This window comes from Umezawaea beigongshangensis (genome assembly GCF_016464305.1).
GTDB classification, from domain to species: domain Bacteria; phylum Actinomycetota; class Actinomycetes; order Mycobacteriales; family Pseudonocardiaceae; genus Umezawaea_A; species Umezawaea_A beigongshangensis.
Window position 1 is genome coordinate 1 of sequence record NZ_JAEIOJ010000016.1, and the last position, 57,671, is coordinate 57,671.

The 57,671-nt window shown below is 68.7% G+C and carries 45 protein-coding genes, 1 tRNA gene and 3 pseudogenes (1 of these 49 running past the window's edge); 23 read left to right on the forward strand and 26 right to left on the reverse strand.

Annotated features, from left to right (window positions below; all coding sequences use genetic code 11):
• Positions 1–1,085, reverse strand: a 1,085-nt coding sequence (carA, locus tag IMZ35_RS27185; protein WP_199444054.1) for a glutamine-hydrolyzing carbamoyl-phosphate synthase small subunit, incomplete at its 3' end; no start/stop codon positions are given.
• A 533-nt stretch (positions 1,086–1,618) separates the two neighbouring features.
• Positions 1,619–2,815, reverse strand: coding sequence for an ROK family protein (locus IMZ35_RS27190; protein WP_199444055.1), 1,197 nt, complete (start codon positions 2,813–2,815; stop codon positions 1,619–1,621).
• A gap of 90 nt (positions 2,816–2,905) precedes the next feature.
• Here IMZ35_RS27190 and IMZ35_RS27195 point away from each other — a divergent pair, with 90 nt between their 5' ends.
• The 4 genes from IMZ35_RS27195 to IMZ35_RS27210 all read left to right on the forward strand — a co-directional run bounded on the left by IMZ35_RS27195 (position 2,906) and on the right by IMZ35_RS27210 (position 6,442).
• Positions 2,906–3,625: an HAD-IA family hydrolase gene (locus IMZ35_RS27195; protein WP_199444056.1), complete on the forward strand. Its 720-nt coding sequence runs from the start codon at positions 2,906–2,908 to the stop codon at positions 3,623–3,625.
• Between the two features lie 7 nt (positions 3,626–3,632).
• Entirely contained in the window at positions 3,633–4,784 is a 1,152-nt protein-coding gene (locus IMZ35_RS27200) for an MFS transporter (protein ID WP_199444057.1), read from the forward strand.
• Between the two features lie 387 nt (positions 4,785–5,171).
• Entirely contained in the window at positions 5,172–5,342 is a 171-nt protein-coding gene (locus IMZ35_RS27205; RefSeq protein WP_199444058.1) for a hypothetical protein, read from the forward strand.
• A 167-nt stretch (positions 5,343–5,509) separates the two neighbouring features.
• Positions 5,510–6,442 (forward strand): alpha/beta hydrolase family protein, encoded by a 933-nt coding sequence (locus tag IMZ35_RS27210; protein WP_199444059.1) that lies wholly within the window; start codon positions 5,510–5,512, stop codon positions 6,440–6,442.
• A 269-nt stretch (positions 6,443–6,711) separates the two neighbouring features.
• Here the strand turns inward: IMZ35_RS27210 and IMZ35_RS27215 are convergent, their stop codons facing one another.
• The 5 genes and pseudogenes from IMZ35_RS27215 to IMZ35_RS27235 all read right to left on the reverse strand — a co-directional run bounded on the left by IMZ35_RS27215 (position 6,712) and on the right by IMZ35_RS27235 (position 11,589).
• Positions 6,712–7,704, reverse strand: coding sequence for a pectate lyase family protein (locus IMZ35_RS27215; RefSeq protein ID WP_199444060.1), 993 nt, complete (start codon positions 7,702–7,704; stop codon positions 6,712–6,714).
• Positions 7,701–8,693 (reverse strand): pectate lyase family protein, encoded by a 993-nt coding sequence (locus tag IMZ35_RS27220; protein ID WP_199444061.1) that lies wholly within the window; start codon positions 8,691–8,693, stop codon positions 7,701–7,703. Before IMZ35_RS27220 ends, IMZ35_RS27215 begins: the two co-directional genes overlap by 4 nt.
• Positions 8,694–8,712: 19 nt before the next feature.
• Positions 8,713–9,672, reverse strand: coding sequence for a pectate lyase family protein (locus IMZ35_RS27225; protein WP_199444062.1), 960 nt, complete (start codon positions 9,670–9,672; stop codon positions 8,713–8,715).
• A 13-nt stretch (positions 9,673–9,685) separates the two neighbouring features.
• The gene (locus IMZ35_RS27230) at positions 9,686–10,708 is read right to left on the reverse strand and encodes a pectate lyase family protein (RefSeq protein ID WP_199444063.1); all 1,023 of its coding nucleotides are present in this window, start codon (positions 10,706–10,708) and stop codon (positions 9,686–9,688) included.
• 223 nt (positions 10,709–10,931) lie between these two features.
• A pseudogene (locus tag IMZ35_RS27235) lies at positions 10,932–11,589 on the reverse strand (transposase family protein).
• 232 nt (positions 11,590–11,821) lie between these two features.
• Between IMZ35_RS27235 and IMZ35_RS27240 the strand changes: the two are divergent.
• From IMZ35_RS27240 to IMZ35_RS27255, 4 genes and pseudogenes are all read left to right on the forward strand, one after another.
• Positions 11,822–12,089 (forward strand): annotated as a pseudogene (locus tag IMZ35_RS27240) (helix-turn-helix domain-containing protein); the annotation flags it as partial.
• A gap of 41 nt (positions 12,090–12,130) precedes the next feature.
• A complete protein-coding gene (locus IMZ35_RS27245; RefSeq protein WP_199444064.1) occupies positions 12,131–12,361 on the forward strand; it encodes a polymorphic toxin-type HINT domain-containing protein in 231 nt (76 codons plus the stop codon).
• Between the two features lie 10 nt (positions 12,362–12,371).
• Positions 12,372–12,698: an HYD1 signature containing ADP-ribosyltransferase family protein gene (locus tag IMZ35_RS27250; RefSeq protein WP_199444065.1), complete on the forward strand. Its 327-nt coding sequence runs from the start codon at positions 12,372–12,374 to the stop codon at positions 12,696–12,698.
• Between the two features lies 1 nt (position 12,699).
• Complete coding sequence (locus IMZ35_RS27255) at positions 12,700–12,990, forward strand: DUF6881 domain-containing protein (RefSeq protein ID WP_199444066.1); 291 nt, start codon at positions 12,700–12,702, stop codon at positions 12,988–12,990.
• A 170-nt stretch (positions 12,991–13,160) separates the two neighbouring features.
• On the opposite strand, the gene IMZ35_RS31150 is transcribed toward IMZ35_RS27255, so the two are convergent.
• The 3 genes from IMZ35_RS31150 to IMZ35_RS27265 are packed head-to-tail and all read right to left on the reverse strand — an operon-like array spanning position 13,161 to position 14,230.
• Positions 13,161–13,361 (reverse strand): integrase core domain-containing protein, encoded by a 201-nt coding sequence (locus IMZ35_RS31150; RefSeq protein ID WP_307868894.1) that lies wholly within the window; start codon positions 13,359–13,361, stop codon positions 13,161–13,163.
• A gap of 39 nt (positions 13,362–13,400) precedes the next feature.
• Positions 13,401–13,904 carry an integrase gene (locus IMZ35_RS31155; RefSeq protein ID WP_229373461.1) on the reverse strand — a complete coding sequence of 168 codons (504 nt, stop codon included), beginning with the start codon at positions 13,902–13,904 and terminating at the stop codon, positions 13,401–13,403.
• Positions 13,901–14,230, reverse strand: a complete 330-nt coding sequence (locus IMZ35_RS27265; RefSeq protein WP_229373462.1) for an integrase — start codon at positions 14,228–14,230, stop codon at positions 13,901–13,903. Before IMZ35_RS27265 ends, IMZ35_RS31155 begins: the two co-directional genes overlap by 4 nt.
• Positions 14,231–14,322: 92 nt before the next feature.
• Between IMZ35_RS27265 and IMZ35_RS27270 the strand changes: the two genes are divergently transcribed.
• The 3 genes and pseudogenes from IMZ35_RS27270 (at position 14,323) to IMZ35_RS27280 (ending at position 17,014) form a co-directional block, all read left to right on the forward strand.
• Complete coding sequence (locus IMZ35_RS27270; RefSeq protein WP_199444067.1) at positions 14,323–15,033, forward strand: recombinase zinc beta ribbon domain-containing protein; 711 nt, start codon at positions 14,323–14,325, stop codon at positions 15,031–15,033.
• Positions 15,034–15,278: 245 nt separating this feature from the next.
• Positions 15,279–16,029: pseudogene (locus IMZ35_RS27275) on the forward strand (transposase family protein).
• A gap of 583 nt (positions 16,030–16,612) precedes the next feature.
• Complete coding sequence (locus IMZ35_RS27280; RefSeq protein ID WP_199444068.1) at positions 16,613–17,014, forward strand: hypothetical protein; 402 nt, start codon at positions 16,613–16,615, stop codon at positions 17,012–17,014.
• A 92-nt stretch (positions 17,015–17,106) separates the two neighbouring features.
• Here the strand turns inward: IMZ35_RS27280 and IMZ35_RS27285 are convergent, their stop codons facing one another.
• The 10 genes from IMZ35_RS27285 to IMZ35_RS27330 form a co-directional block, all read right to left on the reverse strand.
• Positions 17,107–19,044: a DUF2075 domain-containing protein gene (locus IMZ35_RS27285; protein ID WP_199444069.1), complete on the reverse strand. Its 1,938-nt coding sequence runs from the start codon at positions 19,042–19,044 to the stop codon at positions 17,107–17,109.
• An 83-nt stretch (positions 19,045–19,127) separates the two neighbouring features.
• The gene (locus IMZ35_RS27290; protein WP_199444070.1) at positions 19,128–20,549 is read right to left on the reverse strand and encodes an EVE domain-containing protein; all 1,422 of its coding nucleotides are present in this window, start codon (positions 20,547–20,549) and stop codon (positions 19,128–19,130) included.
• A 42-nt stretch (positions 20,550–20,591) separates the two neighbouring features.
• Positions 20,592–22,466 (reverse strand): DNA/RNA helicase domain-containing protein, encoded by a 1,875-nt coding sequence (locus tag IMZ35_RS27295; RefSeq protein WP_199444071.1) that lies wholly within the window; start codon positions 22,464–22,466, stop codon positions 20,592–20,594.
• Positions 22,467–22,571: 105 nt separating this feature from the next.
• Positions 22,572–24,686, reverse strand: coding sequence for a DEAD/DEAH box helicase (locus IMZ35_RS27300; protein ID WP_199444072.1), 2,115 nt, complete (start codon positions 24,684–24,686; stop codon positions 22,572–22,574).
• Positions 24,683–26,008 carry a BREX system ATP-binding protein BrxD gene (gene brxD / locus IMZ35_RS27305; protein ID WP_199444073.1) on the reverse strand — a complete coding sequence of 442 codons (1,326 nt, stop codon included), beginning with the start codon at positions 26,006–26,008 and terminating at the stop codon, positions 24,683–24,685. The genes IMZ35_RS27300 and brxD overlap by 4 nt, the downstream gene beginning before the upstream one ends.
• Positions 26,005–28,668 (reverse strand): BREX-2 system phosphatase PglZ, encoded by a 2,664-nt coding sequence (gene pglZ / locus IMZ35_RS27310; protein ID WP_199444074.1) that lies wholly within the window; start codon positions 28,666–28,668, stop codon positions 26,005–26,007. The genes brxD and pglZ overlap by 4 nt, the downstream gene beginning before the upstream one ends.
• Positions 28,668–32,534 carry a DUF6079 family protein gene (locus tag IMZ35_RS27315; protein WP_199444075.1) on the reverse strand — a complete coding sequence of 1,289 codons (3,867 nt, stop codon included), beginning with the start codon at positions 32,532–32,534 and terminating at the stop codon, positions 28,668–28,670. Before IMZ35_RS27315 ends, pglZ begins: the two co-directional genes overlap by 1 nt.
• A gap of 6 nt (positions 32,535–32,540) precedes the next feature.
• A complete protein-coding gene (pglX, locus tag IMZ35_RS27320; RefSeq protein ID WP_307868873.1) occupies positions 32,541–36,173 on the reverse strand; it encodes a BREX-2 system adenine-specific DNA-methyltransferase PglX in 3,633 nt (1,210 codons plus the stop codon).
• 18 nt (positions 36,174–36,191) lie between these two features.
• Positions 36,192–40,484 carry a BREX system serine/threonine kinase PglW gene (pglW, locus tag IMZ35_RS27325; RefSeq protein ID WP_307868874.1) on the reverse strand — a complete coding sequence of 1,431 codons (4,293 nt, stop codon included), beginning with the start codon at positions 40,482–40,484 and terminating at the stop codon, positions 36,192–36,194.
• A gap of 1,245 nt (positions 40,485–41,729) precedes the next feature.
• A complete protein-coding gene (locus tag IMZ35_RS27330) occupies positions 41,730–42,587 on the reverse strand; it encodes a helix-turn-helix domain-containing protein (RefSeq protein WP_199444077.1) in 858 nt (285 codons plus the stop codon).
• Between the two features lie 224 nt (positions 42,588–42,811).
• On the opposite strand from IMZ35_RS27330, the gene IMZ35_RS27335 reads away from it, so the two are divergent.
• Positions 42,812–44,380: a transcriptional regulator gene (locus IMZ35_RS27335; RefSeq protein ID WP_307868876.1), complete on the forward strand. Its 1,569-nt coding sequence runs from the start codon at positions 42,812–42,814 to the stop codon at positions 44,378–44,380.
• Here IMZ35_RS27335 and IMZ35_RS27340 read toward each other — a convergent pair.
• The 3 genes from IMZ35_RS27340 to IMZ35_RS27350 form a co-directional block, all read right to left on the reverse strand.
• Positions 44,369–44,719: a signal peptidase I gene (locus IMZ35_RS27340; protein WP_307868877.1), complete on the reverse strand. Its 351-nt coding sequence runs from the start codon at positions 44,717–44,719 to the stop codon at positions 44,369–44,371. The two genes, IMZ35_RS27335 and IMZ35_RS27340, sit on opposite strands and share 12 nt — an antisense overlap.
• Positions 44,716–46,287, reverse strand: a complete 1,572-nt coding sequence (locus tag IMZ35_RS27345) for a helix-turn-helix domain-containing protein (RefSeq protein ID WP_199444079.1) — start codon at positions 46,285–46,287, stop codon at positions 44,716–44,718. The genes IMZ35_RS27340 and IMZ35_RS27345 overlap by 4 nt, the downstream gene beginning before the upstream one ends.
• A gap of 138 nt (positions 46,288–46,425) precedes the next feature.
• Positions 46,426–46,809 (reverse strand): helix-turn-helix domain-containing protein, encoded by a 384-nt coding sequence (locus IMZ35_RS27350; RefSeq protein WP_199444080.1) that lies wholly within the window; start codon positions 46,807–46,809, stop codon positions 46,426–46,428.
• A 217-nt stretch (positions 46,810–47,026) separates the two neighbouring features.
• Here IMZ35_RS27350 and IMZ35_RS27355 point away from each other — a divergent pair, with 217 nt between their 5' ends.
• From IMZ35_RS27355 to IMZ35_RS31160, 8 genes are all read left to right on the forward strand, one after another.
• Positions 47,027–47,167 carry a hypothetical protein gene (locus IMZ35_RS27355; RefSeq protein ID WP_229373463.1) on the forward strand — a complete coding sequence of 47 codons (141 nt, stop codon included), beginning with the start codon at positions 47,027–47,029 and terminating at the stop codon, positions 47,165–47,167.
• Positions 47,168–47,298: 131 nt separating this feature from the next.
• Positions 47,299–47,493, forward strand: coding sequence for a WhiB family transcriptional regulator (locus IMZ35_RS27360; protein WP_368857031.1), 195 nt, complete (start codon positions 47,299–47,301; stop codon positions 47,491–47,493).
• Entirely contained in the window at positions 47,490–47,822 is a 333-nt protein-coding gene (locus IMZ35_RS27365; RefSeq protein ID WP_199444082.1) for a hypothetical protein, read from the forward strand. The genes IMZ35_RS27360 and IMZ35_RS27365 overlap by 4 nt, the downstream gene beginning before the upstream one ends.
• Positions 47,819–48,421: a hypothetical protein gene (locus IMZ35_RS27370; RefSeq protein WP_199444083.1), complete on the forward strand. Its 603-nt coding sequence runs from the start codon at positions 47,819–47,821 to the stop codon at positions 48,419–48,421. Before IMZ35_RS27365 ends, IMZ35_RS27370 begins: the two co-directional genes overlap by 4 nt.
• The gene (locus tag IMZ35_RS27375) at positions 48,418–50,511 is read left to right on the forward strand and encodes an FtsK/SpoIIIE domain-containing protein (RefSeq protein WP_199444084.1); all 2,094 of its coding nucleotides are present in this window, start codon (positions 48,418–48,420) and stop codon (positions 50,509–50,511) included. The genes IMZ35_RS27370 and IMZ35_RS27375 overlap by 4 nt, the downstream gene beginning before the upstream one ends.
• Positions 50,508–50,660 carry a hypothetical protein gene (locus IMZ35_RS27380; protein WP_199444085.1) on the forward strand — a complete coding sequence of 51 codons (153 nt, stop codon included), beginning with the start codon at positions 50,508–50,510 and terminating at the stop codon, positions 50,658–50,660. Before IMZ35_RS27375 ends, IMZ35_RS27380 begins: the two co-directional genes overlap by 4 nt.
• On the forward strand, positions 50,650–51,897 hold the full coding sequence (locus IMZ35_RS27385; RefSeq protein WP_229373464.1) for a recombinase family protein: 1,248 nt from the start codon (positions 50,650–50,652) through the stop codon (positions 51,895–51,897). The genes IMZ35_RS27380 and IMZ35_RS27385 overlap by 11 nt, the downstream gene beginning before the upstream one ends.
• A 38-nt stretch (positions 51,898–51,935) precedes the next feature.
• Positions 51,936–52,421 carry a hypothetical protein gene (locus IMZ35_RS31160; protein ID WP_229373465.1) on the forward strand — a complete coding sequence of 162 codons (486 nt, stop codon included), beginning with the start codon at positions 51,936–51,938 and terminating at the stop codon, positions 52,419–52,421.
• On the opposite strand, the gene IMZ35_RS27390 is transcribed toward IMZ35_RS31160, so the two are convergent.
• Positions 52,403–52,485: transfer RNA gene (locus IMZ35_RS27390), tRNA-Leu, on the reverse strand. The two genes, IMZ35_RS31160 and IMZ35_RS27390, sit on opposite strands and share 19 nt — an antisense overlap.
• 520 nt (positions 52,486–53,005) lie before the next feature.
• On the opposite strand from IMZ35_RS27390, the gene IMZ35_RS27395 reads away from it, so the two are divergent.
• From IMZ35_RS27395 to IMZ35_RS27405, 3 genes are all read left to right on the forward strand, one after another.
• Positions 53,006–53,710 (forward strand): transglycosylase SLT domain-containing protein, encoded by a 705-nt coding sequence (locus tag IMZ35_RS27395; protein ID WP_307868881.1) that lies wholly within the window; start codon positions 53,006–53,008, stop codon positions 53,708–53,710.
• An 83-nt stretch (positions 53,711–53,793) separates the two neighbouring features.
• Positions 53,794–55,119 (forward strand): M20/M25/M40 family metallo-hydrolase, encoded by a 1,326-nt coding sequence (locus IMZ35_RS27400; RefSeq protein WP_199444086.1) that lies wholly within the window; start codon positions 53,794–53,796, stop codon positions 55,117–55,119.
• A 120-nt stretch (positions 55,120–55,239) separates the two neighbouring features.
• Positions 55,240–56,118 carry an alpha/beta fold hydrolase gene (locus IMZ35_RS27405; RefSeq protein ID WP_199444087.1) on the forward strand — a complete coding sequence of 293 codons (879 nt, stop codon included), beginning with the start codon at positions 55,240–55,242 and terminating at the stop codon, positions 56,116–56,118.
• Positions 56,119–56,563: 445 nt separating this feature from the next.
• Here IMZ35_RS27405 and IMZ35_RS27410 read toward each other — a convergent pair whose 3' ends face one another.
• Together IMZ35_RS27410 and IMZ35_RS27415 are read right to left on the reverse strand one after the other, a co-directional pair.
• The gene (locus IMZ35_RS27410; RefSeq protein ID WP_199444088.1) at positions 56,564–56,983 is read right to left on the reverse strand and encodes a VOC family protein; all 420 of its coding nucleotides are present in this window, start codon (positions 56,981–56,983) and stop codon (positions 56,564–56,566) included.
• A 564-nt stretch (positions 56,984–57,547) separates the two neighbouring features.
• Positions 57,548–57,671, reverse strand: the final stretch of a protein-coding gene (locus IMZ35_RS27415) for a helix-turn-helix domain-containing protein (RefSeq protein WP_199444089.1). The gene runs 719 nt beyond the window's last position; the window shows 124 of its 843 coding nt (coding positions 720–843); its start codon lies beyond the right edge, outside the window — the gene reads right to left on this strand; it ends in the stop codon at positions 57,548–57,550.

A 57,671-nucleotide genomic window follows, 5' to 3' on the forward strand; every position in this document is an offset into this window, starting at 1 on the left:
AACGGCGCGGCGTCGTGCGGACCCGCCGCCGCCTCCGGGTGGTACTGCACGCTGAACGCCGGCACGTCGAGCAGCCGAAGACCCTCGATCGTGTCGTCGTTCGGGCAGTAGTGGCTCAGCACACCGCGGCCGAAGTCGGAGCCGAACTCCTCGCCCGGCTCGCCCCGCAGCGCGAACCCGTGGTTCTGCGAGGTGATGGCGACCCGGCCGGTGGCCGTGTCGATCACCGGGATGTTGATGCCGCGGTGGCCGTAGCGCATCTTGTAGGTCTCCAGACCCACCGCACGCCCCAGGACCTGGTTGCCGAAGCAGATCCCGAACAACGGCACCCGGCGCTCCAGCACCGCGCGGGTCAGCGCCACCGCGTGGTCCTGGGTCGCCGGATCTCCGGGACCGTTGGACAGGAACACCCCGTCCGGGTTCAACGCCACGATGTCGTCGATCGTGGAGGACAGCGGCAGCACGTGCACCTCGATGCCCCGCGCCGCCATCATCCGCGGAGTGTTGGACTTGATGCCCAGGTCCAACGCGGCCACGGTGAAGCGCCGCTCACCCACCGCGGGCACCACGTACGGCTGCGCCGTGGTCACCTCGCGAGCGAGGTCGGAACCCTTCATGCCGGGAGCGGTGCGGACTCGCTCCAGCATCTCCTCGGTGGTGCCCAGTGCGTCGCCGGAGAACACGCCTGCGCGCATCGCGCCGTGCTCGCGCAGGTGGCGGGTCAGCATGCGGGTGTCGATGCCGGAGATCCCGACGATCCCCTGCCGCTCCAGCTCCTCGTCCAGGCCACGCCGCGAGCGCCAGTTCGACGGCACCCGCGCCGGCTCGCGCACCACGTACCCGGCGACCCAGATGCGGCTCGACTCGTCGTCCTCGTCGTTCCACCCGGTGTTGCCGATCTGCGGCGCGGTCTGCACCACGATCTGCCGGTGGTAGGACGGATCGGTCAGGGTCTCCTGGTAGCCGGTCATGGCCGTGGAGAACACCACCTCGCCGAGGCGGACGCCGCGCGCGCCGTAGGCCTCGCCGCGGAACACCCGGCCGTCCTCGAGAACGGCGGTAGCGCCGACGGTGTTCGTGCGCATCGCAAATTACCCCGTTCCACAAAATCCGCGCGTGATTGTGACACCGGAGCACGGGGTTGTGATCCGGTGGAACGAAAGGCAGCGCGACCGACCCCGATGGCGGTTCGTTGCCCGAGAGAAGAGCAGGTGGAGATCCTGGTCGGAGAGAGTGCTCGAATGCACGAGAAGGGCATTCGACGCCTTTGCCAAAAGTGCAGCGACAGCGTTGTCCTGACGTTTTCGGCAGCGGTGCATCTGGCGTCTGTGCATCGCCGACGATACGCAGGTGAAACATCAACGCAATAGCGTAGTGGTCGGGTGGAATATTTTAGTCCGGTCTGGACGGTCGACTGGGCGTGGTTTCGCCCTGGGTTGGACTCCGCATCCGGGTGGCTCGAAGCAAGCCCCCGTGCGCACTCAGGGCAGCGGATGTGTCCTGTGGTCAGCGCTACGTGTCACAACGTGAGCCACGTTGCTCCGTTCGTGTTCACTTGCGCGACGCCCGTCTCGGCGCGCATGACCGCGCGGGGTGAAATGCGGTTTCAAGTGCAGTTTCAGTCGGCGTCGGTTCGTGTCCGGCGGGTGGTGTCGCCGAGCGCGTTCGACGGCGCGCGGAAGAACACGTCGAAAGCGAGGTCGGCAGCCCCCAGGAGGACCGGTTCGCTCAGTTCGCCGACGGTCAGCCGGGTGTCGTTCACCCTGGCGACGAGCGAATCGGCGAGCCTGCTCTCCAACTGTTCGCGCGCCAGTACCGCGAGTGCTTTGAGCGGGCCGGTGAGCACCACCACGTCCGGGTCCAGGACGTTCACCAGGCTGGCCGCGCCGATGCCGAGCCGTTCGGCCACGCGGCGCGCGGCCGCCAGCGGACCGGGCTCGCCACGAGCCGCCCGCCCGAGCACGGCCTGCACGAGCGCCGCGTCCCCGGTGTCGGTGACGCCCGCTTCCCGCAGCAGAGCCCGGCCATCGGCGAACAGTTCCAGGCAGCCGCGCTGACCACACGGGCACTGCGGGCCGCGATCGTCCACCACCAGGTGGCCGGCCTCCAGCGCGTGCCCGACCGCCGTCGGCCCGTCGGGCAGCAGCGCGCCGCCGATGCCGGTGTGCTCGCAGGTGAGCACGAGCACCGAACCCGCACCCCGCCCGGCACCCCGGCGCCGTTCCGCCAGCGCGGCCAGCGAGCACTCGTGGGCGACCGACGCCGACACGCCGGGTGGCAGCTGCCGTGCCAGCAGTTCCTCCGCCGGCACCGGCTCGGTCGTCCAGCCCAGGTGCAACGCCGAGCGCACCACCCCGTGACGCACCATCCCGCCGGTACCGACCGCGAGGCCTGCCCACGGCCCGCCGGCCTCGCGCGCTAGTTCCGCCGCACGCGCGGCCAGGGCCGTCAGGGTGCGTTCGGCGGGCGCGGCGCGGTCGACGGGGAGCGACGCCAGCTCGCCGACGAACTCCCCGCCCAGCCGCACCACCCGCAGCCGTGCCGTGCCGACGCCCACGTGTGCGGCGACGACGACCGGGCCGTCCGGGGCGGGCACCAGCAGGGGGGAGGGGCGCCCTCGACCGGCCGTGCCGGTCGGGGCGGCTTGCCGCACCACGATCAGGCGCAACTCCTCCAGGTCCGCGACGGCGTCACCGACCACGGACCGCGCCAGTCCGAGCGAGGTGGTCGCCTCCGCACGAGTCAGCGGACCGCGCAGGTGCAGCAACTCCAACAGGCGTCCCACGGCGGTCGGACGCCGAACGGGTCTATCCATCGGCGAGATGCTCCCACTACACTCGAATCAGCATTTTGTAACCGGGCCGAATAAAATCAGGCCCTGCGGTCACCCGCAAGGAGGAGCGAGATGGTGCGCACGTCCAGCGAGGCGATCGGCGACGCCCACGACGCCCGGATCGCGACCTTCAGCACCGGAATGCTGATCTTCGACCTCGACGGCACCCTCGTGGACACCGACCGGGTGATCGAGCGAAGCTGGTTGCGCTGGGCGGAGCTGGAGCAGCTCGACCCGGTCGCCGTGCTGCCCTCCGTCCACGGCAGGCCCGGCGACCAGGTGATGGTCGACCTGCGGCCGCACTTCCCCCCGCAGCTCGCGGCTGGCGACTACGCCGAACTCCGCCGCCAGCAGTCGGCCGAGACGAAGTTCGTCCGGGCGCTGCCGGGTGCGGAGGAACTGCTCGCCTGCTTGCCCGGCCACTCGTGGGCGGTAGTCGCGAGCTGCGACCGCGACCTGGCGCTGGCCCGGTTGCGCGGCGCGGGCCTGCCCGTGCCCCGAGTGCTGATCACCAGTGACGACGTGTCCGTGGGCAAGCCCGACCCCGAGTGCTACCTGGCCGCCGCGCGGGCACTGGACATGCACCCGGCCAGCTGCATCGTCGTCGAGGACGCCTCGCCCGGTGTGGCGGCGGCCCGCGCGGCGGGCATGTTCGTCATCGGTGTCGGGCGTCGCACCGCGTCGAGCGATCCGCGACCGCACTGGCACGTGGACAGCCTCATGCGGCTGAGCGTCGTGGCCGTTCCGGACGGCCTGCGGGGCTTCGTGCACGAACCGGTCAGCGACCGGTAGGGCGCCGGTGCTCAACGAGGAGATCACGCGGCCCTCCCGGACGCCGGGCGGGTTCACCACCGCGTCCGCCTTCCTGATGTTCGCCGCCCTCGGAGCGGTCACCGCGGCTCTGGGCGCGGCGGTCCCGGTGCTGCGGCAGGGGCTCGGGGGAGACTCGGCCGTCGCCCTGCTGGTCGGTATCTACAACTCCGGCGCGCTGGCCGCGACCCTGCTCGGCGGGGCCGCCCCGTACGCCACCCGCACCCGCGCGGGCGGGACGGTGCTGGTGGCGGCGGCGGTCGGCGGCCTGGTCGGAACGGCCCTCGCGCCGACCAGCACCTTGCTGCTGGCGTGCGCTGCCGTGGCCGGGTTCGGCTACGGCGGTCTCGTGCTGACGCTCAACACCGCGTTCTCCACCCGGTACGGGCAGCGCGGCGTGGTGATGGTCAACGCGCTCAACGCCGCGTTCGGCGTGGGTGCCGTCGCCGGTCCGCTGGCGGTCGGTTCGGCGCTCGGCCCGGCGACGGTCTTCCTGCTGCTGGCCGCGGTCGTCGCGGTCGCCGCAGGCGCCGCCGGCCTCGTCCCGACCGCACCGCCCCGCGGCGAGCCGGGCCCGAGCGCGGCTCCCGGTGAGCGAGCCACACCCGGCCAGCGCACGGTGGTGACGTTCGCGGTGCTCGGCTCCCTCTACGCGGGCCTGGAGACCAGCAGCGCCGCGTGGCTGTCCACGCACCTGGTCGCGCAGGAGTGGGACCCGACGGCCGCCGCGCAGCTGACCTCGCTGTTCTGGGTCGGCCTCGCGACAGGCAGGTTGGTGATCCCGCGCCTGGCCCGAGCCGCGCCCACCGCGCTCGTGGTCGGGTGCCTCGTCGGTGCAGCGGTCGCCCTGGCGCTCACCGCCTGGCCCGGCGGTGCACCCGTCGCGATCACCGTCGCCGGCTTCTGCCTGGCTCCGGTTCTGCCGACCGCCCTTGCTCACCTCGGCACCACCGGCCGTCCCCAGCGGGCGACCGCCGTCGTCCTCACCGCCTGCATGGTCGGCAACGCCACCGTGCCGCTGGTCGTCGGCCTCCTGATCACCCGTGCGGCCGTGCCGGTACCCCTGGTGCTGGCCGGTCTGGCGGTCTGTTGCACCGCCGTGGCCGTTGTGGCCCACCGCACCACCCGCACCGGGCACTGAGTCCGTAGCCGCGGGTCATCGCGTCGGCGTCCCCGCTCCCGCGCGGCGGTCGGGCCTGCTCGCCCGATCGCACCACGCGGATCGGGTCGAGGGCGGCGACGACGCGGGCGAGGCAGGTCTTGAGCAGCCCGACGTGGCGGCAGCGACGGACCCCGGTGACGGCGACCGCCTTGGTGGACGCGGCGCTCCTTGCGGGCAGGTGATCTGACGCCGGTCCCGGTCGGCGGAGAACGCGGCTGCTGTGACGACGACACGAGGAGATCGCACTGGACGCGGTCACGTCTTCCCGGTCACCCAGTGGGAAGACGACCTCATCCTCACCACGACCGAGGACGACGGTGCGACGTGGCTCGCCCCGCTGCCGGAAGGCTCCCCCACCTCCCGCCGGTGACCTTCGACATCAGCTCCGAGGGCATCCTCGCCTTGACGGTGTCCGTCAACTGGTCGCGGTGGCTGGACAAGGACACAGCCGAGCACGGGTTGGTGCAGTCGGCGCTGGACTCGCTGCTGGCCGACGACTGGCATCCCCGGTCCAGCGCCCGGTCCTTCCGCCTCTGAGCACCCTGCGGGCTCTGCTGCCCCGTGGACGATGCGGATCGCGCTGCCCGAACCGGCCGGATGAGACGGGCCGGTTCGGGCAGCGCGGAGAAGCGGCAGCAGGTGACCGGGAGAGCGGGGTGATCAGCGGCGTGAACCGTTGCGGCGGCGCCTGTTACCGTCGACTGGTGGGGGCTGACTTCATCGTGGAATCGACTGTTGTTCCCAGTGGAGCGGGTGACTTGCGTGCGGCCGTGCGCCGACCGAGGTCCGATCGCCTGGTTCCGGGCCTGGTGTTCGTGGACGGCAGCGGGTGCGGGGGCATCGAGGAGTGGGGCGGCTGGCCCGAGTGGATCAGTGAGTGCGGTGCAGCTGCACTGGTGCACGACAAGCCTGGTTGCGGGAAGTCGCCTGGGGACTGGCGGACGCAGTCCTTCGCCGATCGGGCGGGTGAGGCGTTGGCCGCGGTCGAGGTGCTGCGTGGGTGGCGCGGTGTCGATCGCCATCGGATCGGCCTGATCGGGTGGAGTCAGGGCGGCTGGGTGTCGCTGCTGGCGGCGAGAACGTCGCCGGAGGCGATCGACCGGGTCGTAACGATCAGCGGTCCCGGCGTGAGCATGGCCGAGCAGGAACGCATGCGCATCGACAGTTGGCTTCGTCGTGACGGGGTGGACGGCGAGGACCACGCTGAAGGCATGGCCTGGGTGGACGAGCAGGCCCGCAGGCTCCGCTCCGGTGAACCGGCCGACCAGGTGGTCGACGCTCGGCGGCAGTACGCCGACAGGCCCTGGTACGCCGTGGTGACCCAGGCCACTCCCACCCCGGCCACGGCGGAGTTCTTCGCACGCAGCATGGACGTCGATCCTGCGGAGCTGCTTCCCGCGTTGACCTGTCCCGTGCTCGCGTTGTTCGGCGGAGACGACGACTCGGTGCCCGTGTTCACCAGCGTGGCCAGAATTGCGGCGGCCCTGCCGGACGTCGGGCGGGACCGGCACGGAATCGCGGTGTTCCCCGGTGCCGATCACGGTCTGTTCACGGGTGACCCTCGCCCTGGAATCGCTCGGCGCGACCAACTCGCGGCAGGGTTCCTGCCCATGCTCACGGCCTTTCTCGAGCAGTAGGCACTGGCTGAACGAGCACGGGGAAAGAGCGAGGTTCGGGCGCAACACGTTCAGGCATGGCGGTCTGGAAACGGTGGAGTCGTTGCCAGCCGTGCAGTTCGCGCTCGACGGCCTGGCGGATGCCGGAGTGCGGGGTCGGCCCCTGGGTGATGATCATGTGTGGGTGGCTGGAGATCCCTGGTGGGCGTGACTTGTCGACGGCGGCCGGCGTTCGATGACCCGTGCCGTCGACGTGCGGGCGGCTGTGGGCCGCCCGCACCTCGACGAGTTCAGATCTTGCCGGTACCCGCACCCTGGGTTACCAGCGCTTTCACGTTCGCCGGCGTGTCCAGGGTGTAGGCGTAGTAGCCGCGCGGGTCCTCCACGCTGCCACCCACCACCGGTTTGCCGCTGTTGATGTAGACGTTGTCCCGCTCGACGATGCTGCCCTTCGGGCCCGCGTAGCTGTTCGTCATCGGCTCCTCGACGTTCTCGAAGTAGTTGCCCTCGACCCAGCAGCCGGACTTGTTCTGGCAGGCGACGCCCGTGTCGCTGTTGGCGACGTAGTAGTTGTTGAACACGTGCACCGGGTTGCCGAAGCGGGTGCGCGGGTTGCGCTGCGGCGTCCGGTCGAAGAAGTTGTGGTGGTAGGTCACCTTGAGGTATCCGGTGTCCTGCGCGGCGTTGCCGTCGTCGTGCCCGAGCAGCATGTTCTTGGTGTGGTGGTGGGTGTGGTTCCACGACACGGTCACGTAGCTGGACCCGCGCTTGATGTCGATCAGGCCGTCCTTGCCCGCGGACAGGTCGTTGTGGTCGATCCAGACGTGGTGGGAGAACATCTGCACGTTGATCGAGTCGTCGTTGGCGTTGCGGAACACCAGGTTGCGGATGATCACGTTGTGCACGGCGTTCGCCGGGGGCGTGGTCACCGAGCTGACCGGCAGGCCGATGTTCAGCCCGCCGCCGGTGATGCCGGAGTTCGCGCCGACACCGATGACCGTCTTGTCCGAGGAGACGTCGTACATGCCCGCTGCCAACGTGATCATGCCCTGCACGCGGACCACGCGCGGTCCGTTGGCCTTGATGGCGGCGGTGAAATCGGCCGCCGTGGAGACCGTGACCTCCGGTCCCCCTGCGCCGCCGGTGGTCCCGCTCTGGCCGAGCGCCGTCACCGAGGCGAACCCGATGGGCGCGGCCTCGGCGGCGGACGCGGGCGCGGTGATCACCGACGTGGCACCGCCGACGAGCACCACGGCGAGCGCGAGAGCGCTTGTCCTCCTCATGAAGTCCTCCGTTGGACTCGGCCGACGCCTGCGCCCGCGGTGACGAGCGCTGGTACGTCGGCGACGTTGTCGAGCGAGTAGGCGTAGTGGGTGCGGGGTTCGACGACGGTGCCGAGGGTCTGCGGAGTGCCGGAGCCGACGTAGACGTTGCCGCGCTCCACGACGCGGCCCGGTCCGCTCTTGTCGTAGCCGGACAGGACCGGGTGGGCGACGTTCTCGAAGTAGTTGGCCTCGACCAGCACCCCGGCGTCCTCCGTGGACGCGACGCCGTAGAGGGAGTTGCCGCGGTAGTAGTTGTTGTAGACGTGAACGGGCTCGCCGAACCGCACGCGCGGGTGCCGCTGGTCGGTGCGGTCGAAGAAGTTGTGGTGGTAGGTGACGCGCAGCTTGCCGCGGTCGGCGGTGTAGGTGTCGGAGTGGCCCAGCAGCGCGGCCTTGCTGTGGTCGTGGAAGTGGTTCCACGACACCGTGACGTAGTCGGACTGCCGTTTGACGTCGAGCAGGCCGTCGAAGCCGCGCGACAGGTCGCAGTGGTCGATCCACACGTGGTGCGCGGAGTTGGTGACGCTGATGGAGTCGTCCGAGGCGTCGGTGAAGCGCAGGTTGCGGATGATCACGTTGTTGCCGGGGCGAGTGGTAGAGCCCAGTTGCAGCCCGCCGCCGGTGATCTCGGCGGTGGAACCGATCCCGAAGATCGTCTTGTTCGCGACGACGGTCAGCACGTCGTCGACCTCGATGCGGCCGGACACCGAGATGACGCAGGGCTCCCTGCGCCCGACGTGGTCCCGCAGCGCCTCCGCGGTCGTCACCGTGACTGCTTGGCCGCCCGCGCCGCCGGTGGTCCCGTTCTGGCCCAGCGCGGTCACCCCCGCGAAGCCGTCGGCCACGGCGTCGGCGGCCGTGTCGGCCCACGCGGCGCGCGGCGCGGTGGCGGCGACGGTGGTCAGCGCCGCACCCGCGAGCAGCCGTCGTCGGTTGACGGGACTCATGGTGGTCCTCCGCGTCCTGTCAGATCCGGCCGACGCCGACGCCCGCCGGAACGGTGTCGGGCAGGCTGGCGGCGCTGTCGGGGGTGTAGGCGTAGTGGGTGCGCGGCTCCACCACGGTGCCGAGCGTCTCGGGGGTGCCGGAGCGGACGTAGACGTTGCCGCGCTCGACCACGCGCCCCGGCCCGCTCTCGTCGTAGCCGGAGCGGATCGGGTGGGGGACGTTCTCGAAGTAGTTGGCCTCGACCAGGACCCCCGCGTTCTCTGTCGACGCGACGCCGTAGACGGTGTTGTTGCGGAAGTAGTTGTTGTAGACGTGGATCGGCTCGCCGAAGCGGACCCTCGGGTGCCGTTGCGCGGTGCCGTCGAAGAAGTTGTGGTGGAACGTCACCCGGAGCTTGCCGGTGTCCTGGCCCGCATTGGAGTCGGAGTGACCCAGCAGCGCGGTCTTGCTGTGGTCGTGGAAGTGGTTCCACGAGACGGTGATGTGGTCCGCGCCGCGGACGATGTCGATCAGCCCGTCGGCGCCGCCGCTGAGGTCGCAGTGGTCGATCCAGACGTGGTGCGAGGACTGCTGGATGCTGATCGCGTCGTCGTCCGCGCCGGTGAACCGGAGGTTGCGGATGATCACGTTCTGCCTGCGGTACAGGTCGAGGCCGCCGCCGGTGATCTCGGCGGTCGACCCCAGCCCGATGATCGTCTTGTTCGACCGCACGCCCTGCTTGCTGCTGATCCGCATCACCCCGTCGACCTGGATGACGTACGGCTCGTTGCGGTCGCAGTAGTCCAGGAACGCGTCCGCGTCCCGCACCGTGACGACCGGGCCGCCCGCGCCGCCGGTGGTGCCGTTCTGGCCGAGCGAGTTCACCCCGGCGAAGCCGTCGGCGGTGGCGAGCGGGGCCGCCCACGCGGGCTTGGTGGTCGTGGCCAGCGCGGTCGCGGCGGCGCCCGCGAGGAGCGCCCGTCGGCTGATGCTGCTCATGTGCCCGTCCTCCTCAGACTCGGCCGACACCCGCACCGGCTGGCACGACGGTCGGGACCTCGACGGCCCGGTGCGGTGCGTAGGCGTAGTAGGTGCGCGGCTCGACGACGGTCCCGCGCACCTCGATCTCGTGGTTGCACTCGACGAGGACGTTGTCCCTGGCGACCATCCGGCCGAGGTCACCGCTGAAGTCGACCCGGCCGGGGTTGTTGACGCTGAAGAAGTAGTTGCCCTCCAGCACCACGCCCGCGTTCATCGCCGACGCGACGCCGTAGCTGTTGTCCCGGTAGTAGTTGTTGTAGACGTGCACCGACTCGCCGAAGCGGACTCGCGGGTTGCGCTGATCGGAACCGTCGAAGTAGTTGTGGTGGTAGGTCACCCTGAGGCGCCCTGCGTCCTGCGCCGAGTTGTCGTCGTCGTGCCCGAGCAACAACGTCTTGTCGTGGTCGTGGAACCTGTTCCAGGAAACGGTGATGAAATCGGACCCGCGTTTGACGTCGACGGCTCCGTCATCACCGTCGGAGAAGTCGTTGTGGTCGATCCAGATGTGGTGGCTGAACATCTGCACGTTGATCAGGTCGTCGGTGGCGCCGGTGATCGACAGGTTCCGGATGATCACGTTGTGCACCGCGTTCGCGGGCGGCGAGATCACGTCGTCGTCCACCGGGAGCCCGATGTTCAGCCCGCCGCCGACCAGTCGGGCGTCACCGCCGAGGCCGACGATCGTCTTGTCGGAAGCGACGTCGTGCATCCCGTCGCTGGTGCCGGTGGGCAGCGCGATCGTGCCGCGGACCTGCACCACCAGTGGTTCTGGTCGAGCGATGAAGTCCAGGAACTGCGCGGTCGTCGTCGCCGTGACCACCGCGCCCCCCGCCCCGCCGATGGTTCCGCCCTGCCCCAGCGCGGTCACGCCGGCGAACCCGTCGGCGGCGGGCCCGGCCGCCGTGGCGGGCGGTGCCCCGACCACGGCCACCACCACGGTCACCACCACCGCGACCCGTGCGAGGGCGCGTTCGTACCCGACGTGCGTCCGCATTTTGGTCGTCCTTTCGAGAATACGGCTCGCGTACGGCGGCGGCGTTGGGAAATCGCTTTCCTGATTCGGACCATAAGACTTGTGTTTCCGGTGTGTCAACGTCGCGTCACATATGAGAACCGGTTCACGTACGTGGTCTTGCCGGTTGCTTCTCGGCGGTGTTCGAATGGTCCTTCCGGTCGATTGATTCGAGGTTGTGGAGAATAGTGAGCCCTTTCCAGCCTCATCCGGCAGCGTGGTGGAGTGCGGGGACGGCTCGGGTCAGGTTGGTGATGCGGGTGGTGGAGCAGCGGAGTCTGCGTAGCAGCCGCCAGGTCTTCGTGATGGAGACCGCCCGTTCGCTGAGGGCGTGGATGCGGGCGTGGGAGCGGTTGACCGCCTGTTGGCCGGGTGAGAGGTTGTGTCACGTGCCGCGGTCAGGTCGTGGGCTGAACCGGGCAGTGCGGGCGAGGTTCACAGCAGACGCCCGGCGGGGTCGGTGATGACGTGGACGTTCGTGCCGTGTCGCTCGTGTCTTCCCGGAGTGGTAGGGGCGGTCGACGGCGATGCGGTCGATCTGGAGCAGGGTGCCGTCGAGGATGACGTGGGTCTTGCGGCTGGCGACTTTCACGGCTTCGGTCAGGTCCGGGGCCGGGTCGGCCAGGAGTTGGACGGCTCCGTGGGTGTAGCGGCGGACGGTGGCCGGGGGCGATGCCGATGCCGGCGGCGAGGCGGGTGCGGGTGTCGCCGCAGCGCAGGTGGGCCAGGACCAGCAGTGCCTGGCGTCCGGGGTCGAGCCCGCGCCACCTGCTGCCGATCCGGCGCCGATGCGCGGTCAGCTCCTGGGCGAGGACCTGAAGGTGCGCACTGGACAGGTCGATCGCGGACGGGCAGACAAGCACACGAAGCTCCTGGCGATGGCCTTGCTCTTGGTCGACAAGTCATCTACCAGGAGCTTCGCCACGTCTCCATCACGACCGCAGCCCACGCCACCAGATTGGAAAGGGCTCAGTGAGCCTTTTCCATCGTGACGTCGCAGGTCACGGCGCGGACTGAGCAGTGGGGAGCGGCGGGCGAGACTCCCGGTAAGACAGCAGTCGACCAAGATCCGATGCCCCAACCGGGAGCCTCGCCGTGCTGTCTTACCCTGCCGCGATTCCGCTGTCCAACCACACCCTCATCCGCCCGGGCGACCTGATCCGTGCGGAGCACGTGCGCCGTCGATCCCGTTGGCGGCGGCTCGATTCCGGCCGCCAGGCGCTGCTCGTTCTCGCCCACCTGCGCAGGCGGTGACACCTTTGCCCGACTCGCCGCCGGGTTCGGAGTCTCCTGCAGTACCGCCTGGCGCTACGTCCGCGAAGCGGTGGACCTTCTCGCCGCCCTGGCCGACGACGCCGCCGCCAACCACGATGAAAAAGGCTCACTGAGCGCGGCTCGCAGGAGTTGACCGCGACCGACGGGCACCCGTTCTGGATCGATGACCAGCGAAGTTGGGTCAACGCCGAAGACCTTGAGGTGGGTGACCGCCTGCGAACAGCGGACGGTTCTACTGCCCTCGTCTCCGACTCAGACGTTCGCAGTGAAGTTCTGAAGGTCTACAACCTCACGGTGGACGGTATCCGTACCTTCTATGCGGGTATTCCCAACGAGTCTTTTGGTTCACAATTGTGTTGAAGTTCCGAATTTGCTGTATCATTACACTAACCAAAAGGGGCGTGGTAAAATTCTCGAAAGTAACCAGCTTTACCCTTCATTAAAGTCTGGCAATCCAAAAGATGCGCGCTATGGAGACGGTCAATATCTCACCGACATCAAGCCTGGAGAAAAAACTTTGGGGCAGTTGTCGGCCGCTTTTCTGCGGATTCCGTGGGCGGGGGAGAAGTTTACGCACTCCATCGAGGTGGATGTTCGTGACCTTGATGTAGTGCAAGGCAGATTAGGAGTCTATGTCGTGTCGAACAGTAAGCCGCTCGACTTGGCAGGTAGGATACTGGGTTCCGGGAGGAACTGACATGATTTATGTGCGAGTTGAATGGTTGCGCGATTCGGCGGATGACCCAGTTCTGTATCTCAGTGAAATTGGGGAGGATCGGTATGAGGTAAGAAAAGTGCAGGTTTATGCGGATGGCACCGGGGAGTGGGCGGATCATGAACATGAAACTGACACGGTCGGCTTGTCGGAGATCGCCTTTTCTTCGTTGAAAGAAATTTCCGAGCAAGCTGAATTTCGCGCACAGGTCATAGATTTCGAGGAGTTCGAGCAGGTATGGAATGCTGTTCGCGTCGACGGGCGAATGCCGTGAAGTAGAAACCGGCGATATAAAAATATCAGTTGATACTTGATGACATAGGGGTTATTTCAGTCTGACATCTTACGCTTCATCTATTGAGTCGAAAGTGATCGACTTCCTGTAGGTTGATCACTCGTGATCGTGTGGGGTTCCAAAAGTCAGCCATGTGGCCTGACCTGCGATTAGGCGGCTGTGGGTTCGTACTCGTTGATGAGGCCGCCGAGGACGGGTCGGCGGCGTATCGCCGTGTAGCCCGGCTTTGCGGTCGGGTGGTCTGGTCGTGGTGGGGCGAGTTGTAGGGCTTGGTGTGGTCGTCGGTGGTTGTAGTGCTTCGCGTAGCGCTGCAGCACTGTCCGCAGGTGGTGTTCGTTGATGATGAGCAGTCGGTCGGTGGCTTCGCGTCGGACGGTGCCGACGAACCGTTAGGCGTGGGCGTTGGCTCGCGGGCACCGTGGTGGGATCTTCACGACCTGGATGCCTGCGCCGGAGAAGACCGCGTCGAACGAGACGGTGAACTCGCCAGCCCGGTCGCGGATGAGGAACCGGAAGCCGTCGGCCCGGTCATCGAGGTCCATCAACAGGTTGCGGGCTTGTTGGGTGGTCCACGCCCCGTCGGGGTTCGTGGTGGTGCCGAGGATGTGGACGTACCGGGTGGCGACCTCCATCACGAAGAACACGTAGACCCGCTTGAGGGTGACGGTGCAGTCGACGTGGAAGAAGTCGCAGGCCAATAAGCTGGCTGCCTGTGCACGCAGGAACCGCCGCCACGAGGTGTCGCTGTCGCGTCGGGGTGCGGGCGGTACCCGCAGGCGCTTCAGGACGCGGTGAATTGTTGACGCGGCTATGCGGTGTCCGAGCTTGAGCAGTTCGCCCTGGATCCGGCGGTAGCCCCAGCCCGTGTTCTCCCGGGCCATCCGTTCGATCATCGCCACGATGGTGTCGTCGATCGGTGGGCGTCCGATCCGGCTCGGGTAGGCCACTTCTTCGCGACCAGGCGCCGGTGCCATCGAAGGACGGTGGCTGGCGTCACCAATCGGTGCTCGCGCAGCAGCGGAGGGAGTCGGCGAACCAGTGCGGCGAGCACCGCTCGGTCGGCCCACTCCAGCCGCGGGCGGGGGTTGGTATGGCGCAGTACGGCGACTTCGTGCCGCAGCACCAGCAGCTCAGCGTCCTTGGCCGCTGATGACCGGCTGAGCAGAACCAAACAGCCGATCACCCGGACGAAGATCAGGTACAGCAGTCGTAGCGCCACGCCTCACGATCATGCTCCTACGGCACGTGATGCCCGATCGCCGCAGCTCAGCGTCTCAGTGCAGAGTTCTGGCACCCCACAGGCACCGGTACGTGCTGCGCGGGCTGTTGCTGTGCGGGTTGTGCGGGCGGCGGATGCAGGGGCAGTTCAGCGGGAAGGGCCTGTACTGCCGGTGCCGTTTCGCCCAGGAGTACGGGCTGGTCAACAAGGTCGAACACCCGCGCAACGTCTACCTGGCCGAGCGGGACCTGCTCGGTCCTCTGGACGACTGGCTGGCGCTGGTGTTCGCGCCGCACCGGTTGTCCGACACCGTGGACGCGCTCTACCGCTCGCAACCCGACCTGGAGGAAGATCCGGCGACGCTGGACGCGCGGCGGGTCGTGGCGGAGTGCGATCGGAAGCTGGAGCGGCACCGAGCGGCGTTGGAGGCCGGCACCGATCCGCGGTTGGTGGCGCGCTGGACCGCCGAGGTGTCGGCGCGGCGGGCGGAGGCGCTGTCGCGGTCGCGGGCCGCTGTCGGGCGGGAGCGGATGACCAGGGAGCAGATCGCGACGATGGTCGCGGCGCTGGGCGACGTGCGCCAGGTGCTCGGCAACGCCGATCCCGACGACGAGGCGGAGGTGTACCGGCAGTTGCGGTTGTCCGCGACGTACCACCCCGGAAAACGAACTGTGCGGGTCGAGACAAGTCTCGACCCGCACAGTTGGGGTTGTGGTGCGTGTCCGAGGGGCGACTTGCGCACTATCCACACGCCTCAGCCTGTGAACCATTTCCAACCTGGCGGTGGCGGGCTGGAGACATGACGAAGCTCCTGGTAGATGACTTCTCGACCAAGAGCAAGGCCATCACCAGCAGTTGCGTGTGCTTGTGTACCCATCCGCGATCGACCTGTCCAGTTCGCACCTGCAGTTCCTCGCCTGGGAACTGAGCCATTTTCATCGTGACGTAGCAGGTCACGGTGCAGGATGAGTAGCGGGAGCGCGGTGGGCGAGGTTCCAGGTAAGGCAGCAGTCGACCAGGATCCGATGCCTCGACCGGGAGCCTCGCCATGCTGTCACGCCCTGCCACGATTCCGCTGTCCAACCGCACCCTCGTCCGTGCAGAGCGGCGCGGTGGCGGCGGCTCGATCCCGGTCGTCAGGCGCTGCCCCTGCTCACGTACCTGCGCGACGGCGACACCCACAACCGCCTCGCCGTCGAGTTCGGCATCTCCTGCAGCACCGCTTGGCGCTATGTTCGTGAAGCGGTGGACCTGCTCGCCGTCCTAACCGATGATCTCCACGCATCTGGTGAACGCGCCGCGCGACTGGCCTACGCGATCCTGGACGGCACCCTGGTCTCGATCGACTGTATGACCGACCAGAAGCCGTACTACTCGGGTAAGCGCCATCGCCACGGCGTCAACGTCCAGGTTCTCGCCGCCCCAGCCGGTCGGCTGGGGCGCGCCTCGGCGGCACTGCCCGGCACCGTCCACGACTTGGTCTCGGCCCGCGTCCACGGCCTGGCCGACATGCTGACCGCCCACAGCGTCACCACGTTTGCCGACAACATGTACCAGGGTCGAGCAGCATGGTGAGCACCCTGTTTAAGCGCCACGCCACACGCCCCCACCTGTCACGCGGGCAGAAGACGGTCAACCGTGCCCACGCCCGCATCCATGCGCTCGGCGAACGCGCCGTCCCGCTGCTCAAGGGTTGGAATGTCCTGGCCAAGCTACGCTGCGGTCCGCGTCGAGCCACTGCGATCATCGCGGCCATCCTCGTTCTGCACCACACCGAGGCTCGCCGCCAACCACGATGAAGAGGGTTCATCACTTCGGAAGTGGCGATACCTCACTCGTAGCCGCGGCCGGACGGACGTCGTCCTCCACGGCGGAGGTCCTCGGAGCCGTGAACTCCGCGTGTCCGACGAGATGCCCGTACATCGCGCTCATAGCCGACCGTCCTACTCATCGACCCGACGCGCGGGTTCTGTGTCGGGTCAGTGAAAGACCTCGCAGTCCGCGTATGCTCGCTTCGGTCGATGCGAGGGGAAAAAAGTCATGCCGGATTCTGAGGTGAACGGGGCGCGGCTCTGTAAAAAAAGACTCGTCGAGGGTGCTCCGTCAAATCGTTCAGATGCAGAAACAGTGTTTTCAGCGGTTTTTGGAACGGTTCGCCGTGGGCTCGCGATCGCCCTGTTGGATCCAGGCAATCAGACTACGGTGAGTCCTGGTGCAACAAGGCTCCTGTGGCTTAAGCACATTGACCGATACGGGACGGTGGTCGAGCGAGACGATGGTCTGGACGTCTGGCGGCATGGAGTCAGGCAGAAGCACCTCCTGAAAGCGGGGGATGTTCTGTTATCCGAAGTCGTGACCGCGGACCGACCCAAGTGTGCTCTGGTGAGGGAAGAGGATCTGCCGGCGGCCGCAGTGGGCAGCATTCTCGTTCTTTCGCCTGTGCGGGCCGTTGCCACAGAGCACATGCAACTAATCTTGACGTTCTTACGTTCGCCTGCGGTGGGGAAGCTAGCGACAGGTGCAACCGGACGGCGTCGTCTGCATTCGGCAACTCTCGCATCTCTGAACCTGCCACAACCTGACGACGAACTCTCGGCAGCGCTGCACGACCTGGAATTGTCCCGAAGCAGGATGAAGACGTGGGCCGATGACGCGGCGTACCTCACCCGGACCGCTCTTGACGACGGTGTGATCAGCAGTAAGAAGCGGCAGTCGATCATTGATGCGGCCGCAGTGCTGCGTCTGCGATGCGAGGCGGCTGCCGCCGTGGATACCGCTAAGTGAACCGTCCACCGTTGTGGCCTGGTGCAGGCGGAGCAGCCGAGAAGATTGGCAGGCAAAGGGCTGCTCCGCCGATGTGATCGGTGGACGACTACCTACAAGGACGCCGGTCCGTTTCCGTCGGTCCGTGCCGAGAGATGAAGGCCGACCATTTCGTGCAGCTTCGCGCGGGTTTCGGGGTCGGTGGAGTAGAGCACCGTGCCCTTCATGCCGCGGGTGAGCAGGACCTTGTAGGTGTGGCGGACGAGGCGGTGGAAGTCCTCGGGCTGGGCGCGGGCCACGACGGTGTCCTTGCTGGCGGCGCGGGCGGAGGCCCAGCGGTCGCCGCGCCAGACCAGGTCGGGGCCGAGGATCACGCCGTTCCAGTCGTACTCGAAGCCCTGCGCGGTGTAGATGCAGCCGATCTGGCCGAATCCGGCGGGGTCGGTGGCCCACAGCTGCGAGGGCGGTGCGTGGCCCACGCCGCGGTCGCCCTTGACGTTCCACGGCCGCGCCCAGTCGCCGATGACCACGTCGTCGAGGAGTTCGCGTTCGGGGGTGGGGTCGCTCCACTTCCAGCAGAACCCGGCGGTCATGCGGGCGCTGAAGCCCTCGTCGAGCTTGCCGGCCAGGTGCTTCTCCAGCTCGGCTGGGGTGTCGGCGACGCGGACTTCGAAGCGGTCGTCGCCGGTCCAGGTGAACGGGGGCTGCTCGTGCAGGCCCAGCAGGCGCAGCACCCAGTCCTCGTAGCGGCGGCTGCCCCCGCAGCGGAACTGCCCGTCGAGTTCCACCACGCGCACGGGCAGCCCCTTGGCCTGCGCCGCCGCGGTGATCTCGGCGCGGCTGCCCATCTCGCCGGGGCGCACGACCTGCTTCTCGTCGAGCAGGAACACCGGGGTGCGCGCGGCGTCGATGAGCTCTGCGATCTGGGGTTGGGTGCTGCGCCGCGCGGCGGGGGTGTAGCGGTTGTTCGACGTCTCGCGCACGCGGTGCGCCTCGTCGCAGATCAGCACGTCCACGCCGTTGCGCTCGGCCTGGGTAAAGTTGTTGAAGTACTTGAACAGCGCCTGCACGCGCGAGTTGCGTCGGCCCGCGGTCTTGCGCAGGGTGGTGGTGAAGGACTTCGAGCCGGTGGCGTGCAGCGCGGTCCTGCCGGCCGCGGCCAGCTCGCCCAGCAGCGCCAGGGCGATGGCGCTCTTGCCCGAGCCGGGGCCGCCGAGCACCACGAGGACCTCCTTGAGGTCGCTGCGCCGCGCGCGGCGCACCGCCTCGAGGACCTCGTGGAAGGCCACGCGCTGCTCGTCGAGGAGCACGAACTGGTCGCGGTCGGCCAGCTCGCGCGCGGCCACGGCCAGCAGCTGCTTGCTCGGGCCGATCTCGGCGCCGAGGAACCGGTCGGCCGCGGCGGCGGCGCCGGCGGGGGACAGGCGCGCGCGCAGCAGCTGCAGCAGCGCGCCGCGGCTGGTCGCGGTGAACAGCCGCGCGTCGTGGTCGTGGGCCAGCAGCGCGGGCACCTGCTGGTCCTGGGCGTTGTGCAGGTAGGCCACACCGATCAGCGCGTCGTCCGCGGCGTCGGTGACGAAGTCGCGGATGTAGGCGCAGTACGCCGCGACCTGCTCGGCCGGGTGCAGGTGCCGCCCGCGCAGGCCGGGCACGGTGAACAGCACCGGCCGCCCACCACCCGGCACATCGGAGCCGGTGACGCCGCTGCCGTTGGCGGGGTCGGTGGTGGCGGGGTGGGCGGAGGTCCACTGCTTGAGCTCCACCACCACGTAGGACGGCAGCCCGGTGTCGGGGTGGGTGCCGGCCAGCACGACGTCGGCGCGCTTGCTGGTCAGCGGCAGCTGGTACTCCACCAGCAGCTCCACCTCGCCCAGACCGCCGTCGAGCAGGTCGTCCGTGAGCTGGGTGAGGCTGGCCCGCCAGGAGTTGCGCTCGCTCTGCGAGGGCGAGCGGCGGTGGACGAACTCGAACTGGCGGGCGAGGTCAGCGACGAGCCGGTCGGACCGGCTCCTGTCGGCGATCGATCGCGCCGACGCGCGCAGCAAGGACATGCTGGTACTCCTACGGTGGGGACTTCACCGCCGCGAGGCGGGCGTCCGGCGTGCCGTTACGGCGATCACACTAGCAGCAACGATCATGACGTCCCCGGCGCCCCGCGTGGCGGCGGGAACTCGCGGAAGGTGCCGCCGTCGCGGTGGATGATGCTCACCCCCTGCGCGTGCAGCACCCGCGCGATGCTCGGCGACGGCGCGGCGGGCAGGAGCACCGCCAGCGCGGCACCGGGCTTGATGTGGTGGCGGTAGTCCAGGAGCTGGCCGAGCGCCATGCGCACGTCCGGGCGCGTGTTCGACGCCTTGGCCTCGATGAGGGTGTTGGTCTGGGTGTCGAACAGGTCGCAGACCAGCCGCTCGCCGGAGGGCAGCCGCGCCTCGAGGCACTGCAGTTCCCGCCCCAGGAAGTCCTGGTAGCTCCGCACCAGCCGCGCCTCGGGGAAGGTGACCTCGCGCGGGCCCGAGGCGATGTTCGCGGTCGTGCGCTCGGGGACGCTGCCCACCGGACGCGCGATGACCACCGTGTCCGACGGCGCGGGCGGCGCCGTGGCACCCCTGCTCCCCGCCGTCTGCTGGAGCACCGCCCACTGCTGCGGGGTCAGCAGGATCGGATTGGCGTTTCTGGGCATGCGCACGATCAGCGCCCCGGCGAACACCGGGTCGGCCACCAGCGCCCGCTTGGTCAGCGGATCGTCGAACAGGAACCGGTCGAAACGCACGTCCACGACGTGGCCGCGCTCCGGCGGGTCGATCCAGTGCTCGTCGAACGCGGTGGCCTCGTAGGGGGTCGAGGTGATCGTGCCCAGCGCGTAGACACCGGCGGCCTCACCCGAGATCCACAGGGCCACGCGGTCACCGGGCCGCACCTCGCCCAAGCGCTTGGAGACGGTCAAGGAGCCAGCTGGCTCCTCGAGCCGCTCCCACCAGGTCCAGACGTCCCACTTGCGCGGATTGAGTTGCAGCACCCAGTGACGCGGCTCGGAGGCGTCGGTGATCGTGTCGAGGTCGGGCAGCAGGGCGTGCTTCGCCGCGGGGATCAGCGTGAGGCTGCGCAGCGGAACCCGCATGCCCACCGCGTCCAGCACCCGCGCTGCGGGAACGGGGGAGTCGAACTCGCGGACCTCGCCCAGGGCCATGACGTGCTCCCACGTCTGGCCGTCGGCGTCGGTACCCCACACCGACCTCGCGGCCGCGGCGTTGCGGAACAGGTGCACGACGGTGGCCTCGGCGATGAACGCCTTGTCCGCGTAGAACAGCACCCGGTCACCGACCCTGCGATCGCGCAGCGCCACCGCCTTGGCGTGACCCGGCGAGTCCGAGGGGGTAGAACCCCACAGCCGGGCCACGCCGTCGGGGTACAGCGCCTCGAGCGCGGCCAGGTCCTCGCCCAGCGCGTCGGCGTGCTCGGCCAGGCGCACGCCGCGGCGCACGGACCGCTCGAAGTTGACCGGGCCGTTGTGCGCGGGGCCGCCGCGCGGCTGCAGCACCAGCTGCCTGTCGTTCATGATCGGGCAGGATAGGGGCGGGCACCGACAACCGGGTCCGGGTCAGAAGCTGGCGGGGTGGACCAGACCGGTCAGGAACGCCTGCGTCTCCTCGTCGACCGAGTACAGCCGGCAGCCCAGGGTGCCGCGGGTGGCCAGCACCCAGTAGGTGTTCACCGCCCAGCGCAGGTAGCGATCGGGGTCGGCGTCGCCGGGGATGGAGCGGTCCTGGTTCTCCTGCGGCACGGCCACCCAGCGGTCACCGCGGCGCACGAGGTCGCGGCCGAACACGACGGCCGCGTAGTCGTACTCCAGGCCCTGCGCGGTGTAGATGCAGCCGATCTGGCGGTGCCCGCCCCGGTCCGTGGCCCAGAACTGGCTCCTGGGAACCGGGTTGTCGTGGTGCTGCATCTCCTTCGCGGCGTTCCACGGCCTGCTCCACGTGTGCTCGGCCCCGTCCGGGTCGGTCCAGGTGATCGAGACGTCCTCGGCGAGGGAGCCGTCGCGCTGTGGGGTGGTCCACGGCCAGCAGAACCCGGCCGCGATGCGGGCGGTGCGGCCGTGCCGGGTGTGCTGCTCGACCCACTCGCCCAGCGCCGCGGGGTCTGCTGCGACGGCGAGGTCGTACTCCGACGGCGTCCACGGCGTGGCGGTCGTGTGCCCGAAGAGCAGCTGCTCCAGCCAGGTCAGGTACCGCTGGGAGCCGCCGCAGCGGAACTGGCTGACCAGGTCGACCCGGGTGAACTCGGCACCCAGGCGCCGCGCTTCCTGCTGCAGCTCCTCGATCGTGTAGCCCTCCTCGGGGCGGATGATCTGCCGCTCGTCGAGGAACAGCACGCACACCTTCGTGCGCGCGAGCATGCGCTCGAGGTGGCGTGCGCTGTGCCGCAGCCGCTGCGCCTCGTCGACCAGCGGCACCACGGCCTTGCCCGCGTGCCGGTTGAAGCCGTCGACGTGCAGGAACAGCCCGTCGGCCGCGGGGATCGCCGCTGCGCGCTTGAGTTGCTGGTGCAACGTCCCCGACGGGGTCAGGTAGCACCCGAAGACCCCGTTTCCGATGCTCTTGCCGATGTCGGTGACCAGTCGTGCCGCGATCACCGTCTTGCCCGTGCCCGGGCCGCCGGACACGACGACGACGTGCTTGCCGTCCTTGCCGCGCGCCTCGCGCACCGTGTCCAGGACGTGCAGGTAAGCCCGCTGCTGGGCCCCGATCAAGCGGAAGACGGGATCGCTGGAGAGCATGTCGTCCAGACGTGACAGCAGCCCGCCCGACGGCCGGTGGCCAGCGGTGAGGAACCGACGCAGGTCCGCCTCGCCCGGCGGCCGGAGATCGTCGGCGGCGAACAGCGAAGCCAGGACCACCGGATCCGCGGCCGACACGATGTCATCACGCCCGATGAGCGACACGTCGCCACTGCCGGCCTTGCCGACGACCGCGGCCCGCAGGGTGTCCACCACGTCGCGTCCGGCGTTGTGCAGGTAGGCGACGGCGCGGGTGCGCAACCGCAGGTCCGGCTCGTCGACCCAGTCGTCGAAGTACGCCACGTACCCCGCCGCCTGCCGGCACGGGTGGGTGTAGTGCGTTCTGAGCACCGAGGTTGACACCGACGACGTCGAATCGATCGTCGTCCACTGCTTCAGCTCCACCACGACCGCGGTCACACCACCATCGCGACGAAGCCCCAGCAGCAGCGCGTCCACGCGCTGCCCGCTGCCCGGCAGCTCGTACTCCAGGAGCAGGTGCAGCTCGCCCAATCCCGCTCGCAGCAGCGCACGCATCAGCTCGGGCCAACTCTTCTTCCAACTGGCTTGTTCCGACTCGCCCGGTGCTCTGCCCTGCGATGTGGTGAAGCGCTTCCTGCAGCCGATGAGGAACTCCGTCGGTGCGGCGTTCAGCGCTGCGGCGACCTCTGCGACGGTTCCCCCGTGGACGAACATGGCCCACAGATACCAGAGGGCACCGACAGGAGTTGATCGGTCAGGACCACCAGTTCGATGTTCGAGGAAAGCAGCCGCCGTTCAGCAACTGCGTCCTCTGGGTCGCTACTCGTTGAGCACGACGAACCGGTGGGGTTCTGCCAGGACCGCTGCGGCGCCGTCCACATCGGCCAGGCGTGCGGCCAGCGTCGCTCTGGCCAACTCCGGGGGGAGGGCTTCGCTGAACTTCAGCCCGTCGAGGGCGCGGTCGTCGACCTCGGGCAGGCACAGCCGCTCACCGGCGTCGGCCAGGGCCGCGCGCCACATCTGCCGCGTCACATCGGTGCGAAGCCGGATCGACACGTCGTCGACGCGCTGCTTGGAGTCGGTCAGCTCCGCCAGCGTCGACGCCAGCGTCGCGTTGATCCGGTAGCCGGCCCACGTCCACCAGCGGACGTCGGCGCCGCCGCGGACCACGACCGTCCCGCCGGGATGCACGGTGCTGCCCGCGTCCTCGCGTTCCTCGGCCAGTGCGCGTTCGGCCCGCCGTGTCAGCTTCACCGGTGGGTCGCTGCCCAGCAGGACGTCGCGGACGGCACGACTCAGTTCCAAGGACGCGCCGCTCAGGCCGGGGGTGTGCCAGCGCGCCTTGCCGCCGCCGGTGGCCTCCTCCACGAAGCAGCGGCGGCGCTTCCAGTCGATCCAGCCGACCTTCCAGCTCCGCCCGCCCAGCAGCAGCAGACGGGGCCCCTCGACCTTCTCGGTCAGCAGCGCGGGGTCGGTACGTCCGATCTCGCGGCGCCCGTGCAGGACGGTGAACTGCGGCGGCGCGGTGAACACCGCCGTCATGTCCATGAAGTGCCTGCGCCCGAAGCGCTGTTCCGCGGCGGGTCCGATGAACAGCATGTCGCCGTCGCGGTCGAGGAAACCGTTGTCCACCAGGTGCCGCAGGATCGGCTCGGCACCGCGGTCGAACGGCGCCAGGCCGTTCCAGCCCTGCGCCCACAGCCGGTCGCCGACGCGGTTGTCCTGCAGCGCCAGCGCCAGCAGCTGCTGCGCGACGATGTGGCGTGGTTGTGGTGGCGCGGTGACCGGTTCGACGAAGCCCCTGCTCCACAGCAGGAGCAGCCCTGCGGCCCAGGCGACCTGGTCGCGCCGGATGGCCAGGAACAGGCAGTTGCGGGTCGTTCCGGCGCGGCGGCCGGTGCGGCCGAGTCGTTGCAGGAACGACGCCACCGAACCGGGGGCGTTGATCTGGATGACCCGGTCGAGGTCGCCCACATCGATGCCCAGTTCCAGCGTGCTGGTGGACACGATCACGCAGTCACGCGCTTCGGCGAAGGCCAGCTCTGCCCGTCGTCTCTCGTCCACCGACAGGGACGCGTGGGACAGGAACGTGGTGACGCCGCGGCTGCGCAGCGCCTCGCCGAGTTCTTCGACGAGCTGGCGGGAGTCGCAGAACACCAGCCGCTTCTCGCCCCGGTGCAGCGAGGAGATCACGGTCGCCGCGTTGGACACCGAGCCCACGTAGTCCAGTTCGATCTCACCGACCGAGGCCGGGTTCACCGCGGTGCTGGTCACGCCCGGTGCGATGACCCGAGCCGGCCGCGTTGCCCGCCCGGAGCCCTGCAACCAGTCCAGCAGGTCGTGGGGGTTGCCGACGGTCGCGGACAGTCCGACGCGCTGGATCTGCCGCCCGGTGACCCGCGTCAGGCGTTCCAGCAGTGCGAGCAGGTGCCAGCCCCGGTCGTCGCCGGCGAAGGCGTGCACCTCGTCCACCACGACCGCGCGGAGACCGGCGAAGAAGGCGCCGTGCTCGACCTTGACGCTGACGAGCATCGCCTCCAGCGACTCCGGCGTGGTCAGCAGGACGTCCGGCGGATCGAGGAGGATCTTCTGGCGGGTGGCCTGGGTCGTGTCGCCGTGCCACAGGCCGACCCGGCGGCCCAGCCAGGAGGCGTAGCCCTCCAGCCGGGGATGCAGGTTGTTCAGCAGTGCTTTGAGCGGGCACACGTAGATCACCGACAGGCCGGTCCACCTGTGCTGTTCCATCGCGCCGAGCAGTGGGAAGGCCGCGGCTTCGGTCTTGCCCCCGGCGGTGGGCGCCAGCAGGACGGCGTCGTCCCCGTCCACCAGCGGCCCCACCGCCTCGGCCTGCAGGGGCCGCAGCGACTGCCACCCGAGGGTGTTCACGATGTGGTGCACCAGCACCGGGTGCAGGCCGTCGAGACCGGTGGTCACGGCAGGTCCAGCTCGACGTCGTCGGCGGTGTTCGCTGCGGCGTTGCGCTCGACCTCGGTCAGTTCGGACTGCGTGAGCGTGAGCGCGTAGTGCTTGCGGGGATCGAAGTCGTCGTGCTCGTCCACCCGGTCGAGCACGTCGGCCACGAGCTTGCGCAGGAAGATCCTCGGCGCCACGCCGACTCGACCACCCAGGCTCCCGGTGACCGCGTCGGCGAGCTGGGCGACGTAGGAGTCGTCCACCGCCGAGGACACGCGGTCGGGGTTGCGCGCCACGCCCGCGTACAGGTCGCGGATCGACCGGCCCAGCTCACCGAGCTTGACCAGGTCGAAGCCCGGCAGCCGCAGCTGAACCGCTCGGGGGGAGTCGAAGCGCGGGTCGGTGGTGAAGTCCGTGGCCAGGCGCTGCGCCAGCGGTGGGAGCCGCTGCACGCCCTGCTGGCCGTCGAAGAACGCGGGCGTTCCGGTGATGACCAGGAACAGGCCGGGGAAGCGGCCCGCGTCGATCTCGTCCAGCAGTTGCCGCAGCGCGTTGAGGCCCTTCTCCCGCACGTCGCCACGCACCCGCTGCAGGGTCTCGATCTCGTCTAGCACCAGCAGCAGACCGGGGTGACCGCAGTCCCGCAGCACGGTCAGCAGCCCCTGCAGGAAGCCCAGCGCGGCGAAGTGGTCCAGGTCGCCGCGCACGCCCGCCGCCCGTCGCGCCGACGCCGCGACCGACTTCTGCCCGCCCAGCCACGCCAGCAGCGCCTCCGCCGTGGCGGCGTCGCTGGCGACTCTGGCCTGCCGGTAGCCGCGCAGGGCTGCGGCGAACGCGGGTGTCGTCCGCGCCACCTCGGCCAGCCGCTGCTCCAGCAGGACGTCCACCGCTTCCGACAACGCCTGCTCGTCGTCCTCGGCGACCTCGCCGCCGTCGAGGACCTCCTCCTCGAGGGTGTAGAACCACGAGTCGATGACCGGGCCCAGGGCGCTGGGCCGGTGGGTCGCGGTGCTCAGCCGCTCGGTCAACCGCCGGTACACCGTCTCCAGCCGGTGCAGCGGCGTCTCGGTCTCGGAGATCTGCACCTCGGCCGCGGCCAGCCCGGAGCGCTTGGCGCGCTCGGCCAGCCAGCGCGCGAAGAACGTCTTGCCCGACCCGTACTCGCCGCGCACCGCGTGGAAGGCCGCTCCGCCCTTGGCCACCGTGGCGATGTCCTCGTCCATCGCCACCACGAACCGGTCGAGCCCCACGGCGAACAGGTCCAGTCCGGCCTGCGGCACGGTGCCGCGTCGCAGCGCGGCGATCACCTCGCGGCGGCGGGCCTCGCTGACCGGGGAGGTCACGGCTTGCTCACCTCGAACTGCTCACGAAGGAGGTCGACGTCCAGCTTCAACGTCCGCCCACCGTCGATCGGGGTGAGCACCGGGTAGCCCTCGACGTTGAGCAGGCGCTGCAGGATGCTCACCAGGAACTCCGGATTGCGGCCGGCCCGGCCCGCGGCCGCCGCCACGGCGGTGAGCGAGCGGGTGCCGCCACCCTCGACCAGGACGTCGATGACCGCCGCCACCTGCGGCTTGTTCGGCCCCTTGGGGACGAACTGCTTCTGCGCGTCGTAGACCGGCCGCTCGACCACCTGCGCGCCCAGCGAGATGCTCGGCTCCGCGAACAGCGGTTCGCAGTTCTGCACGGCGACGGGCTTCGACTTTGGCTTCGTGCGGGACTGCGACACGGGAGCAGTCGTGTCCACCCGCCGTCCCCACCACGGCGGGGTCACCTCCTCCGGCGACAGCATCCGCCAGCCCGCGGGCAGTGCTTGGTCCGCGGCCGGCAGCAGCACCAGCACCGGAACCGTCATCTCCGCCAGCGCCGCACCACCGTGGTAGCCGGCCCGGCGCTGCAGGTAGCGGATGTCCTCCCGCCACGGAACGACGACCCGGCCGCCGCCCTCCAGCACACGCGGCCCGGCCAGTTCCACCTCGCCGTCGTCGGCCGTGCCGAGTCGCCAGCGCACCGACTCCACACCCTGCGCGCTGGTCGGGGCACGACCGTCGGTGGAGCGGTCCAGCACGTGGCCGTGGTCGGACACGAGCACCACGGGCCGCCCGTAGGCGCGCGCGGTGTCGAGGAGCTCTCGCAGATAGGTCACGTCGTCCAGGCGCCAGCCGGTCCGGTCGCCCTCCCGGCCGTGGTCGAGGGCGTCGTCGACGGTGTTGAGCACCACGCCGACCACCTCGTCCCCGGCCAACGCCGACACCAGTGCCTCCGACAGCCGCTGCCCGGCGTGCCCGCCGATCTCGCTCTTGTGCAGCAGCGCCGCCTGACGGTGGTGTCGGCGCCAGAACGCGGCGAACCCGTCGCGCTCGGCACCCTGCTTGCCCGCGGCGAGCGTCCCGGTGAGCAGGCTGGCACGGCTGATCGTGGTCACCGACGGGATCGCTGCGACCGCGCCGAGGCGCCCGCCGTGTTCCGGCGACGCCTCGTGCCAGCCCCGCTCGGCGAGCTGCTCGCCGAGTTCGACCGCGACTGCGCTGCTCATCCCGTCCAGCACGAGCACCAGCGGCGCATGATCCTCCACCAGTGGTGCGACGACGCGCTCCAGCACGTCCTCGACCAACAAGCACCCGGCGGGGTTGAGCGTGGACGCCGTCGTGGTCCACGCCGCCAGCCGCCGCGCGAACGCCTCGTCCAGCCGGTCCCGCTGTTCCCGGACCGCGTCGTGGACCTTCCGGTAGGTCTGCCCCAGCACGGGGTCGTGGATCTCGTCCCCCGCCCACAGCGCGGCGAGCGCCCGGTCCACCCAGCCCCACTCGCCGAGGTGGGCGCGGATCGCGCCGGCGACGGAGTCGACCTGCGGTTCGGGCTGCCCGAGCCAGCGGAGCAGCCGCACGGCCATCGACGCGGTCGACGTCTGCGCGGGGTACAGCTCCGCCAGCGCGTGCTCCTCCACCTCCCGCAGCGCCTTCTCGGCCGCGTCGTCGCGATGCCGGAACAAGGCGGTCCCCAACGTCCGCAAGCGCGAGCGGAAGCCGCTGCGCAGGTAGCGGTTCCCGGCGAGCGCCTCGGTCAGCTCCGCGGACTCGGCCAGCTCGTCGGCCCGCGTCACCACCTCCAGCACCCGCCGCCGCGCGGCTTCACCACCGGTGTGGACCTCGGTGAGCCAGCGGTCCAGCGTGCCCGCGACCGCGTCGACGAACGCGGGCAGCTGGTTGCCCTTCGGTCGCACACCCAGCAGCCCACCGAACGCGACGGCGATCTCACCGGTCACACCCTTGCCGATGGCTACTGAGCCGAGGACCCCCAACGCCATCGCGTCGTCCGCGCGTCCCGCCGAAGCGAGGTCCATCAGCACCGCGGCGGCGTCACCGACGTTCTCCTCCAGCCAGGACACCAGGCCCTTGCGTTCCGCCTCCGGCAGCGTGGCGAACCCCGCGGCGGCGGGCGTGCGGGACCAGGCGAGCAGGGCAGCGGCGTCGATGCCGCCCTCGGTCAGTTCGGCACCGCCCAGCCGTGCGCCGATCAGCGCCCGCACGGCGGCGTCCCTGGTCAGCACCGTTCCCGGACGACGCCAGCCGCCGGTGGGCTCGGCGTCGAGCAAAGCGTCCACCAGCCACGGCTCGTGGCGGATGCGCGGGTCCACGTCCTTCGCGCCGAACCGCTGCTTGACGATCTCCACCCGGTCGACCGTCTGCGTGGCCTTACCGACGGCGTGGGCCCGCAGGTCCCAGCCGAGCTGCCGGTCGTCCACCACGGTGGTGACCACCAGCACGCCGTCCTCACCAGTTGCACGGTGGGCCTGCCACGCCTCCACGATGCCGAGCACCGACGGCTGGTCGGTGACGGTGATCTGCAGGGACCGGTCGCCGACGGTGGTCTTGAACTCGGTCGGCGACGACCCGTCGAAGCGGCCGTGCACGAGCAGCAGCCGCCGACCGCGCGAATCGGGCAGGTGGGCCTGCAGCAGCGCCTCCACGATCCGCCGGTTCACCTGGGGGACAACGGCCATCAGGACCCGCTCTCCGGTTCGACCACGCGCAGCGTGATCTCGATCTCCGCGCTGGGGTGCTGGCGGGCGTAGCCGGAGACCTCGCGTCGCATCTCTGCGATCAGCCTGCCCAGCTCGGCCTCCACCGCGGTGGGCGCGACCCGACGGATAGCCCGTGACGGGCGTGTACCGGACGGGGGAGTGGGAGGCGGCATCGGGGAGAAACCCGTGCACATCGCATCAGAGTTGTCGTCGGTCCCCTCCTCACGGCCGTCGTAACCCGGTACAGGTGGGTTCCCGGTGTCCGTCAGGGTGATGTCATCGGCACCACCTGACGGCGGTACGCCCGGTGGCGTCGGAGCCGGAGGTGCAGGCAGCGGTGCCGTCCGCGCGGCCTCCTTCATCACCGCGACGGCCCGCGATTGGATCGACCCCAGCACCGGCACCAGGTCCCGCACGAGCTGGTCGGCCTCGGCGGCCTGCCGCACGTCGTCCACCAGACGCGACGCCATCTCACCCGCGCTGTCCGGGCGCCCGGCGAACTCGCGCGCGGAAGCCAGCAGCGACCAGTCCACCCCGTCCAACGCGGTCAGCACCTTCGGCGCGGAAGTCAGCGCGCGGCTCATCACCTGGTCGGTCGCCTGGTAGCTCACGCCCGCCAGGGCGCGAAGGGACTTCGTCGGCTCCTGCTCACCGGACAGGCGCGCCAGCACCTCCGCCGCGTCCCGTGCCGTTCTCGCGCGTCCCCGCGCGGGATTGATGCCCAGTTCCGCCGCGTGCGTCTGCAGCGACTTGTGCACACCACCGACCGCAGACTCCAGCGCGACGACCTTCTCCCGCACCTCACCAGCCAGCTTGGCAACGTTCCGGGCGAACCGCGCATCCGGCACGTGCACCCCGAACAGCACACCCGCCTTCTCCCGCGCCGCCGCGAACTCGTCGGGGGTCGGCAACTCCTGCGCCCGCAGGCTGAAGCCGGAGCCAACGCGTTCCAGCTCCGGCGGGGTGGTCGGGCCGCCGTTGTAGAGCCAGGCTCGGTCGGACAGCAGCGCGTAGGTGGCGATGACCAGGTTCGCGACCGGCTTCTCCATGCCGGTCCAGCCCATCGCGGCGATCCAGGACCGGATCTTCTCCACGTCGAAGTCACCGGTCACACCCTCGCGGGCGGCGTGCTGCTCGATCCGCTTGCGCCACTCCGTGGACAGGTTCAGCGGACCGTCGCTGACCTCGCCCAGCTCCAGCGGGTGCGCGATCTTCCGGACCAGCGCGAGGTCCTTGCGGTCCACCACGACACGCTGGTTGCCGCTCTCCTGCGCCTCGGTGACCCACTTCAGCACGGTCCGCAGCTCGCCCGTGGTCACCGGCTTGCGGCTGCGTGTCACGTCGAAGTCCGGGTGCTTCGGGTACAGCACGTCGAACGCGCTGTCGGCCAGCGCCAGCAGGTTGTACTCGAACGCCGCGCCGCCGTGCAGGCGCGGCTTGTGCGACGGCAGCAGTGACAGCACGTGCCCGTCCTCGCCGACCTCCGCGCCGATGGTGCCCTCGTCACCACCGGAGATGCCGTAGAGCTGCTGAAGGGCTGCCCTGAGCTGTGTGGTGAGGTTGTCCTTCTGCGCCTGCAACTGGTGCCGCACGCGAATCCGGTCGTCGGTGGACAGGTTCGCCGCGTGGTCGTCGAGGCGGTCTCGCTCCAGCAGATAGTTGATCTTCAGTAAACGGCCGAGCTGACCGGACTTCTGGCTGGACAGGAAGTGCGGCAACCACACCACGGTCGCCGCTTCCAGCCCTTCGCGCTTGAGCTTCTGCACCCGCCGCGCGTCGTCCACCGGGGGCGCCCCAGCCGCGTCGAACGGGTAGTCGAGCACGAACCGCACCCGGCCGTCGACGCTCGGCGTGAACTGCACGTCCGGCAGGTCGGACTGGTCGCGCACGTTGCCGAACACGAACTCCGCGACCCGCCGCGTGCCCCGCCACACGACCTCGCGCTCGGACACGAACTCCTGCGAGTCCTTCACCCCGAGTGCCTGCCACAGCTGGTCCTTAATCCACACCCGCCGCGCACCGAGGCTGTCCTGCTCACCGACCTTCTCCAGCAGCGGCTCGATGTCGAGATCGGACAGGTGCAGGCTGAACACCGGGTCCTCGTCGCCCTCGGAGCGCAGCTCGCCGAACTCAGCCTGCAACGCCCGCAGCCGCTGCACCACCACCGACGCCGGCGTGCCCACCCGCGACCGGATCGACCCGTGGTTCAACGCGGCCAGCCGCGCGCCGGTCAACCGGCTCAGCGCCGGCACGGCCGGCGCGAGCGAGGCCAGCAGCAGCGTCTTGACCAGCCGGTCGTCCTGCACGAACCGCGCGTCGCCCTCGCTGCCGTACTTCTCCAGCAGGTGCGCCCGGACCTTCGAGTGGAAGCGGTGGGCCGCGTCCGCCTCGCGCTTGAGCTTGTCGGTGAACGCCTCGCCCGTGCCGTCGGACAGCACGTCCCACAGGTCGCCCAGCGGAATCAGCTCACCCAGCTTCATGTCCGCGCGACGGCGGCGCAGCATCTCCTGCAGCAGCTTCAGGCCCGTGCGCTCCCGCTGCAACGCGCCCGACAGCGTCACCAGCACGTTGAGCAGCGCGGGGGACAGCGGGTAGACGTCGCGGAACTCCGCCCACGTCGCACCGGTCACGCCACCCGAGTCCAGCAGCACGTCCCGCGACAGCGCGTTGGCCGACTCGATCGTCGCGAACGCCTCATCAAGCGCCGCCCGTGCCTGCGCCGACACCGGCTTGAGAACACGCTCCTTGATGATCGCCGGAAGGTTGCGGTCCTCCAACTCCACCACGTCGAACCGGCCCGCGAGGTAGTTGACCTGCGCTTCGAGGTTCTTCATCTCCGCGCCGGTGACGTCCTCGCCGACCAGCTTCGACAGGTCGCGCTGGCGGGAGATGAACGACACGATCGGCAACACCCGGTCCGCGTCACCGGACTCGATCAGCTTCACCAGCTTGCTGACCTGGTTGTTGACGAACCTCTGGTCCTTCATGTTCGCCTGCAACCACAGGATCATCTCGTCCAGGAACAGGATGAGCCCGTCATAACCGAGGTCGCGCGCGTGCCGGCTGATCACCGCCAGCCCGTTCTCCAGCGGGATGAACGCCTGCTGATCACCGCTCGCGCCGCGCGTGTAGGAGGACATGGGGCCCGACAGCAGCGCCGACTCCAGCGCGCTGCGTAGCGTGTCGCCCTGCGGAGCGGCGAACGCCTGGTCCAGCTTCGCGGTCGTCCAGCTCGACACCGAGTCGATGGGGTCCAGGTCGTCCTCGTCGCCGGACTCCTGCGGTGTGCCGCTCTCCAGCCACTGCGCGAACTTGCTGTCGTCGGCCAGGAACTCCCGCTGCCGACGTGCGTCGGCCAGCATCGCGTCCGACCGGTACACCGCGGGCGTCGGGTTGTCCGGGTGCAGCTTCCGCGTGGTCGCTACGTACCCGCCGAGGATGGCCGAGTCGATGTCGGCGGCGCCCACCAGGTGGTAGGGCACCATCAGGAACTTCTTGCCGCCCAACCAGTCGTCGTTCTCGGCGATCACCGGCTGGAGGCCGGTCTTCTGGCGCGCGGACGGCTCGTTGTGGAGCACGGCGTGCAGGACGGTCAGGAAGTGGCTCTTACCGGAGCCGAACGACCCGTGCAGGTAGGCGGCGTGGGAGTTCCCGTCGCGCACCGCGGCCCGCACCACCGACAGGGCTTTGCGGAACGCCGCCTGGAGCTGGTCGGTCACCACGTACTCGGAGACCCTGGCGTCCGTCTCGGTGAACCCACCGGACAGTTCGACCTTGAAGTCGCCCGCGTGCACCGACTCGGGGATGTGGATGACGTCCCGCAGGTACATCTCTGCCGTGCTCACAGCTGATCAGTCCTTCTTCGCCGCGCGTCGTCCCCGCGTGGGCGCGGCAGGCCGCCACGCGCGCAGGTCGTCTTCGGTGAGCTGGTGCTTGGCCCGTTGCTCGGTCAGGTAGGCGTCGTAGTCGTCCGCGGGGACGCCGCCCCACTCGTCGTCGTACTCGCCGTGCCACTGCTTCACCCAGGGCAGCACTTCGAGCAGGCCGGCGAGCAGCGGCGTCAGCCGTTCCCGTGGCCAAGCGGACTGCTCGGTGCGGTCGTTGATCGTGTTGACCAGTGCTTGCGCCTGGTCTTTGTGGTCCCAGCCGGCCCAGCCGAGCAGGAGCGTCGGGTCCGCGTCGGGGCTCGCGTCCTGGTAGGAGATGAAGCGCTCCTTGGGGACGTCGAGCTTACCGCGCTGGGACCAGTAACTGGTCTTGCGAAAGTCGCCGCTGCCGTACTTCGGCGGGACAGGGATGTCCAGGCGCTTGCCGGTACGGTCCTCTTCGCGCTGAAGCTCCCAGACCTCTTCCCACTGCTCGCGCTTGCGCAGGCCGGAGTCCTTGTAGCGGAGGGCCGCGAGGTAGGAGACGTGCTGGTCGGCGATGACCTGTTCGAGGACCTGGGCCAGGGTGAGGTCACGCTTCTTCAGGTGGTCGGTGGCATAGAGCTGGGCGACGGAGTTCATGTCGGCGTCGTCGCGGAACTGGTCGGCGAGTTGGCTGACCGTGAGCGTGCGGGGGTGCTTCATGCCGTCGCGCAGGGCGAACCACAGTTCCGGCTTCTCGCAGCGGTCCAGCAGCCAGTTGCGCAAGGCTTCGGCTTCGCGCTTCTCCCAGGGGACGGTGGCCCAGCGGCGCTTGTACTCTGGGCGCTCGATGAGCGCGATGTCGGGCCGCTTCTCGATGATGTCAATGCGCGCTTGCACGATATCTTGGTACCACTGCGGCCAATGACTTGGAATTTCAGTGATCGGCGCCGACCCGTGTCGCGTGAACCATGCAGTCTCAGCTTTACCTGCTGCAACCCTGCGCGCCAACACGATCTCAAACGCTCGCTCGCCGAGTTGGATATCTGGTGTCGATTCCAGGGTTCTCACGATGAATTGCTCGACCGCACTGTCGCTCAGTAGGCCGTAGAAGTCATATATTTCCCAGTCCAATTCCTCTTGATAAGCAATCATCTGACAACGGAGTTTTTCTTGCTTGATCTGAGTTGTGGCCAATTCGTGTCGCGTCGGTGTGGTTACTTGCATCACTGCGGACGGCTCGCATTCCGAGAGGCTTTGCGCCAAGCTGTCCAGTTCGCGTCCGAGGGCTAGTGGTAGGACTGAAGGGAGTGGAAAATCTTTCAGTTTCGTGCCGGTGAACTCGTAAAATCTCTCCCATTCTTGGGACTTGAACCCCTCATTAACTCCTTGGCTGCCCTTGTCGTGGCTCACTTCCTTGAGCCAGAAACATGCCAATGAAGAATTTAGGGCAGCTGTTATTCCGAGATGGGCGTTTATGTTCTGATGGGAATTAAGCTTGATTACTGGAGCGCTGCGGTTAAATGCTTTTCCGCCGCGGTCGAGGGTAAAGTGGTTGTGAGTGGCAACGAAAGCGTATGTGATTGTGAGTGGTGTTCGCAACTTCTCGCGATATAGTTCGCCATATTCGTACCACTTCAGCGCTGGAATCTCTTCGATGTATGTGCCAAAACGCTTTCGTCGTTCCAAGATGCGTCTATTTCGCCAGGCGTGTCGCATGAAATTTGGAATGGCAGAACTTGGTTGCACATTCAAGTCGCTGTCGTAAGGCCACGCTGAAATCAAATTCGGCCTGAGTGTAAAGTCGCGCACGGTGTCGCCGGCGACCATCGGAAGTGCATGTTCCAGCTTTAGTCGATGAGCGGTCGATACATCGTGAACGAAGAAGGCGTCGTCTTCTGCTGTGATGGCGACGAACCCGCTTTGGGTTAGCAAAGTGCCTAGACGCCGAGTGGACGCAGAGTTAATCGCCTCAAAAAGTAGCCCAGCTCCGCCTCCGCTGACCGACCAAGGAAACTCTGAAAAGGCGCTACGATCAGCGTCCTCCGCCGATATCCACTCTGATTCGCTACCCGGCTTATTGACTTGCTTTAGTATCGCTGACCATACATGACCTTCGGCGGCAACCTCTGGAGGGCCGGGTTCTCCTTGGACTCCTAGCAGGGCACGAACGGGCTCGCTGCTGCGGCTCGTATGATTGCGCCCAATAAGGATGATTGTCGGAGTGCCGTGGCCAGGAACATAAGCTCCGGATGTGTCGATTACGTGGGTCAGGTGAATTGTTGGAAAGAATTTCTCAATCAGTTTCTTGCCGAATTCACGCTTCATGAATGAGTTTGCCGTAATCTGGCCTACATATCCGGCGCTTCGTTCCGAGCCGTGGGTGCGGAGCGCCAACTGGAATAGACGCTGCGTGAACGGGACCGAGAGTGCATACTTCCCCGAACAGGCGTTGTAGCCGTGGCGATAGTTTTCATTTTCCTGCTTGTCTTTTGGGGTGATATAGGGTGGATTTCCAACTACCACGTGGTAACTAGATGCTCCAAGCAGGTTGACCGAGCGATACCCGGCGACATCCTCGGTGCGGTAGGTGTACGCCTCGTCCGGTTCGAACAAGTCGCTCTGAATGCCCGGTGCTCCACGGCCGTGAATTAGAGAGTCGCCTACTGCGACATTGATGGGGAAGATTGACGCATTGTTCAACCGCGAATTGCCTGCTGCTTGTAGTGCGGCGACCAATAGGCGGAAGCGAGCGACGGAGGAGGCGAATGGATTCTTATCGCAGCCATGTACTGACTCAAGCGACCGGGAGATCAGCTCCCAGTCGCTTGCGCCAGGCTCAGCGGCACGCCACTTCGCGAGTAGTCGCTGGAAAATGCCCAGCAGGAAGTGGCCTGACCCGCAGGCGGGGTCAATAGTGCGCAGCCCCTTGAGGCCGAACTCCTCGACCGCTGGCTCGAGTGTCAAATCGAGTATGAATTCCTCTACGAATTCCGGCGTTTGGAGCAGCGCGTATGTCTTGCGCGCGTGCTCCGACAAGTCCTGGTAGAGGTCGCCGAGGAAACGGGTGTCCCAGTCGTCGTCGGTGAAGTCGTAGCGGATCTCGCCATCGTCGCCGCGTCGACGCCAGAAGTTCAGCAGTGCCGTGGCCTGCTCGAACGACGGCGTGATCTCCCACAGCGGGTTGTACCGCCGATCAAACAACCCCTCGACGGTCTTGTGCGAGGACGCCAGGTGGTCGAACGCCGTGACGATCCAGTCCCGGTCGTTCTTCTCCGGGTGCTCCTTGAAGAACGCCTCGTGCCGCTCCACCGCATCGGCCAGCCGATCGCCCGGCCCGGCGATGAACGGCCACTCGATCAGGCCGTTGTCCTCGCAGAATCGCACGAACACCGTGCCCAGCACCCACGCCACTGCGACCTGCGTGACGCGCTCGTCCCGCCACGCCCCATAGGTCGCCGCAGTGCGCTCGGCCTTGCGCGCCTCGTCGTACTCCGTCTTCAGCGCACTGGCGAACGGCTCCTCGTCACTGCGCTCCCGCAGGTCGTCCTCCAGCGCGCTGACCTGCTTGCGCAGGTCCTTCACCAGCTCGGCGTGGTCAAACCCGCGAGTCGTCAACGCTGCGCTCTCCTCCACAGACACACCCACCAACACTCAGGCCGCGCTACCGGCGTCGCCGCGCAACGCGGCCAGGAAGTTCTTCGACAGGGCCACCCGCTCGGACGCGTCCAGCACCTCGACCGTCCGCCCGTCCAACTGCACCGACTCGCGCTCCGACTCACCGGGGCACAGCAGCCAGAAGCCGCGCGGCGCGTCGGCCGGCCTGCGGGCGGCGTTCTGCACGCGCGTCAGCACCTCGTGCCCACCCTCGGTGAAGTACCGGGCCAGCAGCCCCGCGTCGTGCACGAACAGCACATCACCAGCCAACGACGGATCGAGCAGCCGCTCCTCGACGCGCGTCCACGCGGCCCGCACGTACGAGGCCAGCCCGCGAGGCATCTCACCCGACTCGGTGAACCGGGCATCGACACCGAGCACCTTGCGCCAGTCCTGCCCCCGTTCGGTGACCAACGCCCGGAACTCGGTCAGGAACGTCTGGTTCAGGTCGATCCGCCGCACCGGGTGGAGTCGGGCCAAAGCGTCGGCGGTGCCGGGCAACTGGGCACCGCGCAGCGTCAGGGCCAGGAACCCGCCGCGCTCGAACGCGGTCGCCAGCTTGCCCGCGATCACCGCGTGCGGGTCACGCGCGCCGACGGGCAGCGCGTGGGCGCTGATCGACGTGCCGGTGGACGACACCGCGCGCGGGTGCTCGGGCTGCGGTGGCTGGAAGCGGCGTTCGTCCAGGTTCCACTCCAGCGGGATACCGGCCTCGCGCAGCGCCTCCCCCATGCGCACGTGCGTCGGCTGGGTCCGCCACTCCAGCTCCGGGAATCGCGCACGGATCCGCTGGCACAGCTCTTTGACGGTGATGCCCGGCTCACGCCGCACGCCCGCGCCGGCCTGCGAGATCCGCAGCGCTCGCGCCAGGTCGAGGTCCCTCGGGTACAGCTCCAGGCGCGGTGAGTCGGCCGCACGCTGCGACACGGCCGCCGCCAGCTCGACCAGGCGCGTGTCCGCCAGCGGCGCCAAGCCCTCCGGAGCGGTGACGGCGCGCAGCTCGCGCAGCACGACACCGCGACCAGGCAGCGGGTCCTGCCCGACCAGGTCGTCAGCGTGCTTGCCCAGCGCCACCGCGTAGTCGGCCAGCTCGATGGCGCTGGGATCGTTCTGCCCGGCCAGCGACTCGCACGCGATCAGCACCCGTGCCCCGCGCCGCAGAATCAGCAGGCGAGGGCTCGCGTCAGGGTCGTTCGAGTGCAGGCCGGTCCACTCCTCGGCGTCCACCGCCGCCCGCACCACGGCGAGCGCCTTCGCCAGCGTCCGCTCGGGGGTGTCGTGCGCCGCGCCGTGCCGGACGCGCACCGCCTTCGCCAGCTCCCGCGCAGTCATCACCCGACCGGCGTCAGCGACGAGCTGCACCAGCTCATCACGCAGCTCCGCCACCCACGGCTGCTCGACCCACTGCTCGATGGCCGCCCGGTAGTGCCGGGACACCGTCGGCTGAGCGAGTCCGACGACGCGGGCGACCTCGGACTGCTTCGCCCACGGCTCGGGCACACCGCTCTCGTCGGGCAGCCCCAGCATCAGCCGGAGCACCTGTTCCTGCTTGGTCGCCCTACCGTCGGAACGGGGAGCCAACTGGTCGGCCATCTCGTCCACGCCGAGCTGGACCGCGGCCTCGCTCTCCTCCCGCTCGACGGGAGCAGCTTCGGCCGCGCCGCGCAGCCTCGCGGTCCACTGCTTGTGACGGCGGTTCAGCTCCTTGCGGATCACCCTGCCGGCGCCGCGGGCCTTGGCGATCTCGTAGAGCGGCACGTTGAGCAGCTCGCCGACCGTCGTCGCCCTGAACCCCTGCGCGACCGACACCGCGCGCGGTGACAGCCCGGCCGCATCGAGCAGAGTGTCCAGGCCGGCGGCCTCGGCGTGCTTCTCGCGGGCACCCTCCACGGTGGGCGAGTCCAGGCCCATGGTGGCGGGTGTGGTGGCCGGGCTCGTTGAGTCGGCCTGGGCGAACACCGCGCGCCAGGCGTCCTCCATCTGCCGCAGGGTGTCGAACCGCCGGTCGACGTCCTTGTGGAACGCACGCAGGAAGAACTCGGTGAGACCGTCCTGCAGGGCGGTCTCGAAGGAGGCCGCCGCCAGCGTCGGCGTCTCGTCGGACGCGGTGCGCGGGTCGGTGAGGCCGTCGCCCCACACCGGCTTGTCGCCCGACGCCATCTCGTGCAGCGTCACGGCTGCCGCGTAGCGCTCGGCGTGATCGTCGAACACGGGGCGGCGCGGCGTGTCCAGGAACGGGTCGAGGTAGCCCCGCGTGCCCGCCTTGACGTCCCGCTCGGACACGCCGTGCAGCGAGAAGTCGAACAGCATGAGCTGCCACGACCGGTCCTCGCGCCGGTACAGGGCGAGATTGTCGGGCTTGAGGTCACGGTGCCGAACACCCTTCGCGGCGAGCTGGTCCAGCGCCGTGAACAGGTCCTTCCCGAACCGCTCCAGCTCGTGGTAGGTCAGCCGACCCTCGGCGCGCAGGCGGGCACCGAGCGTGCGGGCGCCCGCGAAGTCCAGGTCGAGCACGGTCCGACCGCCGAGCACGCGCGGGCCGTCCAGCAGCTTCACCACGACACCACCGCCGACCAGACGCAGCGCCTCGGCCTCGGCGCGCAGCCGATCGGCCTTGGCCTCGTCCAGTGCGACCTTGAGCACCCGGCGCGCGACCGTCTCGGTGCCGTCGTCGTCCTCGTCGGTGCGGCGCACCAGCAGGGCGCGCGCCGTCGCGCCGGTGCCGAGCACCCGTTCGACCACCCACGGACCGTCGACCGGCTGTCCTGGAGTCGCGTCGAGCGGGTCGACCTCGACGGTGTGCGTCTCGGGCACGGCCGAGTCGCGCTCCACCCCGTCCAGCGCGGCGAGGAACGCCTCCGCCGAGTCGAGCCGGTCCGCCACGTCCGCCTGGGTGGCGCGGAAGACCAGCGAGTCCAGCACCTCGGACACGCTGTCGCTCACCGCGTACGGGTGCAGACCGCGCTCGCGGGTCAGCCGGTCCACCAGACCGCTGCGCTGCGTGGCGGGCGGCTGCCCGGTGATGATCAGGTAGGCCAGTGCACCCAGGCCGAACACGTCCAGGTCGACCGGGTCGGAGTACTGCTGGTCGAACTCGGGCGCGAGGTAGACACCGGCCGCGTCGGGCACGTGGCTACCCGGCATCGACGTCATGATCGAGGACATGCCGGTGGTGTCGAAATCTCGCGCCGCGCTCTGCCAGTCGATCACCCGCAGCACGGGGGAGGAGCCGTCCTCCTTCGCCGACACGTACACCGACCGAGCGGCCAGCGCCCGGTGGTAGAGCGAGCGGCTGTGCGCGTAGCGCAGGGCCTCGCCGAGCTGGCGGACCATGTCCAGGCGCGTCTCGGGGGTGAGCCGGTCTGCGTGCAGCGCGAGGTAGGAGTCCAGTCGCAGGTCCGTGCCGCGGTGCGCGAACCGGATCGCCGGGCCGCCCTGGTGTTCGCGGATCTCCATCGCTTGGGCGATGCCGCGGTGCGCGATGCCCTGCAGCACCTGGTACTCGCGTCGCGCGGCACGCTCGGCGGACTGCCGCTGGTCGTCGGTGGCCTGCGTCTGCGTGAGGTAGATGCGGACCCGGCCCTCCTCGCGGACCGGCTGCTCGCGCTTGGCGAGACGGTCCTCCCAGGTCGGGCCCGCGTCGAGGACTTCGGTGGTGAGTTTCCAGTCGTCGCCGAAGCGCAGGTGGGCGGTGGAGACCCGGATGCCGATCTTGTCCAGCAGCTTCGGCAGGATGTGGCGGGAGAACTCGGGCGTGAGCCGCTGCGACTCCCGCTGCGGCGGCCGCGACAACAGGTCGCGCCAGATCCACGGCAGGCCCTGCGAGGCGTCGTCACGGCCGTAGACGCGGACCCGCTGCACCTCGTCCAAACTTGACTCCAGGCCGGCCGCGGACAGGAACACCGCCGGCTCCACACGCGGCACCCGCTGGGTGATGTGCAGCTCCTTGGCCGCCCACTCCAAACGGGATTTCAGCTCTTTGGACTTGAGGTCCGTCAGGTGCAGCGGGTTGCGCAGCGTCCGGGGACGGGTGCGGCCCTCCTCGCGGAAGCTCCACGTGTCGCTGTTGTTGACCACCCGACCGGGGTGCGCCTTCAACTCCACCAGGTACAGGCCACCGGGTACGGCGATCAGCAGGTCGCACTCGTTGATCCGGCCAGACGCGGCGGTGAACGAGAAGGTCGCCCACGCCCGGTAGGGCTCGGCGTTCGGCATGAGGCGCTTGACGGCGTCGAGACCGTCCTGCTCCCACGGGTAGGGCGAGATGCGCTCCTGGAACCACCGCTGCACCGCTGGCGGAGGGCCGGGCTTCGGTGCAGATGGTCGCCCTGCTGCGGACAAGTCTCCCCCTGAGCGGTACACGTACGGGCTCACAATGCTACTGCGCCAGCAACTCCACCTTGCAGGAGCAGCTTGAACTGAGATCGCACCGGCAGTGGAAAACGCTACAGCTCTGTGTCGGAGTGACTTGTAGGTACCTGGGCGGCGCGACGACCACTGTTCACCGGCGTCGTCGCTGCTGCAGAAAGTCGTTGGCTCCTTCCAGTCCGCATCGGATCGCCTGAAGTTGCTTTCAGATTGCGACTCTTCGGATTGTTTAAACTGAATTGTTCGATCATCTGGACGAGGGGCAGTGGGCGTGCGGGGTCTGGAAATAGCCGCGGACGACGTGCAGCTGGCGCTGCAACGGGCACAGGAACGTCGTTTCTCATGCGCGAGCTGGTCGATATTGTGGACTCATGAGGTGTTGACGTTGCTCTTGAAATCCGCGTTGAGCAACCCGTCCAAGTTCAACTCCTGGCTGAGGTCGGCCACCATCGCGAACAACGTGCCTTTCATCCTCCGGGCTGACCGGCTCGGCCGGTCCTGGTCGCCGCCTTGGTCGCACCATCAGGCAGTCCTGACCGTCTTGCCGGTAGGTGCTACCAGTGCCGACCGACCACACGAAAAGCCGGACACCTCGGAAGCTAGCCGGTAGTCCTCGAACTGGCCGAACTTCAACGCCGCGACCAACCGCAACCACAGCCTCCCCCTCCGCAGGCGACAGGCCGGTGCGTGCCCTCGACCTCTACTGCGGGGAACCGGTCACTTTCGACCGCGCACCTGTCCTCGGCGGCTGGTCCAGCCTGAGCCGGGACAGCGGGGAGGACAGATGACGGGACAGACTCGCAGGTCTCGTCAACAGGGCAGATGCGTCATCCCCGGTGACCGGGACACGGGAGCGCGGCTGTCCCATCATCAAATCCTGCTCTCCTGGCTCCGCCAGCAGCCAGATGAGGAGAGGACGGGACGCCACATCGTCGGTCGTCGGTGATGCTCCCGTGCTCGCGCTCGTCATGCCGAGTCGAGAGCAGTGGCCGATGGTGATGGCCTGTGGTTGGCTCCTGCTGACCCTTCAGAGCAGTCGGTGCGACATCAAAAATTTCGTTATTAAGATCGACCGGTAGGGCAATACACTATCCTTTGGCTGTAATTCTTCCGGCCTTGAACTTAAAGGCAAGGAAGCGGCAATGTTTGAAGTAGTTTTGGTTTTTGCTAGGCGTGCAGTTCGCACTCGTAATTGTTTGCCCGATAAGTGAAGACCTTGCTGGACAGCTCGGCCGTGAGCGCTAGTTGATCTAGTTGGTGCATTTTACTTGCGTAGGCGGCTACGTCGTCTGAGGTGTCATGAAATACCGTCGCCATATCAGTTTCAATATAGGCTAGCGGCTTTATGGGGTCTGTGAAACTCATCAAGGTTCCGGGATCCTTGACGGCTGGCAGAGACCGTGCGGTCATGGGAATGAGTCGCGGTGTTTTACGTGTCCAACTGCACATCAACGTCAAGTGCAGCATCTGGTCTCGCATGACCTCGGGACCGGCTATCGAATTGTGCAAGGCTGCTTCGTGGATGTAGAGGGCCGTTGTCGGGCCGTCTGGGGCCCGTAGTGCCTCTTGGCGTGCCATGCGAGCAGCGACGGTGAGTCTGTTGCCGGTAAGAGCGTAGGCGTACTCCTCTGTCTGAGCCAGGCTTGGCACGACGAGCGGTTCGTAGGTGGTGATGGTGTGGGCCATCCGCTCGTGCAGAGTCAGCGCGACGAGCGTGTCTGGTTGACCGTTGTGGACACGCAAGAAGCTTCCGGTGTCCGACTCGGTGGCTATTGCGAGGATGCGGTCACGAGTGGGCTTGTCCGCGCCGCAGCACCCGAGCAGTGCGCCGATCTCCCACGGACTCGTGCCGCGGCTGCCCCCTTCGAGTTTGCTCAGCTTCGCTTGTGACCAGCCCAGAGACTCAGCCACTTGCTTCGAGGACAGTTTCATCCGATGACGGACGAGCCGCAGTTCTTCACCCAGTTCACGGCTCTGGGCGGTGCTCAGGCGCAGCAACGACGTACCGACGCGCAGTGATCTCATGACTCTCCTCGAGCGCAGCTGTGTGGTTCGACGAGCTGCAACGGATCGGTGAGCAGTGGGTCCGGCGGCACTTGAGGCGGCGCGAAGGCCAGCACCGCCGGACGGCCCGGCGGGTCTTGAGACCAGTGGTCCACACCGGGTTGAAATCAACTTTTCATCGGCGCATAGTCAGCGGAACGACTTGGAAGTGACCTGCTGCGACCTGGCTGATGGGGAGGCGCGGAGTGCGCACGTTCCGAACGCTGCTCGAGCGGAAGATCTGGGAACGGCGGATGACGCTGGAGGAGTTCACCGAGTACGCCGAGTTGTTCGCTCGTGAGCACGGTGAGGTCGGCACGCTCGGCGTTCGCCACCTGCAACGGCTGATCGCTGGTCGGAAGCCGTCTGGTGAGCCGCTGAGTCCGCTCAAACCAGTGACAGCGCGGCTGCTGGAGAGCATCTTCGGCATGACAGCGGAGGAGCTGCTTGCGCCACCCGGTGATGAGAACAGTCGTGCTCGGGCTGTTGAGAGTGGGCATGTGCGTGGTGAAGGGGATCTGGCGGGTGCACTCGACTGGCTGGACGTGCGAGCGGGCTGGAGTGCTGGCACTGCTCGTCGGGCGCTGTCGGCTTCACTGGCTGCGGCGAGCCCTGGTGCCGCTGCCGACCGGCGCGCTCGTCGGTCGCGCGCTGGTAGGAGTGCCGTTGTGCGGATGCTGCTCGACTACTACGGCGCGGGTGCCGGTGCAGGAGGCGCGTATGGGGGACGGTGGAACGGGGAAAAGATCACCACCAGCATCTTCACCCGATCGGAGTGGCTTGACCTTGCTGTCCCGCTCGGTGGTCATGATGATCGGTTGACGTTGGTGCCCGGTCGGCAGGACTTCGGCGGTGTGCTGAGCGACGTTGCTGCCAGTGCGGCCGTGGCCAAGCTGGCCGAGTCGGTCGCGCTCGGCGTACGGGTGACCAATCTGCCGCTCTACCGGCTGTTGCATGCTGACATCGGGTCAGCGGCGATCGGCGGGGAAGCTGGCCTGGTGCCCTTGATCGAGTACGCGCTGACGATGGACCTGCTCGAAGGCGAGCTGGCTGATGCTGTTGTGGGTGGCGGAGGTATGGCGCTTCGCGACGAGTTCCTGCCGGATCTCGCATCCGTGCTCGACCTGCGTGGACGTGTGTGCGCGGGTGGTGCTCTGGCGCTGTGCGCCATTGCTCGACCACAGGACGCGCTGCACGGGAAGCCCGATTTTGCGCTGCTCGTGCAGGAACGATCCGCACACGTGCTGAACGCGACTGGTCGGCTTGCCGTGATCCCGAAGGCTTTCCACCAGCCGTTGACCGACGTGCGAGCGGACGTGCGGGTCGGAGCGACCCTGCTGCGGGAACTCGAGGAGGAGTTGTTCGGGCGCGGAGAGGTCGACTCCGTGGTGGGGGAGATGCGCGCGGCTTCGCCCATGCATCCCGCGCGGTGGTCGGAACCGATGCGCTGGCTGTCAGAGGTACCTGGACGCCTGCGCGTCGAGTGCACGGGATTCGGGTTCAACCTCGTGAGCGGAAACTACGAGTTCGCCGGCCTGGTCGTCATCGAGGACGAGGAGTTCTGGCCCCGCTTCGGTGGGCACGTCGAAGCCAATTGGGAAGCGGCGGGGCTGCGTGTTTACTCGAGTCTTGACGGCGATGTGATCGGAGACTTGGTGACGCACGAGTCCTGGAGCAACGAGGGGTTGTTCGCGTTGCTCCAGGGACTTCGGCGTCTTGCGGAAATCGGGGATCGGCGGGTGAACCTGCCGACCTTTGAGCTGTCAGGTCTGTGACGGCCAGCGGACGGTGAGAACGGTGGAGTCTCCCAGCGCTTCCCACGAGTGGTCGACACCAGCACCCCACATGACGTAGTCACCGGGGCGCGTCATGGTGATGTTGCCTTCCGTGGTGTCGATGCGAAAGTTTCCCTGTACCAGGAAGACCAGAGTGGTTCGCTGGTCGTCGGAGGTCCACTCCACGCGCTTGTCGCCTGCCACGTGGTTGAACCACTTGACCTCGACGTCCTTCTGGGACCTGATGCCCAGGGCGGGGTCGATGAAGTGACCCACCAACCAGCCACGGGTGTCCGTCGCGTCTTCGTTGGCGTTCCCGGCTTGCCAGTTGACGGTCACTCTGTCTCCCATTCGATCGTCGGCAGGTTCACGCGGGTCCCGCCGATCGCTCGTAGTCGGCGAAGGCCCTGGAGCAGCGCGAACAGTCCCTCGTTGCTCCACGCTACATCGTTCACGAGTTCTTCTAGCAGTTCAGCGTCGAGGCTGGAGTACTGGCGAAGGTTGGACGATTCCCAATTCGCTCGGATCTGACCGCCGAATTCGATCCAGAACTGCTCGTCTTCGACGACGACGAGGCTGGCGAACTCGAAGTTGCCGCTCACCAGGTTGAGGCCGAATCCGGTGCACTCCGTGCGGAGACGACCGGGAGCGGCTGTGAGCCAGCGCATCGGTTCGGACAGGCGGCTCGGGTGCATCGGATCGGCGTGGCGCTGATCGCCCACCGTGTTGTCGATGTCCTCGCGGCCGAACAGCTCCTCTTCCATCTCCCGTCGGAGCGTCGCGCCCACCTGTGCGTCGGCGCGGTAGTCGGTCAGCGGTTGGTGGAAGCCCTTCGGGATGACGGCCAAGCGTCGCGCGGCGTTGATGACGTGGCCCGAGCGCTCCTGGACGAGCAGGAGGTAGTCGGCTTCGCCGCGGAACGGGTCGGCCGGTCGTGCGATGGCGGTCAGAGCGAGGGTGCCGCCTGCGCACATGCGGTCGGAGAGGTTCAGGACGGCAGCGACGTCGGGCAGGTAGGCATCGCGCAGGGGAAGGGAACCAGGGGTGATCGGCTGACCGGTGGTGAGCACGTCGACCAGCTCGCCTTCCAGCAGGTCCATCGTCACCGCGTACCCCACGAAGTCGGTCACTCCAACAGCGCCGGCGAGCCGCTGCTTCTGCACGTCCACGCCGATCATGCGGTAGAGCGGCATGTTGACCAGGCGGTTGCCGAGGGCCAGCGCTTCGGCCAACCGCTGTGCCGCGCGCCCAGCGCTCTCCTCGTCCATCGTCAGGTGATCTTCGGGGGTTGTGGCAGCCAGTGTGAGTCGGTCGTGTCCTGGAACCAGCAGGCAGTCGAGGTCGAGCCAGTCCGGGTGCGTGAGCACGGTCGTGGACGCTCGGGTCATCGTGCCGAAGCGGGCGGCGTAGCGGCCGTGGCCGGTGGTGCTCGTGCCGTAGTAGTCGGTGAGCGCTCGGACGGTGTCGCGCTGGTTCACCCGTGCTCGGTGCGCACCCCGGTCGTGGAGCGCCCGAACGTCGAGTCGGACCAGGCGAGTGGCTACCTCGCGGCGCGCGGTTCCTGGCTCCCAATGGGCGTGGCGGTCCAGCCAGTCCAGTGCGGCGACGATGTTCGGGTCCGAGCTGAGCCGCACCTCGGCGTCGATGGCCGCGTTGTCCGGCAGGTCGAGACGCGGTTCGCCGACCAGTTCGGAGAACCGAGCTTTGACCTCGGGCGCCGCTCTGGTGAACGCGGTGTCGAGGAGCTGTTGAACCTCCGTCTTCGGACGTGACTCGGGCTTCTGGTGCCACGACGTGACGGTTCGCGGTGCGACACCCAGGTACTCGGCGAAGCGCTCCTGGCTCATGCGCAGCGCTGCTTGAAGCGCGCACGCGGTTCGGCCGGTCCAGCCGTTCGCCGTGGTCATCTCGTCGCTACCCCCGAAGCGCGATGTGCGGTGAACCTGCGGTGTGCCTGCGGTGGTCGTTCGTGGGCTCCGGCGCTGATCCGCAGTGGAATTGGCGACATGGAAAACACACCGCTCCACCTGGGGAAACGCACCGGACTACCGGCGCTCGCGGACGTGCTCGACCACAGTCGAGAGGTCCGATTTCAGGTCGTCCAAGCGGGCGGTGATCTCGCTCAGGCGTTGCTCGACCGAGTCCAGCCGGGACCACAGGCTGTCGGTCGGGTCCGTCACCGGCTCATCGGCTTCCGGCGGCCGTCGCCCGTGCAGCACGGCGTCGAGGTGTTGCGGGTGCCAGCCGAGCGCGGTGGAGAGGGACTCCAGCGTTCGCGGACTGCGGCGGCGTTCCACCGTGTGGTGTTGCACCTCGCGGACGATCGCCTGGGAGACGTGCGAGCGTTCCGCGAGTTCCCGCTGACGCCAACCCAGCTCGTTCACGCGCTGGTTGATGGCTTTGGCGACTGCCGCCCAATCCTCCGACACGTATTCCTCCGCGCTCCGCCTCAGCGCTGAGATTAGCCGCCTTCTTCTGATTTGTGACGTGACACGGCGTGTTTTGCGCCGCGTGCAACCAAGCGCGCTCGCGCTAGCGCTGAAATCAGCATTGCAGTGTTGAAATCATTAATCACCTGTGACGAAGGGCTTTCTCATGCATACTGCTCTGCCCTCTTCCGGTTACACCGTTCGTCAGGCGGCTTGGGTGCTCGGGATCGAGCCGTCCACGATCCACCGCGCGATCCGGCTCGGCACGCTGCGCTTGGAGCGCCGACGCGGTCGGCTCGTGATCCCCGTGAGCCTGCTGGTGCGTCTGCTCGGCGATCCCTCCGGGGAGATGCCGTGAACCTCACCTCGATCGCTTGGGAGCTGGATCGACTCCGATGGGCGCCGACTGCGGTGCTCGACCAGGTCGTTGCACGCGACGGCCTGTGCATGTGGGTACTCGCCGACGAGCCCTCGTGGGCTGACGAGGACATGACCGATCGAGAGCTGGCCGCGCGGATGTGCGCGGGCTGTTCCGTGCGGGACGAGTGCCTGGAACTGGAGTTGCGCACCGCTGGGGACGACACCGTCGGCGTGTGGGGCGGGTTGTCCGCCGACGACCGGCGCGAGCTGCACCCGTACTGGTTGCGACGCGGTGATCGAGCTGAGAGGGGACCGCGTTCATGAACACCCTCAGCGTGACGCCCACTCAACTGCTGGCCGGGCTCGGTGTGGTCCTGGTGCTCCTGTTCGTCTGGCGATCCGGTGCTCGGCGAGCGAAGGCTGCGGCTAACGCGGCACGAACGAGCGCCCGGTTCGTATCGCTCGCCGGGCGGGTGCTGGTCAACGCTGCGTTGATCGTGCTCGTCCAGTGGGTGGTCATCAGCTACGGAAGGGACCTGTGGCTGACGCTGGCCGCGCTCGCCGTTCCCGCCCTGTTCGCCTCCTACACGCTGACGCGGGCGCTGACCGTCACCACCTACGAACCGTCACGTCGCCGGGGTGAGCGGCGATGAGCGAACCTCTTGAACGCGTGGCTCGTCAGGTGGACCGGCTCTGTTGGACCGGCATCCTGCTCGGACTGGCCTTCACGATGACCAACGTCCAGCAGTTCGCGGCGGCCGGTGCGCCCGCGTGGTCGCTGGTGTGGTGTGCGGCGTGGCTGCTCGACCCGATGGTGTCGCTCGTGCTGCTGGCCATCCTCCGGGCCGAGCAGGTGACGGCCCGGCACGGGGTGCGCATGGGTGGCTGGGTGCGCGCGGCGAAGTGGTTCACGCTCGCAGCCACCTACGTGATGAACACCTGGAGCGCGTTCGCGGTCGGTTCGGCTGCGTCGGTGGTGCTGCACTCGGTGCCGCCGTTGGTCGTGTTCGTGGCTGCGGAAGCGGTCACCGAACTGCGGGACAAGCTCGGCGCGGTGGTGACCGCCGCGCCGAGCGCTCCGACAGCTCCGGCTCCACGGACGTCGTTCGCGGACTACCTCGCAGCGGCGCAGGCCGCTCGAACACCCGAGGTGACGGTGACGCCGGCGTGGGTGCGGGAGGTCACCGGGTGTTCACGAGGGCTGTCCTCCCGGCTCGCGGCGGCGCTCACGAAGGACGGGAGCCGTTCATGAACGGCGACTTGGTGCCTGCGGAACGGGTGTTGGACGGTGAGCTGGTCGCGGAGCCGTCCACGCTGGCTCGGCGGTTGGAGAGCGGTTGGCGGCGTGCGCGTGCTGTCCCTCCCGCGTTGAAGTCGCGTCAGGCGCTCCGGCTGGCGGTGAAGGACGCGCTCGGCTGGTTCGTGCGGTCGCCGGGGAGGTTCCTCGGTGGAGTCGTTCGAGGCGGGGTGGTCGCTGCTCGGGCGTGGCGGCGGTGGGTGCGCGTGCGGGACTACCGGGAGGCTGCCGAGCAGTCCGAGAAGCTGGCGGACAAGTTCGTGGAGATCCGGGCGCTGACGCTGTTCCGGTGGAAGGTGACAGGTGCCGTGTTCGGCGGGGGCGCGGCAGTGCTGATGGTGCTGCACCTCCTGTACGGCTCGGTTGTCCTGTGGAGTGCGGTCGGTGCGGCATCGGTAGCGCTGGCGGTCACGGGGCGGCGGAAGGACGGCTCGCCGGGGCGGAAGGCGGTGCTCGCCGGTCCACGCACGCTGACATGGACGATGGATTCCCAAGTGCTGGTCGACGCCTTCCGGGACGCGAAGCTCGTCGGCAAGGACGAGACGCTGCGCCTGGTAGAGCGAGCGGCACGAGTCGGCGACGGCTGGGCGGTCACCGTCGACCTGCCTGCCACGCGCAAGGCGGCTGACGTGATCAAGAACCGGGACGCGCTCGCGTCGGCGCTTGCGGTGGACGAGGTTCAGCTCATCGTGGAGCGGGTCCGCGGTCGAGGCGGCCACGCCGGGCGGGTGTTCCTGTGGGTGGCGGATGAGGACCCGTACTCGGGTCCGCCGTTGCGGACACCGTTGCTGGACGTGGAGCAGTGGGACGCGTGGCGGCCGGTGCCGTTCGGGCGGGACGCGCGCAACCGCCGGATCGACCTGCCCCTGGTGTGGACGTCGTTGTTGGTCGGTGCGATTCCCAGGCAGGGCAAGACGTTCGCCACGCGGCTGGCCGTTGCTGGGCTGGTCTTGGACCCGTACACGCGGCTGTACGTGTTCGACGGGAAGGGCGGCAAGGACTGGGAGGCCGCCGAGCAGATCGCCCACCGGTACGTGTGCGGGGACGGGAACGAGCACGCGTACGCCGTGCGGGATCACCTCGTGGAGTTGGTGGCCGAGGTTCAGACCCGGTACGCGCGAATGGCCACCTTGGACGACGAGGTCTGTCCGGAGTCGAAGATCACGCCTGCCATCTCGCGGGACGCAGACCTCGGGATGCCCGTCACGGCCGTGGTGATCGACGAGGTTCAGGTGTTCCTGGAGAACCCGACGCGGGAGCAGGTCGGCGGCAAGAAGACGACGCTCGGCGCGTACGTCGCGGACCTGCTGACGTACCTCGTGCGGAAGGGGCCGGCGGCCGGGGTGGTGGTCGTTCTGGCGACTCAGCGGCCTGACTCGAACACCATCCCGTCCCGGCTCCGGGCGGTGCTCGGTTCGCGGTTCGCGTTGCGGGTGATGGACTGGCGGGACTCCAACATCGTGCTCGGCGAGCAGATGAACACCCGTGGCTACGACGCGTCGACGTTGCTGCCGAGTCACAAGGGAGTCGGCATCCTGCGGCCGGACGGGGAGACGGACGCGGGAGCGGACACGGTCGCCATGACCGTGCGGACGTACTACATGCCGAACGCCGAGTGGCGGGTGATCTGCGGGCGTGGCCGGGCGTTGCGGGAGGCTGCGCGGACGCTCGCCGGTCACGCGGTCGGTGACGACGCACCCCGGCCGGTCGACGCCGTGTCCGTGGTCAAGGCGCTCGTGAGCGGTACGGCTGACGGCTGGGTGAGTGAGCTGCCGGAGCCGTTGGCGGCGGTCGTGGACCACCTCGGTGAGGAGTTGGACGAGCGGGGGTTCGTGCCCACCGCCGAACTGGTCGAGGCGCTGGAGGTGGACACTGTCCGGTTCGCGCGGGAGATGGGTGAGCTGGGCTGCAAGCCGCTGCGCCAGTACGTACCGGACGGCGAGAGCACGCGGCGCGTGCGCGGCTACCTGACGGCGGACATCCGGGCGGCTGTCGAGCGAGTAGCGATTGATGAAATCGGCTCACAGGACCGTGATCAGGCATGATCACTGATGAGTGGATCGCAGTGCGATTGCCGAGCGAACTTCCGGTGCTCACGCCTAATACCAGCCGCATCCTGCTTGCCATACTGGTCGAACTGACCGAGCTGGAGGTCCTGGACGGACCTCCAGAAGGGGGTGACGATGACTGCTGAAATCAGCCAGAACTCGTGGGCGACGCTGGACGAGCTGCTGGGTGTGGAGGTGGCCGACACGGTCGAGGACGGCATCGGGCCGCTGGCGGCGTACGGCCGGTGTTCGACCGAGGACAACCAGGACCCGGAGACCTCGCGCGGATGGCAGTTCGGCAACGCGCGGAAGTTCGTGGAGCCCCTGGGTGGCCACGTGGTCGCGGAGTTCTTCGACGTGGGACAGTCGCGGTCGGTGCCGTGGGAGCGTCGGGAGGAGGCTTCTCGCCTGCTGGCGGCGTTGAAGAACCCGGATCGCGGGTGGAACGCGCTCGTGGTGGGAGAGGGCACGCGGTGCTGGTTCGGAAACCAGTTCTCGTTGATCGCACCCCGGTTCGCCGCCTACGGGGTCGATCTGTGGGTGCCTGAGCTGGGCGGGCGGTTCGACGCGCGGAACCCGTCGCACAAGATGCTGATGAGCGTGCTGGGCGGGATGAGCGAGTCCGAACGCCAGCACGTCCAGGCTCGGGTGCGCGCGGCGATGGACGCCCAGGTGGTCAACGAGGGGCGACACCAGGGAGGACGCGCACCCTACGGGTACGTGGTGGTCGATGGTGGTCCGCATCCGAATCCGAGGAAGGCGGCCGAGGGACACCGGCTTCGGAAGCTGGCGCTCGACGAGCCCTCCGTCGAGGTGGTGCGGCGGATCTTCGCCGAGTACCTGTCTGGGCAGAAGGGCGACCGGGCCATTGCCAACGTGCTGAATCGGGCGGGTGTCCCGTGCCCTTCGGCTCGGCGGCCGGAGCAGAACCGGCACCGGATCGCGGACGGCTGGCAGGGCAGCACGGTCCGGGCGATTCTGGAGAACCCCCGGTACACGGGGTTCGCGTTCTTCGGCCGCTGGGCTCGGCAGGAAACGCTGCTCGACCCCGACGACGTGGCCGCCGGTCACGTGGTCCGGTTCCGGCGCGCTGCGCCCGAGAAGGTGGTCCGCTCTCGTCAGCCCGCGCATCCGGCCGTGGTGACGGTCGAGGAGTTCGTGGAGGCTCAGTTGCTGCGACGCTCGCGCGCGGCTGGCGGGTTGGCCGCGAGCCGGAAGTTGGAGCGCGGCCCGAAGGCGACCAAGCGGCCGTACCCGCTTCGCGGACGTGTCCGCTGCGCGTACTGCTCGCGGCGAATGGAGGGAACGCCGCGCAAGACGCGCACCTACTACCGGTGCTCGGCGCGAACGCTGGTCCCCGGCTCCCCGGCTCCCCGGCTCTGAGCACTCACCCGAACAACGTCTACCTTCCCGAAGCGGCCGTGTTGGAGCCGCTGGGCAAGTGGCTGGGCGGGCTGTTCGCTCCAGAGAACCGCGACCGCACGGTTGTCGCGCTGGTCGCATCGCAGAAAAAGATCACTGCCACGTCCGCCGCGCACGATGTGGCGAAGAAGCGGTTGGAGGCGGCGGAAAGCAGGCTGAAGCGGCTTCAAGCCGCTATCGAGGCCGGGGTGGAACCAGCCGCGCTGGTCGAGGCGATCAACGAGGCCCAGGCTCAGCGGAGCGCCGCGAGGGCGGAGTTGAACGGGACGAGCACGCCGGACGGAATCACCGATGCCGAGGTCCACGCCATGCTCGACGCGCTCGGGGACGTGGGGAGCATCATCGGCCGTGGTGATCCGGCGAAGTTGGAAGACCTGTTCGCCGGACTCGGGCTGGAAATGCTCTACAACGCCGAAGGGCGGACGGTCGATGTGACCGTCCGCCCTGTCGGTAAGGTTAGTGCACGTGTCCGAGGGGGGACTTGAACCCCCACCCCCTTTCGGGGACTAGCACCTCAAGCTAGCGCGTCTGCCATTCCGCCACCCGGACTCGGCTCTCGCCGTGGTGTGGGCATAGATTACATGATCGTTCCCAGCGTCCCAAATCGAGGTCCTCCTGCCGCGTTCGCGCTGCTCGCGCGGTTGGAGGTGACGCCGGACCCGGCGGGGTGCGGCCGGTGCGGGGCTGCTGGTCGGTTGTGATGCGCCGCTCCTGTGCGGCCTGTGGGACGTGGAGGCCGGTCGGTGCTGGGGTGAGCTGCACATGTGTCTAGCTGCGAAAACTCAGCGTGGTCGTTTGAGTCAAGATGACGTGACTCAACTCACCCGTGTGGGTGCACTCTTGCTCGATTGGGTTGCTGATGGTTACGTTCCATCGCGCAGATCACGGTTCGGTCACCACTGAGACACGGGCGAGCTAGCCACGGTGACCGGGCTTTCTACGCGGGAGGCAGTTGTTGGCTCGGCACAAGAGGGCGCACGATCGGTCGGCGCTCGTGGTGGAACCGGTCTACGACAGCTCTCCCGGAGCGCACCGCGCTCCGCCTGAGCGGTCCCCCCTGGGGCACCGGGTGTCCGTGGTCGCCATGGCGCTCGGTGTGGTCACCGGTGCCAGCGGCGCCGCGGCCTACGCCGTCAGCGGAAGCACCTTCAAGCCCGTCGCGGGTGGAGCGGACTTCGGTGGGCTCCCCGATCCGCAGGCGACCTCCAGCAACGTCAAGATCGACACCGTCCACGCCGTCGACCTGGGCGGGGAGACCGTCCGGTTGCTGCGGGCGGAGCAGCTCGTGGCGATGGAGACCGTGACGAAGGCCGGGGACATCGCCCGGTCCGGCTACGAGGCGCGGCAGCAGGCGGCCGCCGAGCAGGCCGCGGCGGAAGCCGAGGCGGCGGCAGAGGCCCGCAAGTCGCCTCACCAGCGTCAGGTCGAGGCCTGGATCAAGGAGGCCATCGCCGCTCTCCAGGTCACGGGCACGCCGATCACCGAGGACAGCGTGGAGGCCATCTACCTGGTGATCGAGAAGGAGTCCACCGGCAATCCCAACGCCATCAACACGTGGGACTCCAACGCGATGCGCGGCACCCCCTCCAAGGGGCTCATGCAGGTCATCGACCCCACGTTCGAGGCGTACAAGCTGCCGGGCTACGACGACATCTTCCGGCCCGTCGACAACATCATCGCCGGCGTCCGCTACGTCTACGCCCGCTACGGCGGCTTCGACAACCACCCCGGCCTCGTCGGCATCTCCACCGGCACCGGGTACCAGGGGTACTGAGCAGGCCCTTCCCGACGATCTTCCACCGGCTCCTGGCGGTGGCTGATCCGCAGGTCCGGCGGTCGCGGTGGTAGGAAGTCCCCGTGACGAACTCAGGTGGCGGGCTGGAGCTCGCGCAGGACGAAGTGGTGATGCTCGCCAGCGAGCTGATCAGGATCGACACCACGAACACCGGTGACCCGACGACGGTGGTCGGGGAGCGCGAGGCCGCCGAGTGGGTCGCCGAGAAGCTCGCCGAGGTCGGGTACGAGACGACCTACGTGGAGTCCGGCGCCAGAGGGCGCGGCAACGTGATCGCCCGGCTGAGCGGCGCCGACCCGTCGCGGGGCGCGCTGCTCGTGCACGGGCACCTGGACGTCGTTCCGGCCGACCCGTCGGAGTGGTCGGTGCACCCCTTCTCCGGAGCCGTGCACGACGGCTACGTGTGGGGCCGCGGCGCGGTCGACATGAAGGACATGGTGGCGATGTCTCTGGCCGTCGCCCGGCGCTTCAAGCGGGACGGGATCGTCCCGCCGCGTGACATCGTGTTCGCGTTCCTCGCCGACGAGGAGGCGGGCGGCTTCTACGGCGCGAAGTGGCTCGTCGACAACCGGCCCGAGCTGTTCGAGGGCGTGACCGAAGCCATCAGCGAGGTGGGCGGCTTCTCCATCACCCTGAAGGACGACGTCCGCGCCTACCTCGTCGAGACGGCGGAGAAGGGCATCCGCTGGCTGACGCTGAGGGTGCGCGGCACGGCCGGGCACGGGTCCATGATCCACCGGGACAACGCCGTGGCGAAGCTCGCCGAGGCGGTCGCCAAGCTCGGTCAGCACCGCTTCCCGATCGTCATGAGGCCCTCGGTCCGCGAGTTCCTCGACGGCGTCACCGAGATCACCGGGCTCGACTTCCCCGACGACGACCTCGACGGCGCGGTGGGCAAGCTCGGCGCGCTGTCCCGGATGATCGGCGCGACGCTGCGCGACACCGCGAACCCGACGATGCTGTCGGCCGGCTACAAGGCCAACGTCATCCCCTCGGTGGCCGAGGCCACCGTGGACTGCCGCATCCTGCCGGGTCGCGAGGAGGCGTTCGACCGCGAGCTGGCCGAGCTGCTCGGGCCGGACGTCGAGCGCGAGTGGGTGGGCCTGCCGCCGGTGGAGACCACGTTCGACGGGGCCCTCGTGGACGCGATGACCGCGTCGATCACGGCCGAGGACCCCGGCGCCAAGGTGCTGCCGTACATGCTGTCGGGCGGCACGGACGCCAAGTCGTTCCAGCAGCTCGGCATCCGCAACTTCGGCTTCGCCCCGCTGAAGCTGCCCGCGGACCTGGACTTCTCCGGTCTGTTCCACGGTGTGGACGAGCGCGTGCCGGTGGACGCCCTCCGGTTCGGCGTCCGGGTCCTGGAGCGCTTCCTGCGCAACTCGTGAGCCGGGTCGGGGCGGTGAGGTCGCGCGCCGCCCCGACCGGTCGACCGTCGATCCGCGTGACCAGCGGAGGCGTCCCTCGTTGATCCGCCTGTGACGACCGTCGGGCGAGAGGTGACTGGCATGGGTGCCGAGCGGCTGCTGCTGGAGGACGGGACCGGGCTGAACCTGGTTCGCGCGGGCACACCCGAGGCGGGCCTGACCGTGGTCCTGGTCCACGGCTACGCGCTCGACCACCGCAGCTGGCACCGGGTGGTCGCCGAGCTGACGGCGAGCGGGCCGGTCCACGTCATCGCCTACGACCAGCGCGGTCACGGCGGCTCGGACCCGGCCACGGAGGAGACGGCGACCACCGATCAGCTCGCCGACGACCTCGGGGAGCTGATCGAGCGCGCCGCGCCGCAGGGACCAGTGGTCGTCGTCGGGCACTCGATGGGCGGCATGGTGGCGATGACGACGGCCGAGCGCAGGCCGATGCTGTTCCGCCAGCGGGTCGTGGGCACGGTGTTCCTCGCGACGGCGACCAACGGTCTCAGCGAGTCGTCGCTGGCCTGGCCGAAGTCCGTCGGCAAGCTCGTGCGCGAGCTGGAGCGGGCCTTCGGGCCGATCGTGCGGGCGGTGCGGGACAAGATCGAGCCCGCGAAGACGGCCGGCCTGCGGTGGTGGTTGTTCGGCGACGAACCGCGGCAGGAGGACGTGGACCTGACCGCCGAGATGGTGTGGTCGCACTGGCCGGAGACGGTGGCGCTGTTCCGCCCCGCCGTCGACCGCCACGACCGCGAGGCCGCGCTGACCGTGGCGGGGGAGCGCCCGGTGATCGCGGTGGTGGGCGACGAGGACCGGCTGTGTCCGGAGTCCAACGCCCGCGCTCTGGTCGCGGCGGTCGAGGACGGCGAGGTCGTGGTGCTCGACGACGCCGGGCACATGCTGCCGCTGGAGCGGCCCGCCGAGGTCGCCGCGCAGATCCTCCGGCTCGCTGCTGTGGCGGCCCGACGGGTGTGACACGCCCCCTGGCCGGGACCGGCGGGACGTCGAGGTCCGGCGGGTGTGCGGCGGGGTGGACCCGGCGCCCGGTCTGCGGTGTGCCCGGGCTGTTCGGCCCGGCGGCGCGGGTAGGACGACCCCGATCAGGTCCTGACAGCGGTCGTGGACGGAACTCCGCGAGTGCTCGGACCGTTCTGCGGAATGAGCGGTCCGGCGGGAGGCGCACGTCGGCTCGGTCGTCCACCGGACGCTCCGGGAGCAGCGCGGTGTGCGGTCGAGCGAGCCGGACCGGTGCATCGGGCCGAGGACCGGAGGACGGCGCTGCCCGGAGCGCTGCGTCGTGCGGGGAGCCCCGCGGCTGCTCTGCGCTGCTCGCCCCGTCGTCGCGCCGCGGAGGGGACGGCGTGACGACGGGGCGAGTGCCGCGGATCGAGCTGTGCCGGTCAGCGGTGAGCGGTGGTGCTCACGATCCCGGTGGTCCTGATCGGGACCGCTGCGGGACGTCGTCGTAGCGGGCGGTGATCACTTCGAGCATGTGCCCGTCCGGGCCGGAGAAGTACAGCCTCCGGCCCGTGCCGTCACCGTTGAAGACGCCGATCTCGTTCGGTCTGCGGCCTGGCGGATCGGCGGTGTAGGGCGTGCCCTCGGCGTCGAACCTGGACCTGATCCGGTCGAAGTGGTCGTCGTCGACGAGGAAGGCGTAGTGCTGCGGCTGGATCTCGACGGGCGGAGCGGCGAAGTTGACGACCACGTGGTCGTCGAGCTGAACCGACTGGAAGAAGCCGTTCTCCCAGGGCTCCCGCAGTTCGAGGAGATCCACGAGGTAGCGGGTCGCGGCGTCCCGGTCCGACACGGCGATGATGAGGTGGTGCAGAGCGGTCATGGGTGTTCCCGGTGTTGTGCCACCTCCATCACCACGACCTCGTCGCGGCCAGACGCGGTGGCACGTGCCGCGAATCGTAGGACCTCTCGTCGGCGAGGGCAAGACGCCCGACCGGACCGCACGACCTCGGCGGAACGCTTCGGCACGACCGTCGTGCAACCGTCCACTGTGGCCTCGACCGGCCGGGCGCCCCGTCCGGGAAGGCGGTGCGCGCGGCGACTCGTGAAGCCGGAACCGCCGACGAGCACGCCCTCCCTCCCCGCGGGCTCCGCAGCCGGACTCTCCGGCGCAGGAGCCGGTCGGGTGCGGGCTCCGCGTCGGGCATCGCCGCAGCGACCCGCTTCGCCGGGGCACCGACGTCCGGCGTCGCCCCGGCCATCTCGCGGCAGCGGCGGTGCGGTCCGTCGGAGTCGTGGACCAGCGGGGGTGTTCGTCCGGGACTCGGCGGGTTCAGCGGTGCGGACTCTCCCGGTGCCCGGAGACGATCAGGATCGCCGTCGGTCTCGGCAGCGCGTGCGACCGGTCGAGCGGCTCCCGCGTCCACGCGCGTCGCGGGCGGCGCGTTCACCGGGAACTCGTCGAAGGCTCGCGGACCGGGCTTCCCGCCCGGTCGCCGAAGTGGTCGGCCAGCTCCGCCAGCACGTTCCGGGAACGCTCCACGTCGAGGGCCGAACCCGCCACCGCGTCG

Bases quoted from the DNA above. Each gene is read 5' to 3' on its own strand.
- IMZ35_RS27190 (WP_199444055.1), bottom strand. From the start codon at position 2,815: ATGGATAGACCCGTTCGGCGTCCGACCGCCGTGGGACGCCTGTTGGAG.
- IMZ35_RS27195 (WP_199444056.1), top strand. From the start codon at position 2,906: ATGGTGCGCACGTCCAGCGAGGCGATCGGCGACGCCCACGACGCCCGG.
- IMZ35_RS27215 (WP_199444060.1), bottom strand. From the start codon at position 7,704: ATGAGGAGGACAAGCGCTCTCGCGCTCGCCGTGGTGCTCGTCGGCGGT.
- IMZ35_RS27220 (WP_199444061.1), bottom strand. From the start codon at position 8,693: ATGAGTCCCGTCAACCGACGACGGCTGCTCGCGGGTGCGGCGCTGACC.
- IMZ35_RS27225 (WP_199444062.1), bottom strand. From the start codon at position 9,672: ATGAGCAGCATCAGCCGACGGGCGCTCCTCGCGGGCGCCGCCGCGACC.
- IMZ35_RS27230 (WP_199444063.1), bottom strand. From the start codon at position 10,708: ATGCGGACGCACGTCGGGTACGAACGCGCCCTCGCACGGGTCGCGGTG.
- IMZ35_RS27255 (WP_199444066.1), top strand. From the start codon at position 12,700: ATGATTTATGTGCGAGTTGAATGGTTGCGCGATTCGGCGGATGACCCA.
- IMZ35_RS31155 (WP_229373461.1), bottom strand. From the start codon at position 13,904: ATGATCGAACGGATGGCCCGGGAGAACACGGGCTGGGGCTACCGCCGG.
- IMZ35_RS27285 (WP_199444069.1), bottom strand. From the start codon at position 19,044: ATGTCCTTGCTGCGCGCGTCGGCGCGATCGATCGCCGACAGGAGCCGG.
- IMZ35_RS27290 (WP_199444070.1), bottom strand. From the start codon at position 20,549: ATGAACGACAGGCAGCTGGTGCTGCAGCCGCGCGGCGGCCCCGCGCAC.
- IMZ35_RS27295 (WP_199444071.1), bottom strand. From the start codon at position 22,466: ATGTTCGTCCACGGGGGAACCGTCGCAGAGGTCGCCGCAGCGCTGAAC.
- pglZ (WP_199444074.1), bottom strand. From the start codon at position 28,668: ATGGCCGTTGTCCCCCAGGTGAACCGGCGGATCGTGGAGGCGCTGCTG.
- IMZ35_RS27330 (WP_199444077.1), bottom strand. From the start codon at position 42,587: ATGAGATCACTGCGCGTCGGTACGTCGTTGCTGCGCCTGAGCACCGCC.
- IMZ35_RS27345 (WP_199444079.1), bottom strand. From the start codon at position 46,287: ATGACCACGGCGAACGGCTGGACCGGCCGAACCGCGTGCGCGCTTCAA.
- IMZ35_RS27360 (WP_368857031.1), top strand. From the start codon at position 47,299: ATGACCGATCGAGAGCTGGCCGCGCGGATGTGCGCGGGCTGTTCCGTG.
- IMZ35_RS27365 (WP_199444082.1), top strand. From the start codon at position 47,490: ATGAACACCCTCAGCGTGACGCCCACTCAACTGCTGGCCGGGCTCGGT.
- IMZ35_RS27370 (WP_199444083.1), top strand. From the start codon at position 47,819: ATGAGCGAACCTCTTGAACGCGTGGCTCGTCAGGTGGACCGGCTCTGT.
- IMZ35_RS27375 (WP_199444084.1), top strand. From the start codon at position 48,418: ATGAACGGCGACTTGGTGCCTGCGGAACGGGTGTTGGACGGTGAGCTG.
- IMZ35_RS27380 (WP_199444085.1), top strand. From the start codon at position 50,508: ATGATCACTGATGAGTGGATCGCAGTGCGATTGCCGAGCGAACTTCCG.
- IMZ35_RS27385 (WP_229373464.1), top strand. From the start codon at position 50,650: ATGACTGCTGAAATCAGCCAGAACTCGTGGGCGACGCTGGACGAGCTG.
- IMZ35_RS27405 (WP_199444087.1), top strand. From the start codon at position 55,240: ATGGGTGCCGAGCGGCTGCTGCTGGAGGACGGGACCGGGCTGAACCTG.
- IMZ35_RS27410 (WP_199444088.1), bottom strand. From the start codon at position 56,983: ATGACCGCTCTGCACCACCTCATCATCGCCGTGTCGGACCGGGACGCC.